This window comes from Burkholderia sp. BDU5, from assembly GCF_001522845.1.
Taxonomy (GTDB): Bacteria; Pseudomonadota; Gammaproteobacteria; order Burkholderiales; family Burkholderiaceae; genus Burkholderia; species Burkholderia mayonis.
In genome coordinates, this window is sequence record NZ_LOWC01000159.1 from 228,807 (window position 1) to 286,477 (window position 57,671).

43 protein-coding genes and 4 pseudogenes (1 of these 47 only partly in view) are annotated in these 57,671 nt (G+C 58.3%); 24 read left to right on the forward strand and 23 right to left on the reverse strand.

All coding sequences use genetic code 11. The features are described 5' to 3' along the window. Positions 1-298 precede the first annotated feature (298 nt). The 8 genes and pseudogenes from WS69_RS32325 to WS69_RS26140 all read left to right on the forward strand — a co-directional run. Positions 299-670: pseudogene (locus tag WS69_RS32325) on the forward strand (MT-A70 family methyltransferase); the annotation flags it as partial. After that, on the forward strand, positions 667-867 hold the full coding sequence (locus tag WS69_RS33810; protein ID WP_156438403.1) for a hypothetical protein: 201 nt from the start codon (positions 667-669) through the stop codon (positions 865-867). The pseudogene WS69_RS32325 and the gene WS69_RS33810, both read left to right, overlap by 4 nt. A 617-nt stretch (positions 868-1,484) precedes the next feature. After that, the gene (locus tag WS69_RS26120; RefSeq protein WP_059473586.1) at positions 1,485-1,928 is read left to right on the forward strand and encodes a hypothetical protein; all 444 of its coding nucleotides are present in this window, start codon (positions 1,485-1,487) and stop codon (positions 1,926-1,928) included. A 117-nt stretch (positions 1,929-2,045) separates the two neighbouring features. Continuing rightward, positions 2,046-3,659: a recombinase family protein gene (locus WS69_RS26125; RefSeq protein WP_059473587.1), complete on the forward strand. Its 1,614-nt coding sequence runs from the start codon at positions 2,046-2,048 to the stop codon at positions 3,657-3,659. Then, positions 3,656-4,561: a ParB/RepB/Spo0J family partition protein gene (locus tag WS69_RS26130; protein ID WP_059473532.1), complete on the forward strand. Its 906-nt coding sequence runs from the start codon at positions 3,656-3,658 to the stop codon at positions 4,559-4,561. The genes WS69_RS26125 and WS69_RS26130 overlap by 4 nt, the downstream gene beginning before the upstream one ends. Next, positions 4,558-5,475: a plasmid partitioning protein RepB C-terminal domain-containing protein gene (locus tag WS69_RS26135; RefSeq protein ID WP_059473588.1), complete on the forward strand. Its 918-nt coding sequence runs from the start codon at positions 4,558-4,560 to the stop codon at positions 5,473-5,475. Before WS69_RS26130 ends, WS69_RS26135 begins: the two co-directional genes overlap by 4 nt. 315 nt (positions 5,476-5,790) lie before the next feature. After that, positions 5,791-6,075, forward strand: a complete 285-nt coding sequence (locus WS69_RS32330; RefSeq protein ID WP_040142624.1) for an MbcA/ParS/Xre antitoxin family protein — start codon at positions 5,791-5,793, stop codon at positions 6,073-6,075. A gap of 1,266 nt (positions 6,076-7,341) precedes the next feature. Continuing rightward, positions 7,342-7,629, forward strand: coding sequence for a CopG family ribbon-helix-helix protein (locus WS69_RS26140; RefSeq protein ID WP_038764571.1), 288 nt, complete (start codon positions 7,342-7,344; stop codon positions 7,627-7,629). 31 nt (positions 7,630-7,660) lie between these two features. On the opposite strand, the gene WS69_RS35130 is transcribed toward WS69_RS26140, so the two are convergent. The 10 genes and pseudogenes from WS69_RS35130 to tnpA form a co-directional block, all read right to left on the reverse strand. Beyond that, positions 7,661-8,338 carry a hypothetical protein gene (locus WS69_RS35130; RefSeq protein WP_231747223.1) on the reverse strand — a complete coding sequence of 226 codons (678 nt, stop codon included), beginning with the start codon at positions 8,336-8,338 and terminating at the stop codon, positions 7,661-7,663. 867 nt (positions 8,339-9,205) lie between these two features. Beyond that, positions 9,206-9,568: pseudogene (locus WS69_RS35740) on the reverse strand (TniQ family protein); the annotation flags it as partial. Beyond that, positions 9,565-10,560, reverse strand: a complete 996-nt coding sequence (locus WS69_RS32340; protein ID WP_082716486.1) for a TniB family NTP-binding protein — start codon at positions 10,558-10,560, stop codon at positions 9,565-9,567. The pseudogene WS69_RS35740 and the gene WS69_RS32340, both read right to left, overlap by 4 nt. 12 nt (positions 10,561-10,572) lie before the next feature. Then, entirely contained in the window at positions 10,573-12,582 is a 2,010-nt protein-coding gene (locus WS69_RS32345) for a Mu transposase C-terminal domain-containing protein (protein ID WP_082716487.1), read from the reverse strand. After that, a complete protein-coding gene (locus WS69_RS33815) occupies positions 12,530-13,051 on the reverse strand; it encodes a TnsA endonuclease N-terminal domain-containing protein (RefSeq protein WP_179950414.1) in 522 nt (173 codons plus the stop codon). Before WS69_RS33815 ends, WS69_RS32345 begins: the two co-directional genes overlap by 53 nt. A 509-nt stretch (positions 13,052-13,560) precedes the next feature. Continuing rightward, complete coding sequence (locus WS69_RS35745; RefSeq protein ID WP_082716488.1) at positions 13,561-13,989, reverse strand: helix-turn-helix domain-containing protein; 429 nt, start codon at positions 13,987-13,989, stop codon at positions 13,561-13,563. A 560-nt stretch (positions 13,990-14,549) separates the two neighbouring features. After that, the gene (locus WS69_RS32350) at positions 14,550-14,921 is read right to left on the reverse strand and encodes an MbcA/ParS/Xre antitoxin family protein (RefSeq protein ID WP_082716489.1); all 372 of its coding nucleotides are present in this window, start codon (positions 14,919-14,921) and stop codon (positions 14,550-14,552) included. 283 nt (positions 14,922-15,204) lie between these two features. Beyond that, a complete protein-coding gene (tnpC, locus tag WS69_RS26170) occupies positions 15,205-16,755 on the reverse strand; it encodes an IS66 family transposase (RefSeq protein ID WP_059473538.1) in 1,551 nt (516 codons plus the stop codon). A 51-nt stretch (positions 16,756-16,806) separates the two neighbouring features. Further along, entirely contained in the window at positions 16,807-17,148 is a 342-nt protein-coding gene (gene tnpB, locus WS69_RS26175; RefSeq protein ID WP_036047966.1) for an IS66 family insertion sequence element accessory protein TnpB, read from the reverse strand. After that, complete coding sequence (gene tnpA, locus WS69_RS32355; RefSeq protein ID WP_082716490.1) at positions 17,145-17,561, reverse strand: IS66-like element accessory protein TnpA; 417 nt, start codon at positions 17,559-17,561, stop codon at positions 17,145-17,147. The genes tnpB and tnpA overlap by 4 nt, the downstream gene beginning before the upstream one ends. Positions 17,562-18,045: 484 nt before the next feature. Here tnpA and WS69_RS26180 point away from each other — a divergent pair, with 484 nt between their 5' ends. Genes WS69_RS26180 through WS69_RS26190 form a run of 3 tightly spaced genes read left to right on the forward strand, consistent with a single transcriptional unit; the run spans position 18,046 to position 23,132 of the window. Then, positions 18,046-18,969, forward strand: coding sequence for a DUF4007 family protein (locus WS69_RS26180; protein ID WP_082716491.1), 924 nt, complete (start codon positions 18,046-18,048; stop codon positions 18,967-18,969). Next, on the forward strand, positions 18,962-22,297 hold the full coding sequence (locus tag WS69_RS26185) for a hypothetical protein (RefSeq protein ID WP_059473539.1): 3,336 nt from the start codon (positions 18,962-18,964) through the stop codon (positions 22,295-22,297). The genes WS69_RS26180 and WS69_RS26185 overlap by 8 nt, the downstream gene beginning before the upstream one ends. Beyond that, positions 22,290-23,132 carry a phosphoadenosine phosphosulfate reductase family protein gene (locus WS69_RS26190; RefSeq protein ID WP_059473540.1) on the forward strand — a complete coding sequence of 281 codons (843 nt, stop codon included), beginning with the start codon at positions 22,290-22,292 and terminating at the stop codon, positions 23,130-23,132. The genes WS69_RS26185 and WS69_RS26190 overlap by 8 nt, the downstream gene beginning before the upstream one ends. Before the next feature lie 14 nt (positions 23,133-23,146). On the opposite strand, the gene WS69_RS26195 is transcribed toward WS69_RS26190, so the two are convergent. The 6 genes from WS69_RS26195 to WS69_RS26220 form a co-directional block, all read right to left on the reverse strand. Continuing rightward, positions 23,147-25,054, reverse strand: coding sequence for a hypothetical protein (locus WS69_RS26195; protein ID WP_059473541.1), 1,908 nt, complete (start codon positions 25,052-25,054; stop codon positions 23,147-23,149). Further along, positions 25,054-27,423: a sensor histidine kinase gene (locus WS69_RS26200; protein WP_059473542.1), complete on the reverse strand. Its 2,370-nt coding sequence runs from the start codon at positions 27,421-27,423 to the stop codon at positions 25,054-25,056. The genes WS69_RS26195 and WS69_RS26200 overlap by 1 nt, the downstream gene beginning before the upstream one ends. Positions 27,424-27,481: 58 nt before the next feature. Then, positions 27,482-32,875, reverse strand: coding sequence for an FtsK/SpoIIIE domain-containing protein (locus WS69_RS26205; RefSeq protein ID WP_059473543.1), 5,394 nt, complete (start codon positions 32,873-32,875; stop codon positions 27,482-27,484). Beyond that, on the reverse strand, positions 32,869-34,422 hold the full coding sequence (locus tag WS69_RS26210) for a hypothetical protein (protein ID WP_059473544.1): 1,554 nt from the start codon (positions 34,420-34,422) through the stop codon (positions 32,869-32,871). Before WS69_RS26210 ends, WS69_RS26205 begins: the two co-directional genes overlap by 7 nt. Continuing rightward, positions 34,419-36,221 (reverse strand): hypothetical protein, encoded by a 1,803-nt coding sequence (locus tag WS69_RS26215; protein WP_059473545.1) that lies wholly within the window; start codon positions 36,219-36,221, stop codon positions 34,419-34,421. Before WS69_RS26215 ends, WS69_RS26210 begins: the two co-directional genes overlap by 4 nt. Before the next feature lie 652 nt (positions 36,222-36,873). Continuing rightward, complete coding sequence (locus WS69_RS26220) at positions 36,874-39,477, reverse strand: DNA phosphorothioation-associated putative methyltransferase (protein ID WP_059473546.1); 2,604 nt, start codon at positions 39,475-39,477, stop codon at positions 36,874-36,876. 353 nt (positions 39,478-39,830) lie between these two features. On the opposite strand from WS69_RS26220, the pseudogene WS69_RS35750 reads away from it, so the two are divergent. Then, positions 39,831-39,983 (forward strand): annotated as a pseudogene (locus tag WS69_RS35750) (DUF932 domain-containing protein); the annotation flags it as partial. A 314-nt stretch (positions 39,984-40,297) separates the two neighbouring features. Here WS69_RS35750 and gyrB read toward each other — a convergent pair. The 3 genes from gyrB to dnaA form a co-directional block, all read right to left on the reverse strand. Further along, a complete protein-coding gene (gene gyrB, locus WS69_RS26225) occupies positions 40,298-42,769 on the reverse strand; it encodes a DNA topoisomerase (ATP-hydrolyzing) subunit B (RefSeq protein WP_059473547.1) in 2,472 nt (823 codons plus the stop codon). A 189-nt stretch (positions 42,770-42,958) separates the two neighbouring features. Beyond that, positions 42,959-44,062: a DNA polymerase III subunit beta gene (gene dnaN, locus WS69_RS26230; RefSeq protein ID WP_059473548.1), complete on the reverse strand. Its 1,104-nt coding sequence runs from the start codon at positions 44,060-44,062 to the stop codon at positions 42,959-42,961. A gap of 161 nt (positions 44,063-44,223) precedes the next feature. Continuing rightward, positions 44,224-45,792 carry a chromosomal replication initiator protein DnaA gene (dnaA, locus tag WS69_RS26235; RefSeq protein WP_059473549.1) on the reverse strand — a complete coding sequence of 523 codons (1,569 nt, stop codon included), beginning with the start codon at positions 45,790-45,792 and terminating at the stop codon, positions 44,224-44,226. Positions 45,793-46,237: 445 nt separating this feature from the next. Here dnaA and rpmH point away from each other — a divergent pair, with 445 nt between their 5' ends. The 4 genes from rpmH (at position 46,238) to yidC (ending at position 48,884) form a co-directional block, all read left to right on the forward strand. Beyond that, positions 46,238-46,372 (forward strand): 50S ribosomal protein L34, encoded by a 135-nt coding sequence (rpmH, locus tag WS69_RS26240; protein WP_004198824.1) that lies wholly within the window; start codon positions 46,238-46,240, stop codon positions 46,370-46,372. A gap of 16 nt (positions 46,373-46,388) precedes the next feature. Further along, positions 46,389-46,856, forward strand: a complete 468-nt coding sequence (gene rnpA / locus WS69_RS26245) for a ribonuclease P protein component (protein ID WP_059473550.1) — start codon at positions 46,389-46,391, stop codon at positions 46,854-46,856. 79 nt (positions 46,857-46,935) lie between these two features. Then, positions 46,936-47,205: a membrane protein insertion efficiency factor YidD gene (gene yidD / locus WS69_RS32365; RefSeq protein ID WP_082716496.1), complete on the forward strand. Its 270-nt coding sequence runs from the start codon at positions 46,936-46,938 to the stop codon at positions 47,203-47,205. Positions 47,206-47,213: 8 nt separating this feature from the next. Beyond that, positions 47,214-48,884, forward strand: coding sequence for a membrane protein insertase YidC (gene yidC / locus WS69_RS26250; RefSeq protein WP_059473551.1), 1,671 nt, complete (start codon positions 47,214-47,216; stop codon positions 48,882-48,884). Between the two features lie 153 nt (positions 48,885-49,037). On the opposite strand, the gene WS69_RS26255 is transcribed toward yidC, so the two are convergent. Beyond that, positions 49,038-49,406 carry a helix-turn-helix domain-containing protein gene (locus WS69_RS26255; RefSeq protein ID WP_231747224.1) on the reverse strand — a complete coding sequence of 123 codons (369 nt, stop codon included), beginning with the start codon at positions 49,404-49,406 and terminating at the stop codon, positions 49,038-49,040. Here WS69_RS26255 and WS69_RS35135 point away from each other — a divergent pair. Further along, positions 49,341-49,514 carry a hypothetical protein gene (locus WS69_RS35135; RefSeq protein WP_231747225.1) on the forward strand — a complete coding sequence of 58 codons (174 nt, stop codon included), beginning with the start codon at positions 49,341-49,343 and terminating at the stop codon, positions 49,512-49,514. The two genes, WS69_RS26255 and WS69_RS35135, sit on opposite strands and share 66 nt — an antisense overlap. Positions 49,515-49,794: 280 nt before the next feature. After that, a complete protein-coding gene (gene mnmE / locus WS69_RS26260; protein WP_059473552.1) occupies positions 49,795-51,198 on the forward strand; it encodes a tRNA uridine-5-carboxymethylaminomethyl(34) synthesis GTPase MnmE in 1,404 nt (467 codons plus the stop codon). Between the two features lie 163 nt (positions 51,199-51,361). Here mnmE and WS69_RS32370 read toward each other — a convergent pair whose 3' ends face one another. Then, positions 51,362-52,066 (reverse strand): lysozyme inhibitor LprI family protein, encoded by a 705-nt coding sequence (locus WS69_RS32370; RefSeq protein ID WP_162498972.1) that lies wholly within the window; start codon positions 52,064-52,066, stop codon positions 51,362-51,364. Positions 52,067-52,336: 270 nt separating this feature from the next. Here WS69_RS32370 and WS69_RS32375 point away from each other — a divergent pair. Then, a pseudogene (locus WS69_RS32375) lies at positions 52,337-52,438 on the forward strand (reverse transcriptase domain-containing protein); the annotation flags it as partial. A gap of 343 nt (positions 52,439-52,781) precedes the next feature. Here the strand turns inward: WS69_RS32375 and WS69_RS34350 are convergent. Then, positions 52,782-52,952: a hypothetical protein gene (locus WS69_RS34350; protein WP_010113186.1), complete on the reverse strand. Its 171-nt coding sequence runs from the start codon at positions 52,950-52,952 to the stop codon at positions 52,782-52,784. A 160-nt stretch (positions 52,953-53,112) separates the two neighbouring features. Between WS69_RS34350 and speG the strand changes: the two genes are divergently transcribed. The 3 genes from speG to WS69_RS26280 all read left to right on the forward strand — a co-directional run bounded on the left by speG (position 53,113) and on the right by WS69_RS26280 (position 55,261). Beyond that, entirely contained in the window at positions 53,113-53,673 is a 561-nt protein-coding gene (gene speG / locus WS69_RS26270) for a spermidine N1-acetyltransferase (protein WP_059473554.1), read from the forward strand. Between the two features lie 487 nt (positions 53,674-54,160). After that, a complete protein-coding gene (gene sap1, locus WS69_RS26275) occupies positions 54,161-54,508 on the forward strand; it encodes a surface attachment protein Sap1 (protein ID WP_059473555.1) in 348 nt (115 codons plus the stop codon). A 198-nt stretch (positions 54,509-54,706) separates the two neighbouring features. Next, on the forward strand, positions 54,707-55,261 hold the full coding sequence (locus tag WS69_RS26280) for a YaeQ family protein (RefSeq protein WP_059473556.1): 555 nt from the start codon (positions 54,707-54,709) through the stop codon (positions 55,259-55,261). A gap of 118 nt (positions 55,262-55,379) precedes the next feature. Here the strand turns inward: WS69_RS26280 and WS69_RS26285 are convergent, their stop codons facing one another. Beyond that, positions 55,380-55,796, reverse strand: coding sequence for a VOC family protein (locus tag WS69_RS26285; protein ID WP_059473557.1), 417 nt, complete (start codon positions 55,794-55,796; stop codon positions 55,380-55,382). Positions 55,797-56,198: 402 nt separating this feature from the next. Here WS69_RS26285 and ada point away from each other — a divergent pair, with 402 nt between their 5' ends. Both ada and WS69_RS26295 read left to right on the forward strand, forming a co-directional pair. Further along, on the forward strand, positions 56,199-57,293 hold the full coding sequence (gene ada / locus WS69_RS26290) for a bifunctional DNA-binding transcriptional regulator/O6-methylguanine-DNA methyltransferase Ada (RefSeq protein ID WP_059473591.1): 1,095 nt from the start codon (positions 56,199-56,201) through the stop codon (positions 57,291-57,293). Further along, positions 57,290-57,671, forward strand: partial view of a DNA-3-methyladenine glycosylase family protein gene (locus WS69_RS26295; RefSeq protein ID WP_059473558.1) — the 5' portion only. It continues 560 nt past the right edge of the window; 382 of the gene's 942 nt are visible here — the first part of the coding sequence; it begins with the start codon at positions 57,290-57,292; the stop codon falls past the right edge of the window. The genes ada and WS69_RS26295 overlap by 4 nt, the downstream gene beginning before the upstream one ends.

Consider the following 57,671-nt stretch of genomic DNA (forward strand, 5'->3'; position numbering starts at 1 on the left):
TACGTTATCGAGCGCTTTGGGCGGTTCGGTAACAGGAGTGAAGGTCTTGCATGGCTCGGGAGTGGGCCGAACAACTACTGGAGGCCCGCTGAGGAGCCTGGAGGGCTCCTTAGACGCGGCCAGCATCTACTCTGTTGATATATCGCGCCTTATTTACATTGGCCAACGGATGCGGATGGGGCGTATGGCGAACACAGAAAGCGGGGTGGAGGAGCTGGAAGTAGAAGCCGGGAACGGCGATTGAAGTTGACCCGCAAAAACGGACACCTATTCTTTTTGGAGAGGAGGTGCCGTCATGGGCAAGCATCGGAAGGACGGTGGCCCAGATGGTCGCGGTGTCGGTTTTTATTTTCGTAATGTCACGGAGCTGGTGCTTTTTGGTGTCCGTGGCAAGAACGCGCGAACTCTGGCTCCTGGGCGTCGACAAGTTAACTTCTTGGCGACGCAGAAGCGTGAGCATTCCCGAAAACCCGACGAGTTTTACGACATCGTGGAATCGTGTAGTCCGGGCCCGTATTTAGAACTGTTCGCGCGCGGGCCTCGCGAAGGCTGGCAGGTATGGGGTAGCCAGGCCGACGAGTATTACCCGACGTGGCCGACTTATTCAAACCACTCGCAAGTAGACCGAGGCATCATCACTGCTGAGACGGATACGCTGGTGATGAAGTGAAGCTGCCGATAGCTTTGGAGGTTTGGTTAAAAAAACGCCCTCTGAACAGAGGGCGTTTTGCTAATGGCGATGCTTGTGGCCTAGCTTCGGATGAAGTTGTCCGTCGTGGCTCTGTGTATTCGTATGGCGAATGCGAAGTGCAGAAGGTGGTAATTGGTGAAAAGTGCGCCATTGATTTTATTGGATTTTTTCACTAAATCTAACGCGAACATCAAGTCCTTGTCTCGCAAAAAGTGAAAAAATTGGGCGGATGTGTCATAAAACGTGAAAACTCTCGAGGGTGGGCCGGCGAGGCCCGTGGGGCAAGGCTCGAGGATGAGCCAGCGTTGTTGAAATCTAGTCCTTCGGCTGTCGCGTTATGACTTATCCGGTCTGGAAATTTGGCGACAATCTGCATAACGATGGTCGGCGACCAGATCAAGTTCAAGCACGTCTTCAGCTCGCCACCCGGGCCACCATCAGGTATCTGGAGAATCCCGTCGCCACTTCCAACAGGGGGCCTGGATCTCGATGATCGAGCGCTTCGCGGAAGTCACTTCATATCTCCATATGATTAGCGCGATTGACCGGGATACGGCGCGGCTGTCGCGCCCTAAATACTACGATGCAGCGGGAAGCCGCTGGGAGCGCAATTGCATGCTACACCCGGTGCGTCGCGCCGACGGAGCGTCGACCTGATAGGCATGGATCGCACAAGCACCGCGAGCGGCGGAAAATCTGCGAGGGTGGGACGCCGCGTCCCGTGAGCTGGCTTCAAATGACCCTGGCCCCGAACACGGCCGGCCCCACTTCGATTCCTCTGTGGAGCACGACCATGAAATCGGATCGGATCTGCGCTGGCTGCGGCGCACCCTTCACTCCGCTCTTACACATCCCGCATCAACGCTTCTGCTCGGCCAAGGCGTGCCAGCGTGCTCGCCGGCGTGCATGGCAGCACCAGCGCATGCGAGTCGATCCCGATTATCGCGAGAATCAGATCCGCGCCCAGGCCAGCTGGCGGGCCCGACATCCTGACTACTGGCGGCACTACCGCGAGACGCACCCGGCCTATCGCGATCGCAATTGCGCGATGCAGCGACGACGAAATGCGCAGCGCACTGCTAGTGCTGTTGCAAACATGGACGTGTGGCCGGCCCATCGCCCGCTGGCATCTGGGTTTTACATCCTGCGCAACGCGGTTGAGGCGGGCGTTGCAAAGATGAACGCGTGGACGGTGCACATCGCCGTGCTGTCTGAGCCGAGGCCTGTTCCGGCGTGATTGCAAAGAGATGACGTGTACGACAAGGGTCTATGGCCTGCTACCTTGGCTGTGTACTCGCTCGCATTCGACGTCATTGCAAGGCGCGACGCGTTCGCCGATACAAATCCCCAGTTGATGTCGGGGATGGCGCAGCGAGGGGCGGTTGCCAGTGGGAGCTGGATCGTGGACCTCGATTGCACATGCGAATCCATTGACGAGCAGACCTGCAGAATGCGGGCTGCTGAATACGTCCGGATGTCGACGGAGCATCAGCAATACTCGACGGAGAATCAGCGTGATCGCATTCGCGACTACGCTGCTCGTCGCGATCTCGAGATCGTGCGGACCTACGCCGACGAGGGTAAAAGCGGTTTGCGTATCGATGGGCGCCAAGCGCTGCAGCAGCTGATCCGGGACGTGGAAACCGGCATGGCCGATTTCCAGGTGATCCTCGTCTACGACGTAAGCCGCTGGGGACGATTCCAGGATGCAGACGAAAGTGCCTATTACGAGTACATCTGCCGGCGCGCAGGCATCCAGGTTGCCTATTGCGCCGAACAGTTCGAGAACGACGGCTCGCCAGTTTCGACGATCGTTAAAGGTGTGAAGCGTGCGATGGCCGGTGAGTACAGCCGCGAGTTGTCAGCGAAAGTCTTCGCTGGTCAGTGCCGGTTGATCGAGCTCGGTTTTCGGCAAGGCGGCCCGGCAGGCTACGCGTTACGCCGGATCCTGGTGGACGAGCATGGCCTCATGAAGGGGGAATTGCAACGCGGCCAACACAAGTGTCTGCAGACGGACCGCGTCATTCTGATGCCGGGCCCGGACAGCGAGGTGCGTATCGTCAACCTCATCTACAGTTGGTTCATCAATGAGTCACTCAACGAGCACGAGATCGCCGCACGCTTGAACGGCATGAACGTTCAGACGGACCTTGGGCGTCCCTGGACACGAGCAACTATTCGGGAGGTGCTGACCAACGAAAAGTACATCGGCAACAACGTCTACAACCGTGTGTCGTTCAAGCTGAAGAAATCTCGCGTCACCAATCCGTCGGAGATGTGGATACGCAAGGAGGGTGCGTTCGAACCCATCGTGCCGAGCGAAACGTTCTATACAGCGCAGGGCATCATGCGCGCGCGCGCCCGGCGCTACTCGAGTGAGGAGCTTATCGAGCGTCTGCGAAATCTGTACCGAATCCGAGGATTTCTATCGGGCGTCGTGATCGACGAAACGGAGGGCATGCCGTCCACCTCGGTTTATGTATATCGCTTCGGCAGCTTGATTCGTGCGTACCAGACGGTTGGCTTCACGCCGGGCCGTGACTATCGTTATATCGAAACGAATCGCTTCATTCGGCAACTGCATCCAGAGATCGTCGCCGAGACGGAAAAAAAGATCGCGGATCTCGGCGGGACCGTGTCGCGTGATCCGGCGACGGACCTGCTGACCGTGAATAGAGAGTTCACTGCCTGCATAGTGCTGTCACGGTGTCAGGTGCGCGGCAGCGGCCGTAACCGCTGGAAGGTACGGTTCGACACGAGCCTGCTGCCGGATATCACCGTGGCAGTCAGGCTGGACCAGAGCAACGCGACTGCGCTCGACTACTACCTGCTGCCGCACATCGACTTTTGGCAGCCTCGTATCAGCCTCGCGGACTGGAATCCGATCGAGTTCGAGAGCTATCGCTTTGACACGCTGGACTACTTATACGGTATGGCACAGCGTGCTCGGCTGAGGAGAAGAGCATGACTCAGCGCGAGCAGCAGCCCGGTGAGGTTCGGATGATCCCCATCAGCCAGATCGAGGTGATCAATCCTCGCGAGCGCAATGGTCGCGTCTTCGATGAAATCGTCAGCAACATCAAGACGATTGGCCTGAAGAAACCGATTCTGGTCACGCCACGGGCAACGGCAAGTGGCGTGGAGAAGTATCTGCTCGTGTGTGGGGAGGGACGACTGAAGGCGTTCCGATCGCTCGGTGAAACGACGATACCCGCGCTGGTGGTGAGCGTGAGCGACGAAGACGCGTTCATCATGAGCCTGACGGAGAACATCGCGAGACGGCAATGCCGACCGCTCGAGTTGCTCGCCGGAATTCGCGAACTGCAGGAGCGCGGATACGCACCGAAGGCGATCGCCGAGAAGACGGGCCTCACGCAGCACTATGTGCAGGGGATCTTGACACTTCTGCATCAGGGTGAGGAGCGACTCGTGATCGCAGTGGAGAAAGGCCGAATTCCACTGAATGCAGCGTTATCGATTGTTGGTGCCGGCGACGACGATGAGGCGATCCAAGCGGCACTGCAGGAGGCATATGAATCGGGGAGATTGCGCGGGCGTCAGCTGATGGATGCTCGGCGCGTCATCGAGCGGAGGAAAGCGCTCGGCCGGACGGCGAATCGAAACATGACGCGCAAGGTGATGGACGTGACCACATCGAGCCTTGTCCGAACGTATCAGCATGAAGTTGAGCGGCAGAAAGCGATGGTGCGCAAGGCAGAGTTTACGCAGCAGCGGTTGCTGTTCGTTGTCGGCGCCCTCAGGCAGCTATTTGCCGACGAGAACTTCGTCAACCTGCTGCGCGCTGAGGAGCTGGCGACGTTGCCGAAGTATCTGGCGGAACGTGTATGGCCGAGTGGGAGTCCAGCATGACCGGTGTAGCACTTGGATTCATTCCGGAACCACTGTCCGTTCCGATCACGAGCATCCTGCCGTCACGGCGCACACCTGCCGGGATGATGATTTCGCGCAAGTTCAAGCAGATCAGAAGCTCCATCGAAGAGGTGGGTTTGATCGAGCCGCTTTCGGTGACGCCGGTCGACCAAGCATCGGGCAACCACGTCCTGCTCGATGGGCATCTGCGACTGATCGCGTTGCAGGAGCTCCAGTTCAACACCGTGTCGTGCCTCGTTGCCACGGACGATGAAAGCTACACGTACAACAACCGCGTCAATCGACTCTCGACTATCCAGGAGCACTTCATGATTCGTCGGGCCGTCGAACGGGGTGTGTCCCCGGAGCGACTCGCGAAGGCGCTGTCCGTCGACGTGTCGCAGATCATCAAGAGGATGGCATTGCTGGATGGAATCTGTGCTGAAGCGACTGAGCTGCTGAAGGACCGGCAGTTTTCGCCGGAGCTCGCACGAGCGCTACGCAAGATGAAACCGACGCGACAGGTCGAGTGCGTCGAACTGATGGTGGCAGCGAACAACCTGTCTGTCTCGTACGCTGAAGCGTTGCTCGTTGCAACGCCGGCCTCAAGGTTGATCGAAGGGAAGAAGCCCAAGAAGCTTGCGGGCGTAAGTCCTGAGCAGATGGCGAAGATGGAGTGGGAGATGAGCAATCTGCAGGGACAGTACAAGGTGGTCGAGGAGACTTATGGACAGGACGTGCTCAATCTTGTGCTGGCAAAGGGCTATCTGGCTCGATTGCTGGAAAATGAGTCCGTGCGGATGTATCTGCAACAGAATCAGGCTGATCTGGTATCAGAGCTTGAGGCGATCGTTGATACGGTCACTTTGGATCAAAATAGACTCGAGCCAGCGGATCAAGGAGTAGAAGGATAAGCTTCGGATTCCATATTGAATTGCGGGTACGTCTCAATTCTCAAATCCGGTTTTGGGGTCGAGTGTTATGCCGGCCGCCGTCGAAATTTGGTTCATAAATAGTTTGCCGGGTTGGCCAACGATGCTAGTGGGTATCTCGACAGATCGATGAACTCGATGGTCGCGATCCTTGCTTACACGGACCTGTGTGTCTATGCTGGGAGTATCCAATCCGTGTACCCCTCGTGTGGACGTGTGACACCAGGTCAAAATTCGGGCTAGGTCGTGTGACAGCATTGAACTCAACCAATGCGAACTCATGGAAAAGGCATTGAAATGGCTGTTAAGGACATGAGCGAAGGGAAGGATCAATTTCCCGACAACCATCAGCAAGACATCTCACCGGATGTAATGGACATGCTTACCGCTCAGGTTCAAAGGATGGTTGACGAATCGGGCAATCCTGCAGGGTTCGACGCTCGATCGTGGCTAAGCGACTGGCTACGCACTCCGGTACCGGCTCTCGATAATCGATTACCCATAGAGTATCTGGGCAACGCTGAAGGTATTGATCTAGTTTCTCGGATGCTGGCGAGTGCCCAAACCGGTGCATACTGGTAAAGCGTCGAACTCTCTCATCGCGTGGTACAGCGCGAGTTTCACCGGCACCTACAAGTCTTCGGTGTGGTCTGTCCACTATCCACTACATCCAAATCACGAACTTGTAGTGGCCTCGAAAAAACTCTTTGCTTGTGACGAGGCGATGCCCGAGCACTGGTCACAGACAACAGCTAGGTAGTCGATTTCAAGGACCCGCATTGAGAAGCCTTCGTTCATAGCAGCGCTAGCAAGATAGGTCAGATGGAATCGGGTCATGTCGACAGGGCCTTGGCATCGCGCGCAAACCTCTACAGGACCAATACCGGGGTGTGAGATTGGTGTTCTTTCGCGAGCCATGATAATGGGTGCGTGGGCATCTAGGCATGTACGTGAGCAATAGCACTCCAGTCCTTCGGCCTCTCGTACTTCGACCATGGGTGGATCCGTCTCAAAGTGCACGCGGTCCATCTCCCGAATCACCTCAAAAATGGTCGTTCGGAACGCGCATCCGCAGTGAAAGCATTCGTAGACCTCAGAATTTATAGTGCTCATTCCATTTCGCTCACATACGGAATGCTTAAGATAACTACGATATGAGGCCGGTTACCGAAAAACGCTGACGCTCAGCCGTGATCCCTTTCCAGCTTCGCCGCCCGTGTTGCTCGGGTGCGTGGTACCTATGGGCCCAAGCTTGGCTAGCTATCGTGACTTCTGCTTGCGCGCGCATCGCGGAGTTGCGCAAGTTGTTTCTCGGTGAATGGCCCGATCGACCTTTTCAATGCCTCGCATGTGATGAACGACGCATCATTCTCGCAATTTCTGAGCCTGAACGTCATTGTTGCGGTTTTCATCCTATGCCGGTTGTCGACCCGGCCATTGATTGCTTTACAAATAAAACCTTGCTGAGGCTCCCCTGTTCTTCACGTTCCAGGGAGAATATAGGCCGGCATTTCGAAAGTGCCAAGCTGAATTTTGACTTGAGTCGCCGTGCGACATGGCACCTGAATCTCGCGATAAATCACAGAACAACGATAAGCTCGTGTTTTCTGGTCGAAAAATATCCTATATACCATCCTGATCAATAAATTGGGGTCTTAGATCTCCTCTCGACTTCTATGACTGACCGTACCATCGGACTTGATAGAGACATTTGCGCGCACGTCGGTGCCTCAAGAATTACGGTTGGGTAGGCAGCATGACCTGTCGGCAATACACAAATTGGGCCGCCTGAGGCTACCGACGAAGGTGCTACCATGCACGTATTCTGTAACAAAAGAGGGTATCACTATGAGCGAAACAACTTTTACGTTTCGGGTCGATGATGCCCTGAAAATGGCGTTCTCCACCGCGGCGAAGGCCAATGATAGAACGGGCGCTCAGCTCTTGCGCGACTTCATGCGGAACTATGTCGAGCAGCAACAAAAAACAGAGGAATACGACGCATGGCTGAGCGCCAAGGTCGAACGGTCGCGTGCCTCCGCCGACACTGGCAATTTGGAGTCGGCTTCCCAAGTCGACGCCAAGTTCGCAGCGCGTCGTGCTACGGCACGTCGCCGGCTTGATGTGGCGAAATAATGGCATCCATTCCGGATGCCAGAAGTTCATATCATTTCACATGTTCGGTCGCCATTCCCAATGGTCCTACGGCATCCGAATCAACATCGAACAGATGACCTTGAAGGCACGTAGATGTTGTAGAGAGACCAGCAGAAATGTCGGAGCGGAGAAAGAAATACTGCCTGCTGCCATCAATTGAGGGGCCGGTGATAGGACGTGTTCCACTTTTGCCGAGCCACGATAGGGCGGCCTGGGTGGAGGTCGCATGCCGCATGGCTATCGACACGAGCGAGACATAGCGCTCCTCGAACTCGTGCAAATTCGCTTCGGACACAAGTTGGAGCATGCGCCCATTCTGCCTATATTTGGCGCTTTCCAGAATGCCGGATCGGATCAAGTGGTAGGCCACCTCTTCTTTGATGGCTAGCCGCCGTGCAACGGTTTGCGCGGTTAGTCCATCACTGGGAAGTTGACCGGCGTTGGCGATTACCCATTTCGTCTCAGCCTTATCGACAAGGAAAGCACAAATTCCCCGCATGCCGACAGCCCGCCCGACACAGCGTAGCTGTCCGCTAAGTACGGCCCTCATCACCACAAGAAAGGTATCGTTAGCGCGACATAGGTGACGTAGCACATGTGCCATCGTCCAAGTTTCACTCTCGTTTATTATGCAATCCTGATCTATAGGCAGATTTGACAATCTATCTATTTCGTCTCGAGGAATCATCCAGTTTCCTCGGTTGACCCGACAACGCGGCTCGTGGCGTATCAAATTCACGTCTAGAAGAAGGCGCAGTCTCCTCTTACTGATACAGAGCTGCTGGCTTGCCGATCTCAACGAGAGTGAACTATTTAACCTTGATGCGGCGCTAAGCACATTGCTTCGCTGAGCCACCAGAAATGATCGGCCAGATGGACTCTTAAGGACCCGGCCATCGAGGAAGCCGGTTTCAATCAGATGTCGTAGCTTCTGGCGAGAACGTCTTAATGTCGAGCGGATTTCATTCCCTGCTGCCACGTTGTGTGCCTCGAGTGCTCGATCAAAGCACCGATGCCTGCCATCGATGGACCCGTACCAATGTCCGTTGAGATGAGATTCGAACTCCCTTCTGAGGAAATCGTACCGCCTGTCGTCAAGGACGCGGTACAGCACGTGATAGAGTGGACTGAACCGACGTCGGATACTGGTCTCAGACTCTCTATCCAGATAGCTCCGAAGAAGCGCACGGAATCCATTGGGCCAGTCATTCAATACTATTGCGCATTGCTGCACGTATTTGGTTGCAACTCGAAGGTCATGCTGCCCGGCGAGAATGCCAGGCGTTGATTTTGCAAAGCCAGGAATGACTGCCGAGAGCGCATACATCAGTTGCAACGTATTCAACGGCGATAGACGCGCGAGCGGACCATCCAACGTGCTCCTTCCAGGAACTCTCCGGTAGCAAAATCTCATGATATTCACCACGGAATCGTCTGTGATTTCGCTCGACATATCGGTGAACGCCCTTCCACAGTCGCACGCGAGGAATTTCGCTGACGAAGGTGGTTGGGTTTGCCCGCAGCGGTCACACGTTTCGCGGAGAATTACTTGGTGATGAGGGCAGGCTATGACCAGTTTGAAGGACCACGCGGAACGCATGTACGGCGCGTCACGTAGGCACTCTGGGCACCACCGCTGCCGTTGGTAGTTGATCCAGGTGCGAATATGAGACCGCTGGAATATCGCACTGCCGCCGATCCACTTCGGCCATGGTGCGTCAGCTTGCGACAATTCGTCCCGCGTGCACCCACAAAGCATCGCCAGATTCTCAATCGTGCACTCTATATGAGACAAGGCACCGCAAAAAAGTTGGCGGCTGCCCACGTATCCATTGAGGGACGCTATTCGCCTGAGATAGTCGCTTGCGCTCTCGTCTGGATAAGGGCGACCGCGAACGGGTAACCGAAATTGATTCATGCGTCCCTCCGTTTCGAACGATTCTTGACAGGCCCCTTCTCTCCTGCGAGTCCGCTAAAAAATGGTTCACCCGCCTTGTCCAAGCGACGGAAGCAGAAATTCGGATTGAACGGATTCAGGGCGCCGATTCCCTCGTCCCAAATCTCTTCCGAAAACGTCTGCTCGAGAATGCAGACGTCAATCGTTGTCATCGCTCCTCGTAGAGCGCGCTCGAGTCCGCCGCTAAAAAGCTTGATCAGGTAGCTGATACGGCCGTCTGTTGCATAATGTAGTCGTTCAAGAACTTCGTATGACTGAAGATATAGCGAACATTTGACCGGAAGATTGTCATTCAACGTTGCCACAAGCCCGACAAAATCTTCAATCTCAGAGGCCGTCGTGATGCCCATGTTCTTGAGAGTGAACGTCGAGCTGAAACGCCGACGTAACTGCTCGTTGGTCTGAAGCAACAACTTCGATCTCGGAGCCCCAAATAGTGCCATCGGCTTACCTGACGCATCGAACAAATTCTTGATCCAGTCGCCAACTTTATACAGGCCGGGGGCTCTGCTCCTATCCAGCGTCTGTTGAATTTCGTCAACAAGCGTAAACTCGACGCCGCATTGCTTCATCAGCGTCAGGAGGCGGTGGGTTCGGGCTGGAGTAGTTCCATGGAACGGCGCTGGATCATGCAGAACTTGAAGTCCGGTCGACACCACGGCGGACGGAGTTGGATTTTCCGGTAGGCTGATGTAGAGCACTGGGACGATGTCCCGATCGTCGCGCGTAAGGGACGGATATTCTTCTCCAATGAGTTTGCACAGTGTCGACTTTCCAGTTCCAGTGTCTCCTAGAATGACTAGGGATTTTTGACTACCGGTTTCTCGATAACAATCTAGAAGATTTTTGATACGATTGTATGCATGATCGAATTCTGGAAACATGATTGTTTGGGATTCGAATTTCGCAATTAAATCGTAGTGCGAAGTTGATTTTTTACGATTGGCGGACATAAAACCTCCTTGTCATAGTGAGCTACGTGGGCGGCTCTCAAAACGTTTGGGCGCTTGCGGCATGACCGTTTCGCGTTGGACTTTGGGTTGCGAAGGTTGCTCGCTCACGAGCTGATGTAGATTTCCGGTTGGTCGATCGCCGTTAACTCCCAGCGTTTTGGCGGCCTTGCGACGTGTCCGCACGCTGCGGGAGGACAATAGCTTATCGATGGACTCCATGAGTTCAATACGACCTTGCATGAGGTTCTCAAGCACACAATCATTCTTCTGCTGTTCAAGTAGGGCGACCCGAATCAGCTTGTGTTGTGAGAGTCTGAGGCCGTTGGCATACTCGTAGAGGTTCGCACGTACGAGTATGCGATCCGAGGAATCCGGAGTCCAAACCCAGATTGTTCCAATATCATCTGGGTCGTATGTCACTCTGACCGATATTCCAGGACCATACGTATCGATGATCGGTTGCAGATCGTCACTGGAGTAGTAAAGATAGTGTAGATGGATGCCGCTTTTTCCTAAGCGCCGTTCAGTTTCTAAGCCAAGGTTGACGGCGATATCTTCTGCTCGCGGTGGAAGCTGCAGTTCTACGTTCAATTCACCTTCACACCATTTCTGCCACGGAGTCGTACCTATCATGCGATGCGGCGACTGCGCGTATATATCTAGGATCCATTTCTCGAGAGCATGAGTAAATTCACCGACCGTGAACACTGCATGCTTCAGAGGATCGTAGTCTCCGCGCTGATAGAACTTGGCGAAACTTGTGCCTGGTAGCTTGTGCGCGAACCCGTAATTGAACGTCTTGAGGAAGCGCTCGATTGAACCTTTAAATCTAGGTTGCCGAGGCGGGCAGTACAGAATTCTTATTCCTAAATCGAAGCATGCCGCCTTGAGCGAGTCGCTGTGAAACTCCGAGCCGTTGTCGCATACAAGACAGCCTATTCTGCCGTAGGGTCGCCAGTGGTGATTGACGGTAAGGCCGGGCATCACTGACGTGCAAGGTTTTTTCGGCAGGATCGCGTTTTTTAGGGCGCGCATAACGGCCAGTGTCGACGCATCGTCATAACCAATCGAGTATCCCAATGGCATTCGGCTAAACTTGTCCAGCAGCATCGTCACGGTGGGCCGGCCGCAGGGAAGTCCCGTCCTATCGTCGACAAGGAAGACATCGACCGGCGTGTGGTCGATCTCAACGCGCTCGAGAATGTGAGTAACGGGTATCCCAGTCTTCGTAATCTTGAAGCGCCTGTCGGCGCTTGCTTTCCCCTCCTTGAGAATGGCGACGTCGTATTCATCGACCCTGTCGAACAATCGATACAGCGTGGACTTGCTTGGGCACCGCAGATGGTCGCATAGAGGTCGGGAGAAGTTTTCGAGTTCGAGCTTTTTTACTAACCGTGTCTCCACGTCACCGATCGACCACGCGGGTACCTTGTCGGCGGCTTCGACGAGGCTTTCCATGAACAGGTCGACGACACGTGCGTCGGTGCGCGGATGTTGCGGTCCACGTAAGTCTGTGCGTGGAACGAGCGACCTTGTATCTTTTGAGCGGTGGTAAGCACGGTACCAGCGATAAACAGACGATGGGCTTGGCGGTGCCGGATCACCGTCGCAGTTGGCGCTTGTGTATAACTTAGCGAATTCTTTTATCAACGGGGCAAGTGTCTTCGGAGTCAGAGCTGGCCGGCCACACTCCAGGAATTGATCAACATAGTGTTTCCGACGTAGTGCGTCTTCCTGCAACTTGGGGCTGAGCTGGGAAAAAGGCCGCCCGTATGGAAGGAGCGCGTCCTGCTCGCTGGTCGCAGCATGATTATTTTTGATTTCGTCTTCGACGACGATTCGATTTGCTACGTAAGCGTCGAGTAACTCTTGCTTTGATGTTTTGAGCAGCTCACCAGTGACCATCGCATCTAGGAAGACCTTGCCATCGTTGAGAATCCGAGCGATACAGACCGGGGCGCCATCAAGTTTAAAAGCGGCGTTCAGCTTCAATGAAAAACCACGCATCTTGATTCTCCACATGAGTGAAAATCTCGGTAGTACTATTGATTTCAGTATCAAGTGAACATGTTAGGTATCCAAGCATCAGAAGGCCGGATACAGCGCCGCGACCGATGACACTTACCGCATCGTCGAAAGATCGAACGTCGTTGACATGGATGAGACGGAGAGCGCGACGAATCTCGTCGTAGCTCATAGGAGTTAGCGGAGCGCTACGCCAGAGTCGACGAAGGTTGCCGAGACGAGGTTTTTGCCGGATTGACTTATCCGTAAGGATCACGAATGCCCGGCCGGTGCGATCGAGATGCGCTTCGATGAGATCAAATTTTCTACGTATTTGTGGCGCGTTCAGCCGGTTTGCCGGCTTGATCTCGACAAGGATGCGTTGGCCGGAAGTGGTTTCGATCTCATAGTCTGGCGTATATCTTCGGGTCAGTTCGCCGTCAGGGTAATAGACGTGTTCGGGCTGTTCCCTGTAAGACCTGATCAACGGAGACATCTCGAACAGTAAAACGGCATCGCCTTCAAGTGTCTCCTCGTGCGCAACCTGGCGGCCGTTCTTGAGCGAGGGAAAAAGTCCTCGGACGAACGGGCCTGATCTTGTCGCTACGTCTCGAACCGGCCCAGCTGTGGGAGCAACCGGTTGCTTCGGTCTGACTGAACGAGAGCGGTGTACCTCTCGAAGCTTGTTACGCGATATTTCAAGATGGAATAACTTGCCACGCCTCTTGCTGGCGTCTGGCCTTCGAGATGTCGTCGTCTTTCTCATGGTTCAGGACAAAAGAAAGGCTGTCCGCTCGGACAGCGGATTCGAAGAGAGCACCAATTTGAGGGCGTAGCTACATCCTGCCGTGGGCGTTATCCGCAGCAAACTGGTGCGACGAACCGGAAGGACGGCTTGACGACGAGGGGAGAGGAGAAGACACTCACAAGCGTGACCACGGAGCAGCGTTCAGCTCTCCACCAAGCGGGGCAGACCTTCGGGTTTGTTCCGCTTTTTTACATTTCTGCGCCCTCCTTGTCCTTTCTGACGACGCGGCCGAGCACTGGCCGATCGCCGAGCTTGGCGGTGCCCCGGCGCCACGTATCAATCAACTCCCTCATGACACGGATCTGAGCATCGCTCAGTAGATCCAGTTCTCTCCAAAGCTCACCGCATAGCCGATACGCGTCCGACGAGGCGGTTTGGGGAATCGTGTAGTGACGTCGAGATGCCTCCAGCTCGCTCAATAGGCCAGCGAGCTCATCGGTGGAGAGCCGAAGGCATCTCGCGAGGCGGTCGACGAAGTCACGGGAAGGCGGCCCTTTTATCCCAAGTTCCAAGGCAGATACGTAGCTCTGCTCGAAGCCCATAGCTTCGGCTAGGTCCTTTTGGCGCACTCCGTAGCGGAGTCGAAGCGCACGAAGTCGTTCGGAAAAGGGACTCAATGCTTTCCTCGGGTGAGATCGTTGGAATCACCCAAGGATGATAGTGGAGTAGTAAAAAAAGTGAAGGGAGTGCAATTTTTGAGTGAAATTATCGTATATATGTGTCTATACGATAATTTTAGACGAAGTGGCGTCGCCTAAATCGCAGGCCGGGCTTGGGGAGCAGCTTCGTTTTAGAGGATGACCGGCGAGATTCGGTGGTGCATTGAGACAGGGTGATTTAGAGTGCGTATACTAAATTTTATGCTTGATGAGAGAGGGGCGATCCCTTGACCCAATACCCGCTGGAATGGGAAGTTTGAGATGCTCAGGAACTTCTTCGAAGCCTCCCGCATGTACTAGGAATTCAACGCCCGCGGCCAGTCGAAGTATGTCGCCCGTTCATCGCGGGATTCCAGCGTTGGCTGTGTCGGGCCGCCCCTTCACCATTCAACGCGAGTTGTCGGGGCTGCACGCCGCGAAGCACAATTGGGTATTCCGCTACCGCTTAGATCGGAGTCCCCCCAAGCAATCGCCTCCAGCGCGCCGTAGACGTCAGCGGGATCGTCGTGGTTTTGCAGCTAGGTAATGGGGCTTTTGCCGCCGAGGCGGACCGACGGCCGCTCAAGCCAGCGCTTCGCTTTAGCCGAGCCGCCGAACACTTCGCGAGCATATGCGCGCACCGCGCGCAGCGTATCACCCTCACGTCGAGCCTTGGCTGGTGTGGCACCAATTACCCGATGTTGGTGGGTGACCTCTCGTTGCACGGCGTTTGCGATCACCGATTTGACTTCGCTAGAATCCGCGAAGGCGATGGCAGATTTGGCGCCGGTAGCTACGTGCGCGGGCTTTGTGGTGACCTGTCCTGCCTCTTTGCCGCGCTTGCGCGCAGACGCAACAGGACGTTGCGAGGCTGTCGGGGGAAAGATGTTGGTTTCGTCGTCATCTTGCAACCTCGATCACACTCCACGTGATACGGAGGAGGCCCGTCCATGGCTACTGCAGGAATGATTGGTCGACCGGCACGATAGTCGCTCTAGAAAATGAATTTTCAAACTCGGGCCAGTCTCGTGCGCATCGATACGTTCGTATAGCAGGCGACGAATTCACCGACCTTGAGCAACATGAGTGATCGGCCCTGTGCGAGCGGAGGACGATAAAACCAAAGCCTGCAACCCATAGTAAGCACTCAATCAGCACCGTAGCGTAGGTCGACGACGACGGGGAGTCGCGATGCTATCGGATGGGCGCGACGTGAGCAGTAGACGGCAGCGACAGAGCCACGTTCCACGGCAGCAGTTCGTCGATGCGGTTGATCGGATGGTCAGCAATGCGCTCGAGCACGTAGGCGAGGTACGCCTCGGGATCGAGGCCATTCAGGCGTGCCGTGCCGATCAGGCTATACATTGCGGCGGCACGTTCGCCACCAGAGTCGGCGCCGGCGAACAAGTAATTCCGTCTGCCGAGGGCGACGCCGCGCAGTGCTCGCTCGGCGATCAGGTTGTCGATTTCCGCACGCCCGTCGCTGCAGTAGTAGATGAGCGCCGGCCAGCGATTCAGCGCGTACTGAATCGCCTTGGTCGTGTCGGATTTTGCAGAGAGCGTGGCGAGCGTTGCTTCGAACCAGCGCTTCATGTCGTCGAGCAGCGGTATCGCTCGCGCCTGGCGCACACTGTGTCGCTCATCAGGTGGTTTGCCACGGATCTGCTCCTCGATCGTGTAGAGCGCGCCGATCCGGTGCAGCGCTTCCTCCGTTACCGAATTGGGACGGACGGCATGTAGATCGTGGATCTTTCGGCGAGCGTGGGCCATGCAGGCAGCTTCCTGGATGGTGCCGCCGCGATACAGCTCGGCATAGCCGGCAAACGCATCGGCCTGCAGCACGCCGGTGAAGTTTGCAAGATGCTGCTGGGGGTGCTCGCCCCGTCGATCGGGCGTGTAGGCGAACCAGACTGCTGCCGGCTCGTCGGCAGCGCTCGGCCGATCATCACGCACGTAGACCCACAGGCGTCCTGTCTTTGTGCGACCGTTGCCGGGCGCCAGCACTGGCAGCGGCGTGTCGTCCCCGTGAACCTTGCCGCCGGCTAACGTGTATTGGCGGACGGTGTCGACCAGCGGTGCAAGCAGCGCCGTGATGCTCCCCATCCAATACCCCATCGCACCCGGATCGATCTCGACGCCGTCGCGCGCGTACATGGCTGCCTGGCGATGCAGCGGGATGTGGTACGCGAACTTCGACACGGCGATGTGCGCGAGCAGCGCCGGACCCGGGATGCCACGATCGATCGGTCGACTCGGTGCCGCGGCCTGCACGATGCGATCGCAGCATGCGCAGGCCAGCTTCGGACGGCGGTGGCGGATCACGCGGAAGTGCGCCCGGACGTATTCGAGCTGTTCCGCGACGTCTTCGCCCAGTGGCTTGAGTTGGCCGCCGCAATCGGGGCAGTCATCATCGGCGGGCAGATGGATGCGCTCTTCGCGCTCAAGGTGATCGGGCAACGGCTTGCGGCCGACACCTTCGCGACTCGGCCGTTTCACTGCAGCAGCCGCGGCCATATCGGCCGAGCCTTCATCGGCCTGCAGGTCTTCCAGCCGCAATTCAAGCTGTTCGATCTGGCGATCCAGCTTCTCCGATTTTCGGCCGAACTGCATCCGGCGCAGCTTGGCAATCGTCAGCTTCAGATGTTCGATCTCGATCGCGCGCGACGAGAGCTGCTCGCGCAAGCTGGCGACCATCGCCTTCAGCGCTTCAATGTCGTCGGGGAGATCGGTGGGAGCAGCGGACATGCGGTGAGCTTACACGACGCCACCCACAAGCTCTCCACGCGTAATGAACGTTTACAATGCGCTTCGCGGGCGTACCGCATCGATCGGCTGCCGCCAATCGAAACCTTCGAGCAAGAGCGCGAGCTGAGCGGTCGTCAGCGCAACAACACCGGCATCGGCGCGCGGCCACGCGAAACGTCCTTTCTCGAGGCGCTTCGAGAGCAGGCACAGGCCACCGTCGCACCACCACAAGCACTTCAGCAAGTCGCCGCGCTTACCCCGGAACACGAACACGTGCCCGCTGTAGGGATCCTTCTCCAGCACGGTTTGTACCTTCGCGGCCAATGAGTTGAAGCCGGAACGCATGTCCGTGACGCCCGCCGCGATCCAGATTCGCGTGTTCGGCGGGATCACTTTAGACAGTCTCGCAAATACTGTTCGGCGAACTCCTGCGACACACCGCGGATACGAATACGTCGTTTGCCGACCTCGATCTCGATTTCACAGCCTGGCGTCATCGCCGGGCTCGCCGACACGACCGGCGTTTGCGGCAGAGCGTGATGTGGGATGTCCTTCGCAGGCAGATCGACCACATCAACCGGTAGCAGCGCGATGTTTGGTACCGACGATGCAGGTTGCGTATCGAGTAAGCTTCTTCGCCACTGCGCGACCATATTGGCGTTCAAGCCGTGCGCACGCGCTACCTCGGCAATCGAGCGATTCGGATCGTTCGCTTCGGCAGCAACCGCTTCCCGAAACTCCTTCGTGTAGTTCCTCGATCCCGGTCGTCTTCCATGCACCACTGGCTTCATCAATCTGATTCCCATTAGATCTGGTGGGAATCAGATTGCCGGTGCCGTGCCCTCATGAACAGACGGTACGTGTCGAGCGCTTACAACCCATACGCATCAGTGCAATCTATCACCGAAAGGGGGAAGGTGCCCGCAAATGTGCCTCACCATTGACGCGCTGCTACGTCGGCTAAAAACGCCTTCGAAGCTCGCGACCATGATCATCCGCGACTCGCGAACTGTTGCGTAGAACACACGCTTGCTTCCGGTCGATGCAAAGCGCCAGCCGGGCAGCGCCATAGGTCGCAACGCTCAGTCAGGATCAACCGAAGATCACGGCGGTCACCTATAAAGCTCCAGCGGTATCGTCGTCTCCCCGCCGTGACGCGCTGCCGAGCGCCATAGGCACTATGCGAATCGCGCACACCAAGGCATACTGTAAATATATACAGTATCGTTATCCTCCGTTGGACTGGTGGAATCCTCCAGTCCGAGACCCGTCGGATGCTAGAATCGTCGCATGAAAACCACGTCCAAAATCAGCAAGGGAACGCCCGCGCACTTTTCCGGGCATGAGACGTTTCCGCTTCGCCAAATGTGGCTTAAGAAGGCCTTCGATCAGACTATAGACGGCAGCATAATCCACAAATCCACCTTCGCCGACGGGACAGCAATCGCCGCTTTCGGAGTCGGCAAGAATATGGTTGCGTCCATCCGACATTGGGCCCTTGCTTGCGGCGTTATGTATGACGCCGGGGCTGATGAGTTCCGCGTGGGAGGCCTCGCGAGGGAGATACTACAGGATGGAGGTCTCGATCCCTACGCCGAAAGCCCTTCAACGGCGTGGCTAGCTCATTGGCAACTAGCGGGTAGATGCTTTCGCTCCACTACTTGGCATTGGCTGTTCAACCATGTAACTGCACCCACCTTCACACGCCAAGAACTTGAGGAGCCATTGACCCGCTATGCACGCGAACTCGACGCGAAGCACCGACTGTCTGCCTCGACAATCTCGCGCGACTTGGAAACCTGCTTGCGAAGCTACGCTCCCCGCGCGGCCGGCGGATCACCAGAAGACTTCGCCGAACCGCTTTTAGGGGAGTTGAGCCTTTTGCAAGAGGTGCACAAGGGGCAGTATGCGTTCCGACGCGGCCCCAAAGCATCTCTGCATGACGGGGTCTTCGCGTATGCATTGGTCGACTTTTGGGACCGTGCGGCTGATGGCCAGAGCTCTCTCGCCTTCGAGACGGTGGCATATGGTGAGGGGGCACCGGGTCGAGTCTTCAAGCTCGACGAGGAGTCGATCGCGCAACGGCTATTAGCGCTGTCCGACTTCACCGGCGGCAAGCTCGCTTGGACCGATTCGGCAGGCCTTCGCCAAGTCCACCGAAAGCCACTCTCAAAAGAAGACTACAGAAACCTGATCAGGCGCGCCTATGAATGAAAGATCGGAACAAACATTGTCGGACATCGTTCAGATATCGCGCCAATATCAACGCTCGATCCGAGTTGACGCAGATATTGGACGCGCCGATGCACTCTCCGGCTACATCTGCCATGCGACGGCCTCTTCGGTTGTCGAGGGCATGTGCAAGCAGCTGTCGAGCACCAATCAGCGCTGCTTTACGTGGACTGGGCCCTTTGGCGGAGGCAAATCTTCACTTGCCGTGGCATTGGCTAGCGCGCTTCATGCCGATAAGCGTCTGCGGAGCCATGCACGTCAAGCTCTCAAGGTCGAATCGAAGCCTTCGTTCGATAAAGCATTTCCCGTTCGCAAGGGCTGGCTGCTTGTGCCCGTTGTTGGTCGGCGCGGAAGTGTCATATCAGAACTCGGCAACTCCCTGAAAAAGGCCTTGGGCAAAAATGTGGATGGCCGCCATAAGCCGAGTGCGTCGACCATCATCGCAGATCTTCTACTGGCGGCCGCAAATCGACCACACGATGGGGTTCTCGTCCTCATCGATGAAATGGGTAAGTTCCTAGAGGCGTCGGCCCTAGGTTCTGGCGACGACGTGTACTTTTTTCAGGAGCTTGCTGAAGCCGCAGCTCGATCAGAAGGCCGACTGGTAGTCGTCGGTATTCTTCATCAATCGTTTGCACAGTACTCCGCTCGCCTTGGAATCGATACGCGAGACGACTGGATGAAGGTCCAAGGTCGTTATTTGGACATGCCTTTCGTGGCCGCAAGCGACGAAGTAGTCGAGCTCATCGGTCGTGCAATCGAAGTAAAACGCCGCCCGGAATGGATGCACCATGCCTCAAACGCTATAGCCGATGCAATTCGGTCGCGCCGCCCATCCGTGGGCAAGGGGTTCGCCGACGCATTGGTCTCGTGCTGGCCTTTGCATCCAGCGATGGCTGCCTTGCTCGGCCCTATTTCGAAGCGACAATTCGGACAAAACGAGCGCAGCACGTTCGGTTTTCTCTCATCGGTCGAGCCCTACGGCTTTCGTTCGTATCTGAATTCGACGCCGTTGAGCGAGGCCACCTGGTATCGCCCGGGCGATTACTGGGACTACCTCCGGTCCAATTTAGAGCCGGCTATCTTGGCCTCTCCTGACGGACATAGGTGGTCGCAAGCGGTCGAAGCTGTTGAGCGCACCGAATCCAAGGTAGGTACGCCGCTTCACGTCGAGCTGATAAAGAACATCGCCGTTATCGATCTTTTCCGTAACGGGTCAGGACTCGCTGCGGATGCGACCGTCCTGGCCACCCTCTTCTATGCGACGCCGCGCGAAGAGCTCGACGCTGCGCTTCAGCAGCTCACCTCACTGCGAGTAGCGCTGTTTAAGAGTTACATCGGAGCTTGGTCGGTCTTTGAAGGCAGCGACTTTGACATCGATGCCGCCATTGCCCAGGCTCTCGGCAGTTCGCCCGGCATCGACTATCGCCGGCTTTGTCAGTTGATGGGGGTGCATCCGGTGGTAGCCAAGCGCCACTACCACGAGACAGGATCTATGCGCTGGATGGAGCTTACGCTTTGCAGCGTCGAGCAGGCTGAAGCTACCGCTGCCAGCTATCATCCAAGCGAGGGTCAATTCGGAACATTCATCCTGGCCCTGCCGAATCGCGGGATGAGCCTACGCGAAGCTCGAAAACGCGCTCAAGCGTGCTCGAAACTGCGGCCATGGCCGGTGATGGTAGGGGTTCCAAATAACCATACCCGTATCGTTGAACTTTCCGGCGAGCTGATGGCGCTTGAGCAGGTCAAAGAACGACATGAGCTGTCGGGTGACGCTGTCGCGCGACGTGAAGTCTACGCTCGCTTGGCGTCCACACGTGCTGATTTGGAAGATCAACTTCAAGCCGCAGCGTCTCTGACTAGCTGGTACCACGGGACCGATCAGGCCATACAAGCTGGCTGCAAGTTGTCGCCTATAGCCTCCGAGCTCGCCGACGACCTATTCGGGTTTTCACCTCCGGTTTGGAGCGAGCTAGTCAATCGGGACAACCTGTCGAGCAACAGCGTGAAAGCGCGCAGGGACCTTCTTCACGCGATGGTGAATGCTGAGGCACAAGAGGCACTGGGTTTCGAAGGATTTCCGGCTGAGCGCGGGCTGTATGAGACGTTACTCAGGAGTACGGGATTGCATCGACAGGACAGGTCAGCCGTCTGGCGCTTTCTTGAGCCGACAGCACAGCAAGCCGAAGGGTTCGAACACCTCTGGAGGACGACGCGCGAACTCTTTTCAGATGTCAACTCGAAAGTGAGCGTTGCCGACGTCTATGCCCTTTGGGGAGCGCCGCCATTTGGCATGAAGCAAGGCATTCAGCCAGTCGTCTTGACTGCTTTCCTGCTCGCCCATAAGGCAAACATCGCTGTCTACAAGGATGCGATGTTCGTGCCGCATCTGACCGACGCCGATATAGACGAGTGCCTACAAGATCCAAAGCGCTTTTCACTACGATGGGTGGCGATCGACGAGGATAAAAACAGAATTCTCAATGGTATCGCCAAGCTTTTAGCAGAAATCGGAGAACGCACGGGAGCCGCCGACCCGTTGGAAGCAGCCCGGGGTTTGGTGGCTATGGTCTTCAATCTGCCGGAGTGGACCCGCCGTACACAGCGGCTTGGTCCTGACGCGAAAGCGGTACGAGACATGCTGCTCAAAGCGAGCGACCCGCACAAAGTGCTTTTCGTGGATCTTGCATCTCTACTGAATGCTGCCGATGGAAAGTCTTACGTCGACGCATTGCGTGCACCGTTGCAAGAGCTCGCTGGTGCGTACAGCAAAATGCTCTCTTCTGTCGAAGATAAAATGCTCGAGGCGCTCGACGCGAGCCGGGACGAACTGGTCCCTTTGCGCGAGCGCGCGATCTCTGTAGCGGGTGCGACGGGTGACCTACGTCTTGACGCGTTTGCCACGCGGGTGGCTAGCTTGGACGGAAGCAGAGAATCCGTGGAGGGCATTTTGAGCCTAGCGGCAGACAAGCCGCCTCGTGAGTGGATAGACCGACACATTGATTTAGCGATGCTCGAGTTGACCAAATTCGCCCGTCGCTTTCGCGAGGCAGAAGCCTTCGTAGCTGTCCAAGGTCGGAAGGCCCACAGCGAGGCAATCGCGGTGGTCATAGGGGCAGGCTCCGACACGAAAACAATCTCACGATCGTTCTCCGTCGCAGATCGCCATCGAGAAACCGTGGAAGCAAAAGCCGATGAGGTTGCCGCAATGCTCAAATCCCAAGGCTTGGGGACTGATGTCTTGCTAGCCATCCTGGCAAAGGCTGGATTGAAGCTGACATCTGCTAACAAGGAGGCTGTAAGTGACTGAGCGGCACGTTCTAGGACTTTCTGGCGGGAAAGACAGCGCCGCACTGGCGGTTTATATGCGCCAATCACACCCCGACCTGGACATCGATTACTTTTTCACCGATACAGGCGAAGAGCTACCTGAGGTCTATGAGTTCCTCGGTCGTCTTGAGGGTTATTTAGGCAAACCAATCGAGAGGTTGAACCCTCGGCGAGATTTCAGGTTCTGGCTGCGTGAGTACAACCACTTCTTGCCGAGCCCTCAGACACGCTGGTGTACTCGGAAGCTCAAACTCGCTCCCTTTGAGCAATGGGTTCGACCTTGGCTTGCTGCCGGCGATCGAGTGACTTCCTATGTTGCCATTCGAGCCGACGAAGATTACCGAGAGGGCTATACGGCCAAGGCCGACAACCTGTTTGTGAAGCTCCCGTTCCGTGAGGCGGGGATCGATAAAGCAGGTGTGGTAGACATTCTTGAGTCTTCTGGCGTCGGGTATCCGAAATATTACGAATGGCGGTCGCGCAGTGGCTGCACGTTCTGCTTCTTCCAACAGAAAATCGAATGGGTAAGGCTGAAAGAGCGTCACCCTGACGACTTTGAGGCTGCAAAGGGCTTGGAAAAAGATGCCCTAGAACATGGTTCCCCCTTCACGTGGTCGCAAGGCGAATCGTTGAGTGAGCTCGAGCAGCCAGATCGCATGGCGGAAATCAGAGCTGAGTATGAGATACGTCGCGCGCGGTTGCGCAAAAGCATCCCCATCAACCCCTTGCGGCCCGCGAGGACCTCTGTTGAAGACATCGATGACATATACGGAGAAGACGAAGGCAACGGCGCTTGCGCGATCTGCCACAAATGATCGCGCAAGGGTGCTTATCTTTCAAAGACAACGGTAAGCTGCACCTGGCCGTTTGCTACATCGTTGTTCTCTAGAGCTTTGTAGGCCTCGTCTAACCCGACCCACTCACGCACTTTCGCTAAAATGCCACCGGGAAGCTGCTTATCCGATCTCCATCCCTTGCGCAGCGCAGTGCAAAGTGGGTCGGCCGCGACATTGATGTTCAGCTGTGACAACTCTCGCGCCAACCAGAGAGAGATTTCCACGCACGCATCATCTTGGAAGCTATAGAGGTCCCTCTCCTGCGTAAGCGAAAACACCCGTGCTTTCTTCGCCGTCTCTAGGAGTGGGGTTCGGCCATTTCTCAGACTGTTCGATTGAAGGAATACCTTTGAGCGGAGCAGCGCCGGTCGCAACATAAGTTGCGAAGCTGGCCGTGACATGTGGTTGGTAGTAGCGGCGACAATTTGGTGTGCTATGTCGCTGCGCAGCCGGCCAATGATACGTAGACGCTCGTGGCGTGCCTGTGCTATGAACGAGCGCAAGGGCATCGCGCGCAGCTCCCCCACCCGCACTCGAAGGTCGAATTCCCGTCGCATCCCGCCTTCATCGATCTGGAGGCTGCGTGCTACCAAATCTGTTGTCGAGGCGGTCGGGTTGTCTGACGGCTGGAGCTCACGCGCCTCTGCAACTGCAAAAATCAATGTTCCATTAGCATCTCTCGCCCGGGAAATTCCGTTGAGATCGCATTGTTGCGTAATGTGTACCCAGCATTGAGTGTCATGAGCGAGCGTCGGTCCGCAGAGCACGCTGCCAAATGGCAGCGATCGGCTGACCCTCTCCGCGCTCTCTTCATCGAAATAACACATGAAAGGCAGCGTAGGACGGACGCCCAACCACGTGAAATGCGACATTAACGAGCGCGAAGTGTCGACGTCGGTCATCGGAGCAATAAGACGGTTCGCGAGCTCCTTGCCATCCGCTGCGAAATGACTTCTGAACTGGGCGTCCAAATCCTTGATCTTGGCTCCGACATCAGAATCTGACTCGACACGAAATAAATACTCACGACTGAGCAGCTCGTTCAGGTGCTCATCGTAAGGGTCATCGTCCCTGATAGACGTCAGATGGATCTGCTGCATCGCAGACGCGTCTAGGTTCCAAAGTGTCTTCGATGTCTCTTCAGTAGCCCGCATTAACGCATTCATCCATGATTGAATAAAAGCTCGCATCGAATGCGCTACGGACGATTGACGGGAAAGCTGGTCAAAACTAAGTCGCAATCCGGCGGCCCTGAATTGCGGCTCAGCGATCTTCGCTTTGGGGAGCACCATCAGGCCAGCGGCACTGATCTGCGAGCCTGCGCTGAAATTCCGTTTATGCTCATTGAGCTCATTGTGAGTAGACATAAGCACAATAGGCGGCAACGTCAAATTTGAAGCATTGGCGGACAATTCCCGAAGGTATTTCTGGACGCCGTCAACCGGTGCATCGTCGCCGTCCTCCAAGAACAAATCTAAGAAGACAGTATCACACTCGGCAATTTGCGTAAGTATCGGCCGCGGAGCCCCTACGAACTTCACGATAAACTCAGACGCTGGAAATGCCGTTAGAAAATCGTTTTTAAGTTGTGACACGCGGCGAGAGCGAGCCAAGAATGGCTCCAACAGGTCTTTGAGTTCTTCACTGGCGATGTTGTCAAATTGCACGCTCAGCAGCACGTCGCGTACTGCGTCGTCGGTTTGGAAGTAAGCTCCGGCGCTGTCCTCGTCCCCCACAAACTGTTGTGCAGCCGCTACCGCCTTTGCCACCTCACATAAGCTTTCAAACTTCGGGTCGGTTGTGTCTGCGATTGTCTCGTAGAAGTCTGGCACCGTCCCTTCAACATGTACCTTGCGCAGTCCCGCGAGCTCATCATCAACGACCAGGATACACCGTTGCATTAGCGACCCTCCATAGGAAGCTCCAGCACGAACGTCCGAAGCCGCCCATCTCTCTCGCCGCTCGCATCTAGGTAGAGCTTCCCTCCGTGATACTCGACCAATTCGCGGGCAATATAGAGGCCCAACCCCTTGCCTCGTTTTCGGGTGGTGTAGTAAGGCTTGAAGACGGCTTCTGCGGAAGCAGGGTCGATACCTGGTCCGTTGTCCGTAACGGTAACGGAGTTGGCGCGCGTGTCGATTTCAATCACGATTCGTCTTTGGTCCTGATCGTCTTTGAGGCTCTGCTGAACCCAATAAACGGAGTTAGTGAGAAGATTTTCTAAGACTTGCGCGATAAGCCCTCGGACGAGGTAGACGAGCAAGCGCTGGTCACGGGCTTCGACACCGTCCACAAGGATCTCCCACGCAATTTTGTGTCGTTCAAATCTCGCCTCGAAGCCCGCGACAACTGTCTTTACCTGCGCGACGACATCATACTGTTCACGGCGATTGCGTCCCGAAGGACTCATTACATCGACTGTGCTAATGCGCTTGTTCGTCGCTTTAATTTGCGCTTGAAGATTATCTACCAGAATCACCAGCCGCGGGTCCGTACTATTCGATTTCTTTAAATCGATGAGAAGATCACCTGTCTTCTGTGTCAGACGCGTAAGCTCGTGTACAACGATTTCGACGACGAGCCCAATATTGGCTAGTTCGAGCAACTCAACGCGAGTCTCTCTTGAAAGTTTAAGCGCATTTCGAATCGTCTCAACATATTCGACTTGGCCTCGGAGAACCTGCCGAATCTCGTCGATCTTGGGGCGAACGCTGGAGGGCAGAGCACGTCCGATGTCTTCAACCGTTTTGAGCGTCTGGACCAATGAATCTTCCGATCTTCGGAGACTCTCTTCCGTGGACTCTTCTTCTATCGCGCGCTTGACTTCGACCTGCTTAATTGCGTCGATATGTGCACGAAGGTCGAGCACAAGAATCCCGCTGAAGATCGCCACAAGAAGGTTCTGCTCAGGACACGACACGAGCCGCTCTCTATTAGCGGCATCGACTAGCCGTGGATTAGCTTGCGACGAAATCGCAATGCTCCCCACTGTTTGGTAGCGATTGAGGGTGAATCCCTTAGTTCTCAGTGCTTTGCTATCCCACTCGAGCCAGTCATCGTCCATTCCGCCGGTCTGTCCCACCCGGAATCCGTCGCGATAGACCGCGAACCCGCCGCACCAAACGTTGAGCTCCTCCAATAGCTGCTTTTTCGTTTTATCCACGGTCCCGCTTAACAGGCCACGATTAAACCAAAGGCACGACGCGGTGAAAGGCCCTAAGCTCCTGCATGTCTCTACGGGCAGATCAACGATCCGCGCGAGCTCCTCCAGCGTCCACGTCCGGCTCTCCGCGGTATCGGTTCCTTTCCAAGTCAACTCTCGCCTCAGAGCAACGGCCCCAACGGGGCCGTCAGGGTTATATCGAATTTCGGCACGGAATTGAGAAGCGTCCGACAACCATCGCGGAAGCGGCACGATTGGTAATCGGTGACCGTTCAGCAAGACGTCGATAGGATACGTTTTGCGCGACTTGTCAAACGGATTTTGCAGGCGGCGAACATATTTGTTCAAGAAATCTCGGACCTTGGCCGTTGACCAGTGTGCCCCAAGCCTTCGAATCGTAATGACCGTGCCACGAACTTCTGGTTTATCCACATTGTCGGGCAAAACCTCAAATGTGATCTCACCAAGAAACGCTTCGGGGTCGTCGAATTTCGTCCAATCAAAGGTAACAGAGTTCCAGTTAGATTCGCCTTCCACCTTCGATCGAACCTCTGCAACAGCCCCCAACTTCATCATGGACAACCTGCCAATGCCCTTCTCTCCCAGAAGGGTGCGGCTACCCGTAGGGTGAGCACGCTTCTCGAGCATTTTGTACGGTGTTCCGACGACCATAAATCTCTCGCGCAACTCGTCCTCAGTCATGCCGATGCCCGTATCGCGAACCTCAATCCAAAAGTCGTTCTCAACAAAGGTTGCAAGGCGAGCGGCAAGGGACTTCGCACTCGACGACGCGTTTTCGAACTTCGCCAAGATGTCAGCACGCTGATCCAAAGTGAGCTCATTGGACAAAGCCTTCTCCAACCGCTCAAGTGCGACCTTCTTAGAGAGCCCATTCTGCTCGAGCTGCTCGCGGACGAGAGTTACGGCTCCCGAATCCGCCGGGGCAGAAATGGACACGGTCGCCCGTGCCGATCCCGCGTCGAACGAATTCTTGATTAGTTCGTAAAGAGCCATCTCGTCAGAAGTGATCAACTCAGCGCCGAGTTGGCGCATCGCCCGAGCGGCGATTCGAAACGGCTGTGCGCCCGCCTTATTGTTTTGGCTCATATGCTGAAATCCCTAGCAAAGCAGTGTGCTCCTCTCTGCCGTAGTCGGCACCAGTTGGTCATGCGCAGTCGTCCTTGATTGCCAAGACAACACTATCGATGTCGTCGTCGCTTAGAAACGGAGCTTGAGCGAACACAAGCCCCTGCTCGCCATTCAGTTTGGCGGCGAGATGGCCACGTCCAAGCAACAGTTCTGCCCCAGGCCTATCCAGCGCAATTTTGGACGTCGCCTCGCTAGAGACCTTTAAAATCAGCCGATTGCCTAGATTCTCGCGTAATTGCATAGGCATCACGTCTTTATCCGGACGCTGAGCGGCAAAAATCAAATGAATACCTGCTGCCCGCGCCTTCACACCTAGCCGCTGCACGGCAGCTCCAACTGCCGATTTATATCCATCGTCTAGCATCCAATCCGCAAACTCGTCATGGACCAAAAAAACCATCGGCAAGCGGTCCTCCGGCGCAGCTTTCGCGTTGTATGTCGGAAGGTCCCGCACACGTGCCTTTGCAAACATACGATAGCGATTCTCCATCTCCTCGACGAGTGCTCCGAGGACGTCGCGAGCTCGTTCCTTATCGATGACGATCGCCTCGCGCATGTGTGGTAGATCGGCCAATGGGGCGTAATCGACGCCCATCTTGGGATCTATCAGTACGATCTGCGCGAGTTCCTTGGGATTGGTTGCAGCGATATCAAGCAGTAGCGCCTGAATCAAGACAGACTTACCGCTGCCAGTAGCGCCGGCCACCAGCGAATGCGGCTCGTGTGAAGACAGCCCGCCAAACTCCGCTCCGAGGTTTAGATACAGCAATGCTCCGTTGATTTCCTGAAGACCAAGCAGGAACGAGGTGTTAATGCCACCCACGTTTCGGTTTAGCTCGCGACGCGCCCACAGCTCCCACAATGAGACTGCCTGTCGCTTTTCACCGGCAATAGTCACCACGATTTCACCCGGCTTGGGCTGCACAGTAACAAGGTTGATTGCGTGCGTTGTAAGCAGCTGCACGCGCTTGTTTTCGACGTCCTCGACACGCAGGCGGTCGGAGCCCGCCAGCCGTACAAGACACCCATTCGGTGTGAGGCGCGTGCCTAAAACGGAGGCTTGCAGTCCGTAACTATTAAGCGCGCCTTTTAGCTTCCTCGTAACCTCGTTGGCCCACGCATCTCGCTCGGCATCAGCCACAGAAGCGGATGCGTGCTTGGACTCAACCAAAGCACGGAACGCGGCCCCACCGAACGTGGATGTGGTGGTCCGAACTGCGACGGCACCTACGTTGGAAATCGATGGTAAAGGTTCTACCGGGCTAGGTGTTACTGCAGGAGCGTCTTCATTCGAGGGGGCACCGGAATCGCCATCGGCGGCAGAGGCGATCTCCTCTTCCGGTGCGGCAGTGGCCACCAGTTGCCCCATTGTTGCCAGCCACGCAACCCTGGGGGCCGGCCTCTTGAAGGTATGTCCAGCCCAAGGCTGATACACCCCAATAGCTGCTCTTGCTTCGACCGTCTCCGCTCCTTTCGCATAAGCCTCTGCCAACTTTCGCAAGCCCTGGCGGTCGAAGACCTCTTGCCAAGCTTTTACACCGTCGGAGTCCTCTAATATTTCTTGGCTGGACTGCGAACTGGAGCCTGCATCGGATGTGTGAACGTAAACATGCGAGTAGCCTCGAAGCGAGATGTCAACATCGCCTTCGCGAAGCTTCGTCCTCGCACGTTCCATGAGCCCCGTCATGCCTGGGGGCACTTCTGCGTCAATGAGCATGTCGGCTAGCCTAGATAGCCAGACATCGCGATCGAGACGACCGGGATCACCAAAAAGCGCCTCACGGAACAACCCAAGCGTTGCCAGGAGCTGATCCCTGGAATCCCTTTGGGCCTTGGCAAGTGCGTCGGCCCCCACGTATTTTGACTCCACGATTGCTACGGTGACCCGAATGCCTTCGTCCCGTTCCTCGACGTTCAAGCCCAAAATGTCCGCAATGCGGCTTTCGGGTTGCGACAACCAGCTCGCATAGTCATCAAGCAAGAAATATGCGGTCAAAGTTTGGCCTGTGCCGGCGGTATGCCTAAACTCCTCCGCGAGCATGTAGCGACTAAGTACAAGGCCGATCATTTCACCGGCCGAGACTCCTCGTTTCGCGGCCCTAAGAACGATGTCGCCTGAGATCGACAATGCGTCTTTAGTTCCCTTGTCGGCCGCGGCTTGGAGCTCATCGGCGGTCACCTGCAAGTTCAGTTCGCTCAACCGTCTACGAACTAATACACCCAACAAGCGTAGCTCCGAAGTCGAACTGACGATCATATTGCGACCATTAGTGGAGCCGCGTCGATAGCGCACTACGGTGATATTGTTGTGTTGCAACTGCCGCTTGTCTAACAGCTCATCATAGGTCGCCACCCACTCCGCGAGATCATGAGCATCTTTGATCATCATGGCTAGTTTCGGGTCTTGCAAGGAAATGCGGCGCGCGGGAAGGAATCGCTCGTTAGCTAAAGCGTCGGTCTGTCGACATACTGCCGCGACGGCCGAGACATAGGCCCAGCCGGAAGCGGTCTGCCAAGGGCAGGTCAAGAACGTGGTGGACTTCAGCTCGTTTTCACCTGAGACGCTCCGATAGGACAATCTCGATGGTGCGTGTTCCAGGGAAGGCCGATCGTTTGTCCAGTCGACGAGCAACCATTCGGTTCGAGCTGCACGGGCAACAACGTCATGCAGCAGCGCTATATCGAAGGCCTTGAAGCCACGGGTGCTCTCAGCCGGCGTGGCTGAGATCGGTGTAACGGAGATCCGCAGTTTGGAAATAAAGTTATCGCTAGTTTCGCTGACCACAGGGAAGTCCGGATCATCTCCCGCTTTATTGACCAGCTCGCCATAGATACTTCGAAGTTTGACCTGATCGGAGTGTCGCACCGATACGCTACATTGGAGCCTGTCGCCGTCTTGAAGCGAGGAAAGTTCACGCACAGTCGCCAGCGGCAATTCCGCCGCATCGGCGTTGTACAGTACAACACTCAGGTTTGCAGCCTCGTGAGGCTGCAAACCGACGTAGCGCTCCAACAAGTCACGAGCTTGCCTCGCGGCCGCCGCGGGTTCCACGTCACTCATGGACTCGCGCGAATCGCGCGTGGGCGACTCCATCAGGCTATAGCCGTTCACGGTGTTCGTCTCTGAGACGAGCGTTGGTGCCCCAGCACGATTAAGTACAGCAATCTCCGGGTAAAAAGGATGTGCAATCTCGTCGGCGAGCTCACGCATGAAAATCTCGCGGTCCCCAAAAAGGATGCTCGAACTTGCAAGCAAGTGCGTCGCGAAAGCTGCGACCCTGCGCGACTTAACCGCCAAGGCCTTCATCCGTTCTGGGTGCCAAGGCGGGACAATCACCGCCGGGTTGTCGCCCGCTACCTTTACAGTCCCGATAGACAGGACTTCCGAAACAAGCCTGGAGCGGCACACATCGCCCCTAGCGTGCGTCATTAAAGTAGCGAGCAACGCAGCGAACGACTCCGCCTGTTGGATAACCGCTTCTCCGTGCAAGCCCGATCCAAGGAAGTCGGTCATTGCCTTGACGTAGTCCTCCTCAAACTTGTCCCAGGCAAAACGGATTTCATCTCGCTGCTGTTGCGTCAGACGACGGTCAGCTGCTAGATCGTCTATACGCTTTTTTATATCTGCGCGCTGACTGCGCAGCTTGTTAGGAGGGGGCACGAGCGAACCCGCATCTCGGGCGAACGTGGCTTCGAGCGTGCTCGTATCGAAAAGGGAGGCGCTTTGGACCCCCCCCTTCTTGCTGACGAATTTACGGGGAACTTCGGTACAGCCAACGGCCCCCTTCTCCAAGAGTCGACGCATGTCTGCAGCCATCGAAAGCCCGATGCAGGCTGGACGGTAACTCCATAGCAACTGGGTCTTAGCTAGCACTGATTCTCTGACTTCGTTTCGTTCGATCAGCGCTACGTCGAACTTGATTTGCAGCGCCGTCCTCGAGAGCGAGGTGTTCGGTTTGATCCTATCCTTTTTGTCACTGCGAAGCTCCCGCTCCTTGCCGAAAAACGCCTCGTAGTCGAACAACGGATCGGGCAAGTTTGCATTCCCCATTCGCTCAACCTTCCATTCGGCCTTGGAACCCATCAGTTCCTTCAGCCCGCGGTACATCGCAGAGAAGAAGCTGCCAGCGTCGTAATTGAAGCGCTCGCGCCATTCCTTGCGGCCCTTCGTCACTGTAAAACGAAGAACTCGCTCACATTGCCCTTCTCGGAGACCCGCATGTAGGCTGTGAACGACACGTGCAAATCCGTCGAAGAAGTCGTTGCACTCGATAGGCTTACCATAGAGCGCCTTTTCCCATCGCGCGCAAAGTCTGCTCTCTTGTTCCAGCAGCCGCCGATGCTTGACGAAGAACTCCTCGTCTTCGTCATTGAAGTCAGCGCGGCGCTCCCGAGTCTTCAAATCCTCAAGAAGTTTGCGACCATCCTCGCCCAAGGCATTTTCTGGCTCACAGTCGTGGTCGAAGAATCTGATGGTCGCATCCGCTAAACCGAGCAGTTTTTCTTTCGGCTTATCAAATACCAAGTAGACTCCGTCGGCTTCCCACTCATACTCAGATAGTTTGGTACCGGATTCCAAGTCGCCCGCGGGTGCTTCGATGAACGCATCCAACGCCTGTCGGGCGCCGTCGGTGATTTGTGAGGCATGCTCAAGAAGCCGCTCTCGTAGCTCATCGCCATCCAACGGCTGACCGTTTTGGCGGAGCTTTTTCAGGAGAGGCGCACGCTGGGCAAATAGTTTGGTGAATGCCTTTTGCCAAGGCTTACGCGACGTCGCGTAGGTCCTCGCGTTGTCGAAAAATGATCCGTCACGAGGCAAGCCAACTTTGGGTAAGGCGTAGCCGACCGCGTTTCGTATCGCGAGGCCGTGTGTCGAGATTGCGACTACAATCTCAGCGCAGAAATCCCCAAGCTGTACCAGTGAAAGGTCTGACGATGCAAGGAGGCCGCCAATCGCTGCCTGGAACAAAGTTCGATCATCGGCAACGGGCGATAACCCGCCCGCATGGAGGGCCGCGTCGACCCACGGCTCCGCGTCAGCACGCATTTCCTTCGCGCCGATGGCCATCACGTGACCCAAGGTGTCGGCTAAGTTATGTTCGTTACCGTTCGCCGTGAGAATTGCCGATTTTTCGGTCTCGGCATTGTTGCGAACGAAACCTGCATTGTGGGAGATCAGGGTCTCTGGTGGTAGCCCTTGGCCCTCTACCAACGCTTCCGGAATCCTTAGGTCGACACTGGCGGACATCTCCGAATTAGCAAGAATCGCGCGCGCAACCGCGGCGATTTGACTAGCGGAAAGCTTATCCAGTCGGAATAGAGCAGCGGTCTCCCCTGGCAGCCTAGAGTTGGAAATGCGTTTGCCAAGTATGTCCGCGCCGACGCGCCCGATGATGCGATCGGTCAGCATGACACGGCTCCTCGCAAGACAAATGGATTTTCAACAAACGAGCAGGAATCCGAGAGCCTGCTCACTAGGCCTAAGCTAACGAGTCGAGCCTCGAGATTGTTTCGATTCTCGCTAAGCTCTTCTTGATCGACAAACTTGCCTTCCACCAAATGCGCGCCCTCGATATCGCCGATGACTACGCCATATCGACGCTTAGCCTCGGCCAAGAATTCATCTAACTGCATGCGGTCTTGCGCAATTGTCAAGACCATCGATTTGATGAGCCGGTCGTTTGGCGCGTAGCGGGTGCGCCGAGAAAGCCGTCGGGAGCTGAGACCAATGGCCCGGGACCACGATGCGTGAATCTTTTCCACATGCAGCCCGTGGCGTGCGATTGCGAGCTCGGACAGTTCAAGTACGAGCTCGTCCGGACTTCTATCGGAAACGTCTGCATCCTCATTTCCATCAAAACGCGGCCATTGAAACCACTCACGCATTAGCTTTATACGCTCAGCGTCGGGGAATTCGGCAGCGTCAGCCCGACTCCACCGCTCGTCTTGTCGAATCGACTCAATGTGTGCTCGAACTGCTTTTGGCGACAACCCTTGGTTGAACTGGTAACTGTCGCCCGACAAAGCTCGTACTTTATTGCGCTCTTTAGCAACGATCTCACAGACGATCTCGACCGGTTCGTCGTCACCAACTTGCCTTTTCGCTCTTTCCAAAAAATAGAGGAGCATGTTCAGCCCGGTAATGACGATCAGATGTTCTAGAGCATCGTAGATCGGCATATCCATACTCAGGATCGACAACCAGTCCTCACACATCCGATCGAAGCGCGGATTCTCGAGTTCCGGCAAATAGCCCGCTAGACGCGGCTCATCAGCAAGTTGCGGTTCCCCTTGCAAGGTTCTAGCCAGCCGGTTCATCGGGGCATCGTGATCAAAAAGTCGGCTCGTGAGGATTTGACCGAGTTCAGAGCCTCGTTTCGAGCGGGTGAGCATTAGGTAAAGCAGCTCACCAGTGCGAGCGAAGAACCGTCGATCGTTGCTCATGTTCCCACGAGCGTCGATTTCCATGTCCTCATAGAGTGCGTCGGGGCCAAAGGGAAAGGCGAACTTGGAACTCCATCGCTTATTGCTCCGAGACTCGAACGACGACGAACGCAGCAGCTCGATGGCCTTGGCAAAGTCGTCAAAGCTAGAAAACGCCCGCCTAAGAAAAGACATATCGTCGTCGCCCTTGCCGGTTGCCCCCTCAGCGAACTTGGCAAACCACTGCTTCCACTTTTCCTCATCAGGAAGCGGGCTCTCTGAAATAGCTTCGATGTACGGATTGTTGAAGAGAAGGCCGCGCAAACGAATTTGCCGCTGCGGTCGAAAGCGAACGGTGCATCCCGGCTCATCTTGAGGAAGGAGAGGGCGATGCAAGTTCGAGCCCAATACGCCGAGGAACTCTAGTACCGTCAGATGAGGCAGCTGCTCGTCATAGAGACGATGGCCCCATATGTTCTCATCGACACAGAACGAGACCCTCTCGATCTCTGGCCTTTTAATGATCGAACTCATGCGGGCACCTTCACGGTCACAGGACGAGCGAATCCTCGACCTCCAGGCTCGATATCGATAAAGTTTAACGTCAATGCCGATGCCTCACCGGCGACGTCTTCGTCATCCATGGCCCCCGCCGATCTGCGGACCAACTCAGCTTTTCGCAGCAGCTTGGCCTTGAAAGCCATAAGGTCTTCCAGACATTCGTTCGAGAAGCTCGCCGGCAGCGCACCTTCGGCAACCCGGCACAGGAACTCGTAGCGAATCGGCGTCAGATCGAAAGCTACTGAATTGGCTGGAATAGGAACCAGAGATACGTCGAGCAGTGGCCGGCCAGTCTCCTCGTTGTACTTTATGGACAAACCAACACCGCCTTGCCTTCGAGACGGAGTCTCATAATCACAAAGCACGCTGACGCGCGACTGAGTGAAACCACCAGAGCTCGCAATGAAAATGCGATCGGTATTTTCTAGCAGCAAGCCCGTCATAACACGGTTTAATCCCTTGGCGAGATGCGCCCGAACGGTCTCACTCGCCGGCATCTTGTTTCGCAATGCATCAATAAGTTGCAAGTAGTCTCCGGCGAACCGGAATGCCGTCATCGACCAATGCGGATAACCCGGTTCGTCGTCAGGCAGTGCGAAAAACAGCCTACGACGTTGCGCGTCCAACATGTCTAGAAATTCCGCAGCTCCGCCTTCCAGTCTTGCACTTTCATGCCCCTCCAGATATGTGCCTTGTGCTGCTAAGAATGAGGCAGTCGCTCCATAGATCGGATCGGATGCCACCAAACGGTCAAAGTCATCTTTGAGGCGACCGTCGTCTTTCCCGTAAACTAAAAGTCCGTCGATGGCGTTTGTGGTCTCGTCGCCCACCCCGAAGCTGGCCATAGCTTTGAAGACTGGGCGGTCGGAAATCCTTCGTTTGGGCAAATTGGTTCCGAACGCGTTTGCATAGATGCTCGCCTTTCCGATACTGCCACTCTCCTGAATACGCCCGACGTCCGCGCAGGTCATCAGGTTTTCCTTCGCATCCTTGGCGTCGGAATAGCCGAGAATCATATTCGCGCACAAGGCAAGAAGGTCCCGCACCGGAAGATGCGATCCGTTCAGTCGAGCGACCTCGATCAAGTCACCGAGTCGACGGGCCAGCTTAGCGCCGTCGGATGTGCCCAGCAGCCGTTTGCGGTTTTCGTCGATAGGGCAGACCTTGCCATCCTTTACCAAAGAGCAGTGCCTACAGTTTTCCCATTCCGGATGTCCCGCAATGGCCCTAGCGACCTCGTCGAGCGTCTTACGACTAGTTGTTCGACTCAGGTCGAAGACTGCGAGCCTGTCAGGCGCAGGACCGGCTTGTAAAAATCGCTCTTGCAGAGGTTTTCGTAACGGATGAACTCGGCCTTGCCTTTTGCCTAATTGGCGCAGCCGGTCCAGTAGTTGGCCATGGTTGGCCGCAAGAATGACAATCTCCGAGTCATCCCCTCCGAGTACAGAGCGCTCTAACCGCTCCAAGGGGAGGTCGCTCTCCTCGCCATTGAACTCGGATAGGTCTTTAATGAAAACAGCCAATCGGCCGTCGGCGAGCGGAAGCTCCTTGCTGTTGCCTTTAGCTGACCAGGCCTTCGTATCTCCCCCCATCCTCATCCACAAGGCACGGCAGTGATAAGTCTTTCCGTCACCAGCAGTACCGGCGATCAGCATAGAGCCGGGTGCCTTGGATTCGATATGCCCTACCATTGACTCAAGCAGCGGCGTCGATAACCCAATAGGTTGAATTTTCGCCCTTGCCAGCGCCCCCGCTACGTATTCATCGAACATCGTTAGGTTGTTAGGGGTGGGGCCATAACTCCGGAGAAATCTAACCCAGGCTGCCGCCGGCAATGCGACGGAGGTTCCCTCCGGCTGTTGCGAAGAATCTGTCAAGTTGGTCCCCCTCGGTATCGGTCTCGATCGCATCTCCGTGCGATGCCAGTTCGATGTCCCTCTGCTACCGCAGAGCCACGAACGCAACGGAGTCTCTAGCTTCGCTAGTGGTGAATTATGACTGGTGTATGTGGTTTAGTAGCAGGAGCGAACTTGGACAAGCGGAAGCTCGCGCCGCGCGGGTACACGGCGCATGGAAATGTGAGGCGCGAATCCTCCGCATGCAGTTCGAATCAATCCGGCAGCTCGGCGAATTTTGTCGACGTCCAAGTAACACTTCTTTCATTAATCTTTCGTCGCCTAGCTAACCAAATTCGCCTACCGGCTCATCCCGTGACTGCTATATCACCCCGTTCGCAGCCGGTGTGCGCAATACCGCCGTGTCTCTGCCTGCCGTAGTGGTCGGGCCTCAGCCGCGGCACTCGAGCCCTCCATTGCGCTAACGATCACGCGGATGCAACGTCTTGCTAGCAGTCACCGCGAATCATCATACTTCATCACTTGCCGGCCTCCCAATAAGTTCGGCGGGGCTGTCTATTGTTATGGGTTAGTCAATGCGACGCCGCCTCGGCACGACGTTTCCTGCCGGAGTCTCTATCATGTCGATTACTTGCCGTGCAGGCGTCGAACTGTAGCTGATGTGAATCGGACGATGGCGACCGTAGAAATACAGGCGGTCAAACTCGACGTTATCAATGATCCATTCAACGACCATCGCCATATCCTCATCTTCCACGACGAAATCGCACGCTGCTCCGAGGCGTTCGCAAATGTATCCGCCCCGACGCGTTCTCTCGTGCGCAGCATGCTGGTCCAATTTTGGCGAGATGCGCCCTTTGATCTGAGCGGCCAGTGTTGGCGAGCAAAAGCCAAACGTCAGCTTGACCATGCCGAAATAGTCGATTACCGGATCGATTACATGATGGGCAAGATCAAAAAGCGCATTAAAGCTTTCCGGCTCAACTGGCATATTACCGATGTCATGTGCAGCTTGTGTTTCCCCACATTCAACCAGATCGCGATACGTAAAGTAGCGTCCGCACTTTTGATCTAGCGGCGGAATTGATTTTGATCGAATCAATTTGTACCCGTCCACAGCCAATCGCATTTCATCCAGCTTAGCATCGAAGGTCGCAACGTCAGGGCCGTAGCCGTTGAGATCAAAGACGCCAAGCTCTTCCAATGCTTCTTCAAACAGTACTTGTTCAGAGTAAGACGGTGACTCTTCATTGAGGAAGCGCGACTTCTTGTAGAGGTATGGCGGGGGATACGCCTCGCCATAGTCGAAAATCACCAGCCCTTGCTTACGCAAGTTTATTTTCACTCGTTGTGTCATGCGTGGCAAAGGCGATCCGGAAAAATCGTCGAATTTCATCATGGTCAACTTCCCGGACCGAACGTGGATTTTCAATAAATCTGCACTAGTGACATCACCGTAAAGTAGCGTGCCGCAACCAATATATGCGCGCAGAATCGGGGGAAGACGCTCCACGAGGTCTGTATGAACCTGCAGCGACTCTCCGTCCTCCAGCCATCCCATACCTTGCTCTGCCGACTGGCGGCATGCATCCGAAATTTGCTCTATGTCGGCCAAGCTGAACAGCAGTTCTCGGCCCGCAGACAGCGCCGCAGAGTACCCGCCGAAGAATACCTTCGCGTCAACCTGAAGCTGCGACTCGAGTCTACTGTATGGAGGTCGCTTGTCGAATTGCAGTAACGCGAAATATACGCGGAGATCGTCCGCTCGCGAGGCCGCTGCACGCTCAAGCATACTCGCCGCATCATCTTTCCTTTCTTTCAGAAACCGTAGGGCGGCTGCGCTCGATCCAAACTCGCGAAGCTCTTGCTGTAGCGCCTGCATTTCCCGTCTAACGGGATCGCGACCAAGCGCCAAGCAAAGTTGCCAGAGTTCATCAAGGGCGCTCCGATGACGGTCGTACAGCAGCGCTGAGCGATCGGGGCGAGGCTTCGCGACAGTGGTACGGTCCGCATGTCCCTCAGCCACGAAGCGTGTCGGTCGGACGGGAGGCACAATCCGTCTGCTACTCTTGACTCGATTAAACCGGAAACGCTGCTCCTGATCTTTGTCCTTGAAGACAAAAAATACGCCGGGCCCTGCCGCGATTGCATCATTCTCGGTGACGCGATCAATGAATTCCTTCAGCTCCGATTGAGAGTAATATTTCTGGAACGTATTTCTCGAGGTTAGAAAACCATCCCCATACGGAATACCGTGAGCGGAATCCTGATTTGCGAGCATCGCAGAGACGACGAGGATATCTTTCGAAAGTGAATATGATGTCTTCAGGGCGTGTTCACGTTCATCTACGTTTTCTATCACGTTTATGACAAATCCGAGATTAACAATTGAGGCCCGAGCGAGCGGCTGATCATTCGCGTAGTGTGGGTCCCAACCCGCAGCCTCAATGCCTAGCCCCTTGAGTCCTCGTACATCATCTCCGCGCCCACACCCATAGTCAAACAGCGAACGAGTTCCATCGAGAAATCCAAAGCGAGAGAGCATTTGTATCGGTGCCGAAAAGCTGTAGCGAGACAATGCAGTGCGATGACGTTCTATAGTGCCAAGTCTGCTCTCGCCCTCCGATTCATCGGGCTCCTCGTTGGCTATGGGAACGAGCGTGTGATCGGCGAGACAATAGCCTCGTTGCTTTATGAGAGCTTCGAATGTTTTTCGGAAGCCGATGCGAGCCGGATCGTCAAATAGTCCGATCTGCTCGGCCGCCCGAGTCAGATGCTCAAAAACCAACCGCTGCGGATGATCGGCCGCAATGAGTAGCTCTTTTCGATGCAGTATCGGGGGGTTAATTGACGACTCGTAGCTCCGATATCGGTACGTCTTCTGATCGAGGTCAATAGACCAGCTGCGGTACAGTGCGGGAAACGCCTCGCCGAAGAAGCTTGGGTAGTCGAGGAGCGACATATCCGACATAGAACGACTTAGCCTGATAACGTTGAAGTCGCTCCCCGCCGTAAGCCTCGTCAGCGCGATACCTTCCTCGACGATGCGTCGCACAGTCTCTGGGATGCACTCCAGAAGTGACACATGAAAATATACGTCCCTTGCAACGACCTTTCCGATATCTGCATCGAGGTGCCGTGCTGGAATTTCCCTGGTCGTTGTCGAGCTCATGTCCTTAACTCTCAATATGGAGACCGTTGGCGAAGGGCCTGCCATCACCACGAGCGAATAGCACCGCCGATTTCCCTCTTGCAACAGGATAACTCGCATCGAGACAGCATAAGCCTCTAGCGAGCGGTACAGGAAGTGGACCGCGACCCATCACGCGTCTTCGAACCCACGGAGATACAGCCACCGCACATGGCTCGGATTCGAACGAATTTCAGACCTATATCACTGCCGTGAGCTGGCAATCGCTGCCGCTCCGTCAGCACTCTCGTGTGTCGACGCCATCCATCTTTGGAGTTCGGTGATGCGCCCATTTCTCTTCTCGAAATCCCGCTGCCTTCGCGCTCGCGTTCACAGTGCATCTCGTTCAGACAGTGGCATGCGTAGGAGAACAACCCTGGCACGGCCTCGGCAACTAGTTCGCCCCGACGCAGCCGCTCAAAGTTTGGGCCCGCACCGCCGGCGTGGATTGGTGCATCGAAGAGGCCGAAGTGCGCTTCGTCGTCGCCCCGAGATGTCAATGACAACATCAGCCGAACGTAGAAACAAAAAACCCCGCGAGCCTCACTGGCTGCGGGGTTTGCTGACTTGCTTATACAACCTTAGACATGTTCTCGGTGGAGCGGAGGAGGAGGATCGAACTGCCAACCTTCGCTCTGCCATTCTGATGTAATGGCTGTTGCTCACACCTCTAAATAGCTCGTGTCCAGAAAGAGGTGTGATGCGCCAAATAACCCCCGAGAATTTTCACTAAATGCGACTTCGGTTGTCACTATTTGTGGGACATTTTTCACTAATAGTGCCATTCGGCACGAAGGTAACCTCAAACATCAATATTCCCCGCCCTTAACGCATTATTCTCGATAAACGCCCGACGCGGCTCGACCTCATCCCCCATCAGCGTGGTAAAGATCCCGTCGGCAGCAATCGCATCCTCGATCTGCACGCGCAGCAACCGCCGCACGGCCGGATCCATCGTCGTTTCCCACAGCTGCTCAGGATTCATCTCACCCAAGCCCTTATACCGTTGCTTCGACATATTCCGCTCGGCGTCGGTCATCAGCCACTTCATCGCGTTCTTGAAGTCGGACACGTTCGAGCTGCGCTCCCCGCGCTTGATCATCGCGCCTGCGCCGATCAGCCCCTTGAACGTATGCGCGGTATTCACGAGCTGCTGATAATCGGCCGTGAGCTGGAACTCCTCGTCGAGGACCGACACGCGCACGTTGCCGTGATGCGTGCGCTCGATACGCAGCGAACGCACCTCGCGCACCGGATCGTAGGTCGGCACGACGCGCACTTCCGTCTTCGTCGCATCATCGCTGAGCGCCGCGGCCAGCGACTTCGCCGACGCCTCCGTCGACGCCTCGTTCGACAGGTCGATCGCGACGCCGTCCATGATCGCTTCGAGCCCGGCCGGATCGTACAGGCGGCTCAGCCGCTTGACGACGCCCTGCGCGAGCAGATACGAGCGCGCGAGCTCGCCGAGCGCGTCGCCCGAGATCGGCGTGCCGTTCTCGGTCGGCACGAGCTCCGAACCCTGCAGCGCGAGGCGCAGCATGTGCGCGTCCAGCTCGGTGTCGTCCTTCAGGTAGCGCTCGTCGCGTCCCGCCTTCACCTTGTAGAGCGGCGGCTGCGCGATGTACACGTAGCCGCGCTCGATCATCTCCGGCATCTGCCGGTAGAAGAACGTGAGCAGCAGCGTGCGGATGTGCGCGCCGTCGACGTCCGCGTCGGTCATGATGATGATCCGGTGGTAGCGGAGCTTGTCGAGGTTGTAGTCGTCCTTGCCGATCCCGCAGCCGAGCGCGGTCACGAGCGTGACGATCTGCTCGGACGACAGCAGCTTGTCGTAGCGCGCCTTCTCGACGTTCAGCACCTTGCCGCGCAGCGGCAGGATCGCCTGGAACTTGCGGTCGCGGCCCTGCTTCGCCGAGCCGCCCGCCGAGTCGCCCTCGACGATGTAGATTTCCGACTTCGCCGGGTCCTTCTCCTGGCAGTCCGCAAGCTTGCCCGGCAGGCCGACGCCGTCGAGCACGCCCTTGCGGCGCGTCATCTCGCGCGCCTTGCGCGCGGCGTCGCGCGCGCGCGCCGCTTCGACGATCTTGCCGCAGATGATCTTCGCGTCGCTCGGCGTCTCGAGCAGGAATTCCTCGAGCGCCTTCGCGACGACTTCCTCGACCGGCGCGCGCACTTCCGACGACACCAGTTTGTCCTTCGTCTGCGAGCTGAACTTCGGCTCGGGCACCTTCACCGACAGCACGCACGACAGGCCTTCGCGCATGTCGTCGCCGGAGGTTTCGACCTTCGCCTTCTTCGCGATCTCGTTGTCGACGATGTACTTGTTGATCACGCGCGTCATCGCCGCGCGCAGGCCTGTCAAGTGCGTGCCGCCGTCGCGCTGCGGGATGTTGTTCGTGAAGCACAGCACGTTTTCGTTGTAGCTGTCGTTCCACTGCATCGCCACTTCGACGCCGACGCCGTCCTTCTCGCCGTTGATGTGGAAGATCGTCGGGTGCAGCACGGTCTTCGTCTTGTTGATGTACTCGACGAAGCCCTTCACGCCGCCGACGAACGCGAAATCGTCTTCCTTGCCCGAGCGCAGGTCGGTGAGGCGGATGCGCACGCCGTTGTTCAGGAACGACAGCTCGCGGATGCGTTTCGCGAGGATGTCGTAGTGGTATTCGACGGTGCCGAAGATCGTCGGATCGGCCATGAAATGCACTTCGGTGCCGCGGTTCTCGGTTTCGCCGACGACCTGCATCGGCGAGACGTCGACGCCGTCGCGCGTTTCGATCGCGCGATTCTGGGCGATGCCGCGATGGAACTCCATGAAGTGCTTTTTGCCGTTGCGGCGCACGGTGAGACGCAGCCAGCTCGACAGCGCGTTCACGCACGACACGCCGACGCCGTGCAGGCCGCCCGACACCTTGTAGCTGTTCTGGTCGAACTTGCCGCCCGCGTGCAGTTCGGTCATCACGATTTCGGCGGCGCTGCGCTTCGGCTCGTGCTTGTCGTTGAGCTTGACGTCGGTCGGGATGCCGCGGCCGTTGTCGGTCACGGAGATCGAGTTGTCCGCGTGAATGGTCACGTGGATGTCGTTGCAGTAGCCGGCGAGCGCTTCGTCGATGGAGTTGTCGAGCACCTCGAACACGAGGTGATGCAGACCGGTGCCGTCCGACGTGTCGCCGATGTACATCCCGGGACGCTTGCGCACCGCTTCCAGCCCCTCGAGGATCTGGATCGACGACGCGCCGTAGCTGTTTTCGGGCTGCGAATTGTGCTGTTCAGTCATGGGTTTCTTCCGGTTCTGCTGGGCTGCTCAGTTGGCGGCGGGGTGCTTCTGCCGAGAAAACCCGGGCCGCCTCGGGTTTTTCGCCCCTTGCGGGGACCGGCGTCGTGCGCCGGCGCTCGAGCATCCGAATCGCCATAAAAACGCCAAAGGGGCGTGGCGCCCCTTGGTGTGTCCGGCGAGTCGTGCGCGTCAGATGCGCATCGGCATCACCACGTACTTGAATTCGTCGTTCTCGGGCACGGTGATGAGGGCGCTCGAGCTGGCGTCGCCGAGGCTCACCTGAACGGTGTCGACCTTCAGGTTCGCGAGCACGTCGAGCAGATACGTGACGTTGAAGCCGATGTCGACCGTGTCGCCCTGGTAGGCGATTTCCAGTTCTTCCTGCGCCTCTTCCTGGTCGGCGTTGGTCGACATGATTTTCAACTGGCCGGGCGCGATGATGCAGCGCACGCCCTTGAACTTGTCGGACGTGAGGATTGCTGCGCGCTGCAGCGAGCGCTGCAGCTCTTCGCGGCCGATTTCGAACGAGTTCTTGTGCGCCTTCGGGATCACGCGCTGGAAGTCGGGGAACTTGCCCTCGACGAGTTTCGACACCAGCTCGACCTGACCGAACGTGAACTTTGCCTGGGTCTGCGCGATGTCGATCTTGACCGTGTCGTCGATGTCCTCGAGCAGGCGCTGCAGCTCGAGAATCGTCTTGCGCGGGACGATCACTTCCTGGCGGCCGAACGAGCCTTCGATCTTCATCGACGAGAACGCGAGGCGGTGGCCGTCCGTCGCGACGGCCATCAGGCGGTCGCCGTCGACGACGAGCAGCATCCCGTTCAGGTAGTAGCGGATGTCCTGCTGCGCCATCGCGAAGTACACCATGCCGAGGAGCTGGCGGAACGCCTTCTGCGGGACGGAGAGGCTCGCGCCGAAATCCTTCGCCTGCGCGACGGTCGGGAACTCGTCGGCCGCGAGCGTTTGCAGTGCGAAGCGGCTCTTGCCGGATTGGACTGTCAGGCGCTTGTCGGCGAGCGTCAGCGTGACCTGGCCGTCCGGCATCGCGCGCAGGATGTCGAGCAGCTTGCGGGCCGCGACGGTCGTCGCGACCTGGTCGCCGCCGACGCCGAAGTCGGCGCGCGTCGTGATCTGGAGCTCGAGGTCGGTCGACAGGAACGACACGTCCGGGCCGTTCTTCGTGATCAACAGATTGGCGAGGATCGGCAACGTGTGGCGGCGTTCGACGATACCGCTCACGGTTTGCAGCGGCCTAAGGAGGGTGTCTCGTTCGGTCTTGACCAGTTGCATAGAGTTCCTTCGTTCAAATAACGGCCTGCAAGCCTCGCAGCGCCACGCCGGGGGGCCGTCGGCCCGCCGCCGGCGAGGCGGTCAAACCTGTATTGTGCCTCAAAACCAAACCGCCCCTTTTAAATTGGGGCGCTTCCGCCATTCACAAGCCCTCGCGCGCATCAGCCCTTGAGCGTCTGCTCGAGCACGTGCAACTCGTGGTTGAGCTGCGCGTCCTTGCCTCGCTCGTCGGCGATCTTGCGCACCGCGTGCAGCACGGTCGTGTGATCGCGCCCGCCGAACAGCTCGCCGATTTCGGGCAGGCTCTTCTGCGTGAGCTCCTTCGCGAGGTACATCGCGATCTGCCGCGGCCGCGCGATGTTCGCGGGGCGCTTCTTCGAGTACATGTCGGCGACCTTGATGTTGTAGAAGTCGGCGACCGTCTTCTGGATGTTCTCGACCGAGATCTGCCGGTTCTGCACGGTGAGCAGATCCTTCAGCGCCTCCTTCGTCAGCTCGATCGTGATCTCGCGGCCGTGGAACTTCGAGTAAGCGAGGATCTTGCGCAGCGCGCCCTCGAGCTCGCGCACGTTCGAGCGCAGATGCTTCGCGACGAAGAACGCGACGTCCTCCGACAGGCTCACGCCCTCCGACTGCGCCTTGCGCATCAGGATCGCGACGCGCATCTCGAGCTCGGGCGGCTCGATCGCGACGGTCAAGCCCGAGTCGAAGCGCGAGATCAGGCGATCGTCGATGCCGGAGATCTCCTTCGGATACGTGTCGCTCGTGATGATCACCTGCGCCTTGTTCGCGACGAGCGCCTCGAACGCGTAGAAGAACTCCTCCTGCGTGCGCGACTTGCCCGAGAAGAACTGGATATCGTCGATGAGGAGCAGGTCGAGCGAATGATAGTAGCGTTTGAAGTCGTCGAACGCCTTGCGCTGGTAGGCCTTCACGACGTCGGACACGTACTGCTCCGCGTGGATGTAGCGGATGCGCGCGCCGGGCTTGTCGAGCAACAGTTGGTTGCCGATCGCGTGGATCAGGTGGGTCTTGCCGAGGCCGACGCCGCCGTACAGGAACAGCGGGTTGTACGAGATGCCCGGGTTGTCGGCGACCTGGATCGCCGCCGCGCGAGCGAGCTGGTTCGCCTTGCCGGTCACGAAGTTGTCGAACGTGAGCACGGGATTGAGCTTCGAGCGCTCGTACATCGAATCGGTTTCGCCGTTCGCGTTCGCCGCGCCCGGGCGCCACGTGCGGCGGCCGGCCGCCGCTTCGTGAGCGGTGAGGCTCGGCAGGTCGAGGTCGGCGGCTTCGTCGGCGTTCAGCGCGGCGGCGTTCGCCTGCGCGGCCTGCGCCGCGGCGACTGCCGCATGGATGCCGGGGGCGGCTGTGGTGCCGGTGTCGGCGGCGCTCGCCGTCGCGGCCGCCGCCGCGGGGCCTGCGGACGGCAGCGGCGCGCGGGGTGCGAGCGGCGTCGCGCCTGCGGCGGCGCGCTGGCCCGCTTTCGGATCGAGCACGAATTGCACTTCGATCGGCGCGTTCCAGAAATCGCGGGCCAGATCGGAGATCCGGCCCGAGAACTGGCTCTTGACCCAGTCGAGCTTGAAGCGGTTCGGTGCGGCGATCGACAGCGTGTTCGCAGCGGCATCGAAGGCGATCGGGGCCAAGGGTTTGATCCACGTCACGTACTGTTGGGGCGTCAATTCACGCTCCAATAGCGCGGAACAGTGTTGCCAGAAATCGTTCATCGAAGAGCTGTCGTTGTTTCGGTTGCACGTACGGCACGCGGCCACCCTTGTCGCGGATGCGCAACAAGGCCCGGTGCGGCCGTGCGGACGTGCCTCGGACGCTTGCGCGACAAAGGTTTGAGCGCGAGCGCGGGCCGAGGCGGCGTGCGGGATTCTTGGAGATAAGGCGAGATTCTACCGCCAAACGCGGTGCGCGCGGGAGTTATCCACAGGGCCGAGTCGTCGGCGGGGAGCGATCGCCACAGGGCGTGGAGCCGGGGATCGGCGCCGCCGATGCGGTCCCGGCATGCCTCTAACGTATTGACCGCCAAGAGAAAAACGGTTTAAATAGCGGGTTCCGCGAAAACCAATCCTGCTATTTTCGGCGATTGCGTTCGCCCGGTTGCCTCGAAAGAGGGGGCGCGCGGTCCCTGATTCCCGATATTCTCGAACAAGTGAGAGCGACATGAAACGTACCTACCAACCTTCCGTGACGCGCCGCAAGCGCACCCATGGCTTCCGCGTGCGCATGAAGACGGCTGGCGGCCGCAAGGTCATCAACGCCCGCCGCGCGAAGGGCCGCAAGCGTCTCGCCATCTAAGGGCGGGCCGCGCGCCGTGTCCGCCGTCCGCAGCGATGCGGGCGAGGCAGCCGTTGTCCCGGGTTCGATTCCGTTGCAAGCGTCCGCCGCCTTTCCCAAAGCTGCGCGACTTCTGAAAACGGATGAATTTTCATCCGTTTTTCGTTTGCGCCCGTGGCGGCGCACCGCGCACTTCGTGGTCTACGGCAAGCCGACGGGGCGCGATGCGCGTCTTGGACTCGTCATCGGCAAGAAGTACGCTCCGCGTGCGGTGACGCGGAATCTGGTCAAGCGGCTCGCCCGCGAAGCGTTTCGCACGCGTCGCGCCGAGTTCGCCGGCTGGGACATCCTGCTGCGCCTGCATACGCGCTTCGACAAGAAGGCGATGCCGAGCGCGGCATCCGCGCCGCTCGCGGCGCTGTGCGCGGGCGAGATTCGCGAGCTGCTCGACCGGGCAGCCCGGGAGATCGTCCGTCGCAACGGGGCGAAGCCCGCGTCCGAGTGACGCGCCGACGCCCGTCGCGGACGGCGGCCAGCCGTCCGCCCGATTGGCTCGAACGCGGCGCATCGGCGCCGCCACTGCTATGCAAACGGTTTTGATCGCGTTGCTGCGCTTCTACAAGGTTGCCGTGAGCCCGCTGCTCGGCAGCCGTTGCCGTTTTTATCCTTCCTGTTCGGATTACGCGCGCGAGGCAATCCAGTATCATGGCGCCGCGCGCGGCACTTACCTTGCCGCCAGGCGCCTGTGCCGATGCCATCCGTTCTCCGCGGGCGGCATCGACCTCGTCCCGCCGCCCAACTCCGACGCACGCAACGCTCCTCACAAAGCTGAGGCGTCGTCCCATCGACTCTGAGACAACGCATGGATATCAAACGCACCGTCCTATGGGTGATCTTCTTCATGTCAGCGGTCATGCTGTTCGACAACTGGCAGCGATCCCACGGACGCCCGTCGATGTTCTTCCCGAACGTCACGCAGACGAGCACCGCGTCGAACGCGACTAACGGCGCGTCTGGCGCAAGCGCGGCATCGGCGGCGAACGCGCTGCCGGCGGCCGCGACGGGCGCGGCCCCCGCGACGACCGCGCCTGCGGCGCAGGCGCAGCTCGTGCGCTTCTCGACCGACGTCTACGACGGCGAGATCGACACGCGCGGCGGCACGCTCGCGAAGCTGACGCTGAAGAAAGAGGGCGACGGCAAGCAGCCCGACCTGTTCGTCACGCTGTTCGACCACGCCGCGAACCACACGTATCTCGCGCGCACGGGCCTCCTCGGCGGAGATTTCCCGAACCACAACGACGTCTACTCGCAGGTCGCGGGGCCGACGTCGCTGTCGGGCGACCAGAACACGCTGAAGCTGTCGTTCGAATCGCCGGTGAAGGGCGGCGTGAAGGTGGTGAAGACGTACACGTTCACGCGCGGCAGCTACGTGATCGGCGTCGACACGAAGATCGACAATGTCGGCACGGCGCCCGTGACGCCGACCGTCTACATGGAGCTCGTGCGCGACAACACGCCCGTCGAGACGCCGCTCTTCTCGCACACGTTTCTCGGGCCGGCGGTCTACACCGACCAGAAGCACTTCCAGAAGATCAACTTCAGCGACGTCGACAAGAACAAGGCCGATTACGTGACGTCTGCCGACAACGGCTGGATCGCGATGGTGCAGCACTACTTCGCGTCCGCGTGGATTCCGCAGCAAGGCGCGAAGCGCGACATCTACGTCGAAAAGATCGATCCGTCGCTGTACCGCGTCGGCGTGAAGCAGCCGGTCGCGGCGATCGCGCCGGGCCAGTCGGCCGACGTGTCCGCGCGCCTCTTCGCCGGTCCGGAAGAAGAGCGGATGCTCGAAGGCATCGCGCCGGGCCTCGAGCTCGTGAAAGACTACGGCTGGGTGACGATCATCGCGAAGCCACTGTTCTGGCTGCTCGAGAAGATCCACGGCTTCGTCGGCAACTGGGGCTGGGCGATCGTTCTGCTCACGCTGCTGATCAAGGCGGTGTTCTTCCCGCTGTCGGCGGCGAGCTACAAGTCGATGGCGCGGATGAAGGAAATCACGCCGCGGATGCAGGCGCTGCGCGAGCGCTTCAAGAGCGATCCGCAGAAGATGAACGCGGCGCTGATGGAGCTCTACAAGACTGAGAAGGTGAATCCGTTCGGCGGCTGCCTGCCGGTGGTGATCCAGATCCCGGTATTCATCTCGCTGTATTGGGTGCTGCTCGCGTCGGTGGAAATGCGCGGCGCGCCGTGGGTTCTTTGGATTCACGATCTGTCGCAGCGCGATCCGTACTTCATCCTGCCGGTGCTGATGGCCGTCTCGATGTTCGTGCAGACGAAGCTGAATCCGACCCCGCCGGATCCGGTCCAGGCGAAGATGATGATGTTCATGCCGATCGCGTTCTCGGTGATGTTCTTCTTCTTCCCGGCCGGTCTCGTGCTGTACTACGTGGTGAACAACGTGCTGTCGATCGCGCAGCAGTACTACATCACGCGCACGCTCGGCGGCGCCGCGGCGAAGAAAAAGGCGAGCTGACACTCGGCTGGTCGAAAAAGGGGCGACGCAGTTCGCCCCTTTTTTTCGAGCCGCGCCGAGTGATCGTGCGGTCGTGCGTCGTTTCGACCGAGGATGCGAAAAAGCCGCCTGTTGGTCAGGCGGCTTTTTTTTATTGAGGCCGGCGGCGCGCGATCAGCGCTTCGAGGTGTCGCCGTAGAACTGTTCGATCAGTTCCTGCACCAGATAGCGGTGATGCGGTGACAGCGCCTCGATCTTCGACGCGAGCTCGATCGTCTCCGGCGTCGGCGGATATTTTTCGTCGCGCGGCAACGGCTGCGGCGTCGTGCGCGCCGCGCTCGGCGGCGGACCGTAATGCAGCCAATGCAGGTCGACCCGCAGCCACTCGGCAAGCGTGCGAAGCTTGTCAGGAGTCGGAATCGTGCGGCCCGTCAGCCATTTGTGCGCAGTTTGCGGAGAAACCGGATGCTCGCCGTGATGACGCAAATTGAAATGCAAAGCGAGTTCCGTCGCGCCGGTCACTTTTTCTGGGCTGCGCAACAAGGCGAATTTGAGACGTTCGGTGAACGCCGCTTTTTCTTCGAGTGTCGGCATGGCCAGATTGTGCAGTTCGACCGCTGCCAGGAAGACAACCAATCGGGTTATGTTTAGCCCAACTGAGTGATTGTTTAACTGGTGGATGCCAGAGGTTGCGACTGCGTGCGAGTGCGCTCATGCTTGCTGATTGGCGGTCGAGGTCGTTTCGTCGGCGACACGCCGGAAATTCGTCGTATGAATTGATTAGCGCAACTAAGATAAACAGAAAATTGCGGAAAATGGCGGGTTGGAACGTGGTCTGCGCAATAGTATTGCGCAGTCGGGCTACAATTCGGCATTCAAAGATATCTCCGGTTTTTTTGATTGCCATTTCATTTATTTCAGATTTATCGCCATGCTTGCCACTGATTCCGATCCGATCGTCGCCATTGCCACCGCGTCAGGCCGGGGCGGAATCGGCGTCGTGCGCATTTCGCTCGGACGCGCCGGAGAAGCGGCGGCGCTCGCGCTGAGCGACGCGCTGTGCGGCACGCGGCTCGCGCCGCGTCATGCGGCCTACGTGCCGTTTCTCGACGACGCCGGTGAGCCGCTCGATCGCGGCATCGCGCTCTATTTCCCGGCGCCGCACTCGTATACCGGCGAGCACGTGCTCGAGTTGCAAGGCCACGGTGGCCCGATCGTGCTGCAGCTCGTGCTGCAGCGCTGCCTCGACGCGGGGCGCGCGTACGGCTTGCGGCTCGCCGAGCCGGGCGAATTCACGCGCCGCGCATTCTTGAACGACAAGCTCGACCTCGCGCAGGCCGAGGCCGTCGCCGATCTGATCGAGGCGAGCACCGAGGCCGCCGCGCGCTCAGCCGGCCGGTCGCTCGACGGTGCGTTCTCGCGTGACATCCACGCACTCGTCGACGACGTGATCGCGCTCCGGATGCTCGTCGAGGCGACGCTCGATTTTCCGGAAGAGGAAATCGACTTTCTGGAGGCTGCGGATGCGCGCGGCAAGCTCGCGCGCATTCACGAGCGGCTCGCGCACGTGCTCGGCGACGCCCGGCGGGGGGCGCTGCTGCGCGAGGGGCTGTCGATCGTGCTCGCGGGGCAGCCGAACGTCGGCAAGTCGTCGCTATTGAACGCGCTTGCGGGCGCGGAGCTCGCGATCGTCACGTCGATCGCCGGCACGACGCGCGACAAAGTCGCGCAGACGATCCAGGTCGAGGGCATTCCGCTGCACATCATCGACACGGCGGGGCTGCGCGAGACGGAGGACGAGGTCGAGAAGATCGGCATCGCGCGTACGTGGGGCGAAATCGAGCGGGCGGACGTCGTGCTGCATTTGCTCGATGCGCGCAGTGGGCTCGGCGCCGACGACCGAGCGATTGCCGCGCGTTTTCCGGCCGGGGTGCCGGTCGTGTGCGTGCTGAACAAGACGGATCTGACGGGCACGCCGGCGTCGGTGGTGCGGGTGGGCGGCGGAGAGGACGGCGCGGAGGTGTGCGAAGTGCGGCTGTCGGCGAAGCGCGGCGACGGGATCGATTTGCTGCGCGGCGAGCTGCTGCGGATCGCCGGATGGCAGGCAGGCGCGGAAAGCGTGTACCTCGCGCGCGAGCGGCATCTGATCGCGCTGCGCGCGGCGCGGGCGCATCTCGCGCGGGCGACCGAGCATGCGGATCAGAATGCTCAAGCGCTGGATCTCTTCGCCGAGGAACTGCGGCTCGCACAGGAGCAGCTCAATTCGATCACAGGGGAGTTTACTTCTGATGATTTGTTGGGGGTGATCTTTAGTCGGTTTTGTATCGGGAAGTAGCCCGTCGACCGACGATTGCGCAGCAACACCGACGCAGGATCGGATCACCAGCGGCGTTATCCGGAATCGGATTCTTGCTGCGGCATGCAGAGCGGCGGATGGGGCCGAGCGGTCCCAGGTGTCTCGTTCCCAAGCTGACACATGGCGTAGGCGATGCCGAGTCTCACTGCGACTGCGCGTTCACGTCCCCCGTCTGAGCGATCTTGGTTAAGACCTCTTTTTGATAGGCGTACCACGAAACAAGACAGGGCTTGTCACGGCAATTCTTCTCACGGTAGTTCCATTGCTTGCGTGTGCGCTCGGCGAATGCAGCCTTGTCGGGAACCGCTTCTTTTGCTTGCTGATAGATGGTTGCGAGTTCGCGATCGGACGCCGCGAGTTCCGGGTCATGGCAGATCAGATATTCGGGAATTGATCTGGCCTTTGAGCAATCGAAACTTGTTTGTTGTGGAATTGATTCCGTCGTCGAGTCTTGCGGTGTCGACTGAGCCGAAGCCGTGGCCGGGGTATCGATGGATGGAACTGCAACTGGCCGAGGCATCGGTGCAGTCTGACCATACGGTCTCAGTTGGCCCGATAATGCGTCTTCCAGCATTGCGCCTACCAGCGAATTCGGCACGACACGAATAGTCTCGGTCTTTAGCACCGACGTGCCGGACATGATCTGCACTTTCGCAAAATTGCACGGTGCTTGGCATGTCAAGCGCGTCGCATAATTTTCGTTGTCCGGATCAAGCATCAGCAATACGTACGTTCCATCCCGAAGACCGACATAACGCATCATGACGAGGGGCTTCGCTGCTTTGCCGCTTCGAACGTCATCTTCACTCAAGGCCGGCTCGTAGCCATATGTACCGTCTTGTTCCATCGCGTACTGATGAGAGGGCGGCGGAGGCTCGGGCGCAGTGGGCGGTGGGGAGGCGTTGTTGGAACTGCGCGCAGACGTTGGCTGCTGCGGACTCGCCGAGGTAGTAGGCACCTCCTGTTTGCTGGAGCTATTGCAAGCGCCAAGCGTTGCCACCAATAGGCACGACAGCATCAGAGTCCTCATCGTTCACCCCGTCACATTGTGCTAGTTCTCGTACAGCCGACAGCGCAATTGCTTTTTGATTCTAGTGCTGCGCATCGCATCGAGGATGCCCGCCGGGTGGCCGCGAACAGTCGGCGATGGTGGCGCAACAGCCGCCTGCTGATGAACCGCGTCATGCCGATCGCCTACTTCGACCGCCTTGGGTACCCCGGCTCTCATGACATCAACTGCTCGAACCGCCCGGTGTGGACCCGCATGCCGGGTGGTATGGAGGGGATCGGTCAGACCACCTGACCGCCCCTATCCCGATCCGGGCCGCAGCGGCCGGACGATCTGCTGCGATTCGCATGTCGGTTCGCGCGCGACGTGTGACACGGTCCAAGCAAACGCCGAACCTGGCTTGCCACCGGATTCGGCGTATCGAACGAAATCATGCGTGCACGGCATGCGGAACTGCGCGCCGTATGTTCTCCGTCGCCGCCGTGCCGATGCGCGGCGGATGTCTTCTCGTATGCGGCAAATCCGCGCGGCCGGCGCGGACGACTCGACACCGTCAATGCCCTCGCCGCAGGATGCGCCACGGATGGCGCCAGTCGATATGCGGCGCGTGCTCGTCGCGCGGATGCTGCAGGCGGTGCTCCTGCCAGAGTTCGTCGGAGTACAGCACCGCGACGATGAGAAGCGGCAGTACGAGAAAAACGCCCAGTATCACTTGCTCGATCACGATAGCCTCCATCGCGGGGCGGGAACCCTCGATTCATTTTAGGCTCTGTACAAGTGCCCGCAGTCATTTTCCGTCGATGCATCCTTCGACGCACTCCGCGCTTGCCCGGGTGTCCATACCGCTCGCACGCCGTCTCCCGAATGACTCAAGGACAACCACCATGCAAATCCAGAACGAACAACATACGCTTGCGCTGAGACCGCTCGAACGTCAAGACCTCCGTTTCGTCCACGAACTGAACAACGACGCGAAGATCATGCGTTACTGGTTCGAAGAGCCGTACGAAACGTTCACGGAGCTGTCGCAGCTATACGACCAGCACGTGCACGACCAGCGCGAGCGCCGCTTCGTCGCGGCCGGTCCGGACGGCGAACTCGTCGGTCTCGTCGAACTGATCGAGCTCGACTACATCCATCGTCGCGGCGAGTTCCAGATCATCATCGCGCCGAACCGGCAGGGACGCGGGTACGCGACGCGCGCGACCCGGCTCGCCGTCGAATATGCGTTCAAGGTACTGAACCTGCGCAAGCTGTATTTGATCGTCGACAAATCGAATGCTGCGGCGATCCGGGTTTACGAGAAATGCGGTTTCCAGCACGAGGCCGAATTGATCGAAGAATTTTTCGGCAATGGCCAATATCACAACGCTTTGAGAATGTGCATTTTCCAGCGCGATTATTTCGTCGCCCAGCCGAACGCGGAATTGCACGGCCGCGAATAACGCCGGCTGGCGTATACACCGTAAGCGCCACACCGGTCGGGGTATGGCGCTTATGGCAATGGAACGAATGCCGGGTGCAAAAGCACCTGGCATTTTTCTTGTATTCCGCAGGTCAGAAAAATTTCCATGCGGCGCGCGATATTTTTCGACGACTTTATGTGCGATGCATCAAATCGCTAACCGACTCCTTTTAAATTATCCAACTCGTTCATCGTGGGAAACCATGCACCACTGAAAGGCTTGTGGGGCAAGACTTTTGGGCATCCGAATCGTCCGGAAAGTGCATTCGTGCCGTGACCGGGCGCGGCAGCGTACTCAGCAAACGGAGCGGTGCGGTGGGTGCGGCAATTCGTCGCTATTGCGGTCGCACAACGAATGTGCTTGAGATCGCCTTCGCATCTTCTAGCATGAGAAAACGTGGGTCGACGCAAGCCTTTAAATACATAGCTAACCCGAGCTCATGACCCGAGCGAATGGGAGACACGACATGATGAAGCGAACCGGCCTTTTTCTGATGTTGACGAGCGGCATCGTTGCATTTTCGGTGGCGCAGGCGAGCGGCGACGCGTTGCTCAAGCCGCAACAGGAAATCCAGCTTACCAAGAACGCTTGGGGATGTTTGTCGAAAGACAATCTGGATTCCGTACTGAATCATGAGCGCGACGGCCACTCGCAGGCGAAGCAGCAGTATTTCGACGACTACCGCTGCCTGTCGGTACCGGAGGGGCAGCGCTTCCGGATCGTCAGCGTCGACAACGGCGACGTGCAGTTCGTGAGCGCGGAGAACAGCGACCAGCAAGGTCTCTGGGCCGACTCGCGCTTCGTCAAGCAGTAACGCGGTCGCATTCGCTTCTGATCACGCGCTCGGGCACGGCCCGGGTGCGGCAAGATTTACGGCCCGGCGCGTGTCGGGCCGTGCTGCGTTTGCTTCCGCCGCCTTCGGTGTCGTCCGCGCATCGTCGCGCGGTCATCGCGCATTCGGTATCATCACGCCCCGACCCGAATCAACGGCCCGCATGGGGCCCGATGCTGAATGGCGCTCAAATCGACGATCTACAAGGCGGAGCTGCAAATCGCCGACATGGACCGGCACTATTATGCCGATCACTCGCTCACCGTCGCCCGTCATCCGTCCGAGACGGACGAGCGGATGATGGTGCGCATCGCCGCGTTCGCGCTGTTCGCGCACGAGCGGCTCGAGTTCTGCAAGGGGCTGTCGGACACCGACGAGCCGGATCTCTGGCAAAAGGACCTGACGGGCGCGATCGAGACCTGGATCGACATCGGCCAGCCCGACGAGCGCCGCATCGCGAAAGCGAGCGGCCGCGCCGACCGGGTGAACGTGATCGCGTACGGCGGCCGCACGTCGGACATCTGGTGGCAGGGTGTGCGCGGCAAGGTCGAGCGGCTGCACAATGTGCAGGTAACGTCGCTGGCCGACGGCGCCGCGGCCGCGCTGGGCGGCATCGCCGAGCGTACGATGCGTCTGCAGTGCACGATCCAGGACGGCGCTGCGTGGCTGTCGAGCGCGACGCACGATCCGGTCGCGATCGAGTGGACTGTGTTGAAAGCGCGTGAAGGCGCCTGAGCGGACGGCGATGCGGCGAGCGGCGCGTGGGTGGTGGGTTGCCGCGCGTCGGCCGGAGCGAAGCCAGGGTTTTCGGTTCCGGTTTCTGCCCCCGGTTCGCCAGGTTGCGCCCCTGCGCTCAGGGCGCGACGGCCTCCGGCGGTCCCTTGAGCTCGACCATGTTCCCTTCCGGATCGAACAGATAGATCGACGGCCCGTAGCCGTCCGCGCCGTAGCGCCGCGCTTCGTCGCCCGGCCGCGCGCCGTGCGCGGCGAGATGCGCGTGCAGCGCGGCCGCGTCGAACGGTTCGACGCGCAGGCACAGGTGGTCCATGTTCCGGCCCTTTCCCGGCACCCCGCTGTCTGGCCGGTCGATCGACGCCCCGACCGCGAGCAGGTCGATCAGCGAACGCCCGGCGCGCAGCTGGACGAGCCCCAAATTCCGCTGCTCCTTCTCGACGTGGCAGCCAAGCACGTCGCAATAGAAACGCGTCATCGTCGCCAGATCGGCGACGCGCAGCACCACGTGATCGATCTCGTGGATATGGAATTTCATTGGGGGCGTCTCCTTCGGCAGGAAGTCTTACCGAGTGTAGGCGGTTCGTGCGACACGCGGGCGGACGGTGCAAAATCGATGGACGAAAAAAAGCCCGTTCGTGTTCGAACGGGCTTAATCCATATCAGGAGGAGACATGGAGGAGACAGTTCCAACTATACACATCCGGATGGTGCGACGCAATATTCTTTGTGTAAAAAAACGTCAGGACGGCAATCTGTCGCATTCGCACCGCAACAAAATAGGGCCGATGCGGCGCCCGCACGCGGTTGCGGCAATGGATCGGACGATTGTGTGACATTCGTGTGTCAGCCGTTCGAATGAGAGCGCAAGAATCAGCGCGTAGGCGGCCGGGTCGACGTCTACAGTGACAGGCATCCGTTCCGCTTTTGCGAGGTCATGATGAAGAAGCCAGCCTATCCGACCGACGACGCGCGCTGGGCCGCGCTCGTCGCGCGGGACGCCGACGCCGACGGCGCGTTCTGCTACGCGGTCAGGACGACGGGCGTGTTCTGCCGGCCGTCGTGCGCGTCACGGCCGCCGAAGCGCGAAAACGTGTCGTTCTTCGCCGACACGGGCGCCGCGCGCGCGGCCGGCTATCGCCCGTGCAAGCGTTGCCAGCCCGAAGGGCTGCCGCGCGAGCTCGAAATCGTCAATCGCGCGTGCGCCGTGCTCGACGCACATCGTCAGGACCGCTTCACGCTCGCGCAGCTAAGCGACGCCGTCCACGTGAGCCCGTTTCATCTGCAGCGCCTCTTCAAGCGTGTCGTCGGCGTGTCGCCGCGCCAATACCAGGCCGCGCAGCGCGGCGCCGCGTTGCGCGACGCGCTGCAAAGCGGCGTCGCCGTCACGCGTGCGGCCGTCGACGCGGGCTTCAATTCGCCGTCGCGGCTCTACGAATCGGCGCCGCGCGAGCTCGGCATGTCGCCGTCCGCGTTCCGCCGCAAAGGCGCCGGGCTGAGGATCGAGTACGCGACCGCCGACACGCGGCTCGGCGTCGTGCTCGTCGCAGCGACGCGCAAGGGCATCTGCAAGATTGCGTTCGGCGACGCTGCGGCAGCGCTCGTCGACGAGCTGAAGGCGGCGTTCGCGAACGCGGAGCTCGTCGAGTCGCCCGAGCGGATCGCGCCGTTCGTCGCGCAGGTCGACGCGTATCTGAACGGCACGCGCCGACGCTTCGAACTGCCGCTCGACCTTGCCGCCACCGAGTTCCAGCAGCGCGTATGGGATGCATTGCGTCGGATTCCTTACGGCGAGACGCGTAGCTACACGCAGATCGCCGAGGCGCTCGGCGCGCCGCGCGCAGTGCGAGCGGTCGCGAGTGCGTGCGCGTCGAACCCGGTCGCGCTCGCGATTCCGTGTCACCGCGTCGTGCAGAAAGGCGGCTTGCTCGCGGGCTATCGATGGGGATTGCCGCGCAAGGCCGCGCTCCTCGACGCCGAAGCGCAACACGCGGCGGGCGAGCCCGTCGTGTTTGCCGTGGACGACTCAGCTTGAGCGCCGCGTTCGAGTCGGCCGCCGCGCGGCCCGGCAGCGTCGCGCTCGAACTGCCGTTCAAACCGCCATACGATTGGCCGCGCGTGCTGCGTTTCTTCGCGGGGCGTGCGATTCCGGGCGTCGAGGCGGTCGAAGGCGGCGCGTATCTGCGCACGATCGATCATCGCGGCGCGGCGGGTGCGCTGACGGTACGCAAGCATCCGCGCAAGCGCTGTCTCATCGCCCTCGTCGAGGGCGATGCGGCGCGGCATCTGGACGACGCATTCGCCGCGCGGCTCGCGACGATGTTCGATCTAGACGCCGATCCCGCGGCGATCGGCGCGCATTTCGCGCGCGACGCCTGGCTCGCGCCACTCGCTGGCGCCGCGCCGGGCCTGC

Coding starts and splice junctions, on each gene's coding strand:
- tnpC (WP_059473538.1), bottom strand. CDS start 16,755: ATGTCCGCTGCTCCCACCGATCTCCCCGACGACATTGAAGCGCTGAAG.
- dnaN (WP_059473548.1), bottom strand. CDS start 44,062: ATGCAACTGGTCAAGACCGAACGAGACACCCTCCTTAGGCCGCTGCAA.
- WS69_RS26285 (WP_059473557.1), bottom strand. CDS start 55,796: ATGAAATTCCATATCCACGAGATCGATCACGTGGTGCTGCGCGTCGCC.
- WS69_RS26195 (WP_059473541.1), bottom strand. CDS start 25,054: ATGCAACGGTGTATCCTGGTCGTTGATGATGAGCTCGCGGGACTGCGC.
- WS69_RS32340 (WP_082716486.1), bottom strand. CDS start 10,560: ATGTCCGCCAATCGTAAAAAATCAACTTCGCACTACGATTTAATTGCG.
- yidC (WP_059473551.1), top strand. CDS start 47,214: ATGGATATCAAACGCACCGTCCTATGGGTGATCTTCTTCATGTCAGCG.
- WS69_RS26220 (WP_059473546.1), bottom strand. CDS start 39,477: ATGAGCTCGACAACGACCAGGGAAATTCCAGCACGGCACCTCGATGCA.
- tnpA (WP_082716490.1), bottom strand. CDS start 17,561: ATGGGAATCAGATTGATGAAGCCAGTGGTGCATGGAAGACGACCGGGA.
- speG (WP_059473554.1), top strand. CDS start 53,113: ATGCAAATCCAGAACGAACAACATACGCTTGCGCTGAGACCGCTCGAA.
- WS69_RS26140 (WP_038764571.1), top strand. CDS start 7,342: ATGAGCGAAACAACTTTTACGTTTCGGGTCGATGATGCCCTGAAAATG.
- WS69_RS26125 (WP_059473587.1), top strand. CDS start 2,046: ATGTCGGGGATGGCGCAGCGAGGGGCGGTTGCCAGTGGGAGCTGGATC.
- mnmE (WP_059473552.1), top strand. CDS start 49,795: ATGCTTGCCACTGATTCCGATCCGATCGTCGCCATTGCCACCGCGTCA.
- yidD (WP_082716496.1), top strand. CDS start 46,936: ATGCAAACGGTTTTGATCGCGTTGCTGCGCTTCTACAAGGTTGCCGTG.
- sap1 (WP_059473555.1), top strand. CDS start 54,161: ATGATGAAGCGAACCGGCCTTTTTCTGATGTTGACGAGCGGCATCGTT.
- ada (WP_059473591.1), top strand. CDS start 56,199: ATGAAGAAGCCAGCCTATCCGACCGACGACGCGCGCTGGGCCGCGCTC.
- WS69_RS32345 (WP_082716487.1), bottom strand. CDS start 12,582: ATGTGGAGAATCAAGATGCGTGGTTTTTCATTGAAGCTGAACGCCGCT.
- WS69_RS26180 (WP_082716491.1), top strand. CDS start 18,046: ATGAAAACCACGTCCAAAATCAGCAAGGGAACGCCCGCGCACTTTTCC.
- WS69_RS26200 (WP_059473542.1), bottom strand. CDS start 27,423: ATGAGCCAAAACAATAAGGCGGGCGCACAGCCGTTTCGAATCGCCGCT.
- dnaA (WP_059473549.1), bottom strand. CDS start 45,792: ATGAACGATTTCTGGCAACACTGTTCCGCGCTATTGGAGCGTGAATTG.
- gyrB (WP_059473547.1), bottom strand. CDS start 42,769: ATGACTGAACAGCACAATTCGCAGCCCGAAAACAGCTACGGCGCGTCG.
- WS69_RS32370 (WP_162498972.1), bottom strand. CDS start 52,066: ATGGAACAAGACGGTACATATGGCTACGAGCCGGCCTTGAGTGAAGAT.
- WS69_RS26280 (WP_059473556.1), top strand. CDS start 54,707: ATGGCGCTCAAATCGACGATCTACAAGGCGGAGCTGCAAATCGCCGAC.
- WS69_RS35135 (WP_231747225.1), top strand. CDS start 49,341: ATGACGCAAATTGAAATGCAAAGCGAGTTCCGTCGCGCCGGTCACTTT.
- WS69_RS35130 (WP_231747223.1), bottom strand. CDS start 8,338: ATGATTCCTCGAGACGAAATAGATAGATTGTCAAATCTGCCTATAGAT.
- WS69_RS26120 (WP_059473586.1), top strand. CDS start 1,485: ATGAAATCGGATCGGATCTGCGCTGGCTGCGGCGCACCCTTCACTCCG.
- WS69_RS26210 (WP_059473544.1), bottom strand. CDS start 34,422: ATGAGTTCGATCATTAAAAGGCCAGAGATCGAGAGGGTCTCGTTCTGT.
- WS69_RS32330 (WP_040142624.1), top strand. CDS start 5,791: ATGGCTGTTAAGGACATGAGCGAAGGGAAGGATCAATTTCCCGACAAC.
- rpmH (WP_004198824.1), top strand. CDS start 46,238: ATGAAACGTACCTACCAACCTTCCGTGACGCGCCGCAAGCGCACCCAT.
- WS69_RS26215 (WP_059473545.1), bottom strand. CDS start 36,221: ATGTTCGATGAATACGTAGCGGGGGCGCTGGCAAGGGCGAAAATTCAA.
- WS69_RS26205 (WP_059473543.1), bottom strand. CDS start 32,875: ATGCTGACCGATCGCATCATCGGGCGCGTCGGCGCGGACATACTTGGC.
- WS69_RS26130 (WP_059473532.1), top strand. CDS start 3,656: ATGACTCAGCGCGAGCAGCAGCCCGGTGAGGTTCGGATGATCCCCATC.
- WS69_RS26135 (WP_059473588.1), top strand. CDS start 4,558: ATGACCGGTGTAGCACTTGGATTCATTCCGGAACCACTGTCCGTTCCG.
- WS69_RS26185 (WP_059473539.1), top strand. CDS start 18,962: ATGAATGAAAGATCGGAACAAACATTGTCGGACATCGTTCAGATATCG.